The organism is Streptomyces toxytricini, assembly GCF_014649915.1.
GTDB lineage: Bacteria > Actinomycetota > Actinomycetes > Streptomycetales > Streptomycetaceae > Streptomyces > Streptomyces toxytricini.
Genome location: NZ_BMTY01000010.1, coordinates 53,300 through 109,874 on the forward strand (window position 1 = coordinate 53,300; position 56,575 = coordinate 109,874).

52 protein-coding genes and 1 pseudogene (2 of these 53 cut by a window edge) are annotated in these 56,575 nt (G+C 76.1%); 24 read left to right on the plus strand and 29 right to left on the minus strand.

Going from position 1 to position 56,575, the window contains the following annotated elements; all coding sequences use genetic code 11:
• On the minus strand, positions 1-86 hold the start of the coding sequence (locus IE170_RS14390; protein ID WP_223856421.1) for a hypothetical protein. The gene continues 1,315 nt to the left of window position 1, outside the view; the window shows 86 of its 1,401 coding nt (coding positions 1-86); it begins with the start codon at positions 84-86; the stop codon falls past the left edge of the window.
• A 274-nt stretch (positions 87-360) separates the two neighbouring features.
• Between IE170_RS14390 and IE170_RS14395 the strand changes: the two genes are divergently transcribed.
• On the plus strand, positions 361-1,035 hold the full coding sequence (locus IE170_RS14395; protein WP_189809757.1) for a hypothetical protein: 675 nt from the start codon (positions 361-363) through the stop codon (positions 1,033-1,035).
• Between the two features lie 225 nt (positions 1,036-1,260).
• Positions 1,261-2,145, plus strand: coding sequence for a thermonuclease family protein (locus IE170_RS14400; RefSeq protein WP_189809758.1), 885 nt, complete (start codon positions 1,261-1,263; stop codon positions 2,143-2,145).
• 63 nt (positions 2,146-2,208) lie between these two features.
• Here IE170_RS14400 and IE170_RS14405 read toward each other — a convergent pair whose 3' ends face one another.
• From IE170_RS14405 to IE170_RS14450, 10 genes are all read right to left on the minus strand, one after another.
• A complete protein-coding gene (locus IE170_RS14405) occupies positions 2,209-2,661 on the minus strand; it encodes a hypothetical protein (RefSeq protein ID WP_189809759.1) in 453 nt (150 codons plus the stop codon).
• 74 nt (positions 2,662-2,735) lie between these two features.
• On the minus strand, positions 2,736-4,019 hold the full coding sequence (locus tag IE170_RS14410) for a hypothetical protein (RefSeq protein WP_189809760.1): 1,284 nt from the start codon (positions 4,017-4,019) through the stop codon (positions 2,736-2,738).
• A gap of 104 nt (positions 4,020-4,123) precedes the next feature.
• The gene (locus IE170_RS14415) at positions 4,124-5,227 is read right to left on the minus strand and encodes a class I SAM-dependent methyltransferase (protein ID WP_189809761.1); all 1,104 of its coding nucleotides are present in this window, start codon (positions 5,225-5,227) and stop codon (positions 4,124-4,126) included.
• Complete coding sequence (locus IE170_RS14420; RefSeq protein WP_189809762.1) at positions 5,224-6,465, minus strand: glycosyltransferase; 1,242 nt, start codon at positions 6,463-6,465, stop codon at positions 5,224-5,226. The genes IE170_RS14415 and IE170_RS14420 overlap by 4 nt, the downstream gene beginning before the upstream one ends.
• Positions 6,462-7,310, minus strand: coding sequence for an alpha/beta fold hydrolase (locus tag IE170_RS14425; RefSeq protein ID WP_189809763.1), 849 nt, complete (start codon positions 7,308-7,310; stop codon positions 6,462-6,464). Before IE170_RS14425 ends, IE170_RS14420 begins: the two co-directional genes overlap by 4 nt.
• On the minus strand, positions 7,307-7,639 hold the full coding sequence (locus IE170_RS14430; RefSeq protein WP_373298987.1) for a phosphopantetheine-binding protein: 333 nt from the start codon (positions 7,637-7,639) through the stop codon (positions 7,307-7,309). Before IE170_RS14430 ends, IE170_RS14425 begins: the two co-directional genes overlap by 4 nt.
• Positions 7,636-12,318 carry a type I polyketide synthase gene (locus IE170_RS14435; RefSeq protein WP_268255652.1) on the minus strand — a complete coding sequence of 1,561 codons (4,683 nt, stop codon included), beginning with the start codon at positions 12,316-12,318 and terminating at the stop codon, positions 7,636-7,638. The genes IE170_RS14430 and IE170_RS14435 overlap by 4 nt, the downstream gene beginning before the upstream one ends.
• Entirely contained in the window at positions 12,315-19,478 is a 7,164-nt protein-coding gene (locus tag IE170_RS14440) for a type I polyketide synthase (RefSeq protein WP_189809764.1), read from the minus strand. The genes IE170_RS14435 and IE170_RS14440 overlap by 4 nt, the downstream gene beginning before the upstream one ends.
• Before the next feature lie 391 nt (positions 19,479-19,869).
• On the minus strand, positions 19,870-20,058 hold the full coding sequence (locus tag IE170_RS14445) for a DUF6381 family protein (RefSeq protein WP_189809765.1): 189 nt from the start codon (positions 20,056-20,058) through the stop codon (positions 19,870-19,872).
• Positions 20,059-20,290: 232 nt separating this feature from the next.
• Positions 20,291-20,935: a dihydrofolate reductase family protein gene (locus tag IE170_RS14450; RefSeq protein ID WP_189809766.1), complete on the minus strand. Its 645-nt coding sequence runs from the start codon at positions 20,933-20,935 to the stop codon at positions 20,291-20,293.
• A 284-nt stretch (positions 20,936-21,219) separates the two neighbouring features.
• Here IE170_RS14450 and IE170_RS14455 point away from each other — a divergent pair, with 284 nt between their 5' ends.
• Positions 21,220-22,095 (plus strand): hypothetical protein, encoded by an 876-nt coding sequence (locus IE170_RS14455; protein ID WP_189809767.1) that lies wholly within the window; start codon positions 21,220-21,222, stop codon positions 22,093-22,095.
• A gap of 129 nt (positions 22,096-22,224) precedes the next feature.
• Positions 22,225-22,869, plus strand: a complete 645-nt coding sequence (locus tag IE170_RS14460) for a hypothetical protein (RefSeq protein ID WP_223856420.1) — start codon at positions 22,225-22,227, stop codon at positions 22,867-22,869.
• Here IE170_RS14460 and IE170_RS14465 read toward each other — a convergent pair.
• The 3 genes from IE170_RS14465 to IE170_RS14475 form a co-directional block, all read right to left on the minus strand.
• The gene (locus tag IE170_RS14465; RefSeq protein ID WP_189809768.1) at positions 22,856-24,232 is read right to left on the minus strand and encodes an NAD(P)/FAD-dependent oxidoreductase; all 1,377 of its coding nucleotides are present in this window, start codon (positions 24,230-24,232) and stop codon (positions 22,856-22,858) included. The genes IE170_RS14460 and IE170_RS14465 overlap by 14 nt on opposite strands.
• A gap of 70 nt (positions 24,233-24,302) precedes the next feature.
• Positions 24,303-24,560, minus strand: coding sequence for a DUF4404 family protein (locus IE170_RS14470; protein WP_189809769.1), 258 nt, complete (start codon positions 24,558-24,560; stop codon positions 24,303-24,305).
• A gap of 125 nt (positions 24,561-24,685) precedes the next feature.
• Positions 24,686-25,312 (minus strand): VanZ family protein, encoded by a 627-nt coding sequence (locus tag IE170_RS14475; RefSeq protein ID WP_223856419.1) that lies wholly within the window; start codon positions 25,310-25,312, stop codon positions 24,686-24,688.
• A gap of 434 nt (positions 25,313-25,746) precedes the next feature.
• Here IE170_RS14475 and IE170_RS14480 point away from each other — a divergent pair, with 434 nt between their 5' ends.
• Positions 25,747-26,739, plus strand: a complete 993-nt coding sequence (locus IE170_RS14480) for a magnesium and cobalt transport protein CorA (RefSeq protein ID WP_189809770.1) — start codon at positions 25,747-25,749, stop codon at positions 26,737-26,739.
• Positions 26,740-26,758: 19 nt separating this feature from the next.
• Here IE170_RS14480 and IE170_RS14485 read toward each other — a convergent pair whose 3' ends face one another.
• Positions 26,759-27,664: an NUDIX hydrolase gene (locus IE170_RS14485; protein WP_229884729.1), complete on the minus strand. Its 906-nt coding sequence runs from the start codon at positions 27,662-27,664 to the stop codon at positions 26,759-26,761.
• Positions 27,665-27,782: 118 nt separating this feature from the next.
• Complete coding sequence (locus IE170_RS14490) at positions 27,783-27,926, minus strand: hypothetical protein (RefSeq protein ID WP_189809772.1); 144 nt, start codon at positions 27,924-27,926, stop codon at positions 27,783-27,785.
• A gap of 268 nt (positions 27,927-28,194) precedes the next feature.
• Between IE170_RS14490 and IE170_RS14495 the strand changes: the two genes are divergently transcribed.
• The gene (locus IE170_RS14495; protein WP_189809773.1) at positions 28,195-28,893 is read left to right on the plus strand and encodes an alpha/beta fold hydrolase; all 699 of its coding nucleotides are present in this window, start codon (positions 28,195-28,197) and stop codon (positions 28,891-28,893) included.
• Positions 28,894-29,005: 112 nt separating this feature from the next.
• Here the strand turns inward: IE170_RS14495 and IE170_RS14500 are convergent, their stop codons facing one another.
• Positions 29,006-29,440, minus strand: coding sequence for a YunG family protein (locus tag IE170_RS14500; RefSeq protein WP_189809774.1), 435 nt, complete (start codon positions 29,438-29,440; stop codon positions 29,006-29,008).
• 53 nt (positions 29,441-29,493) lie between these two features.
• Positions 29,494-29,817 carry a ribosomal protein L7/L12 gene (locus tag IE170_RS14505; protein ID WP_308428393.1) on the minus strand — a complete coding sequence of 108 codons (324 nt, stop codon included), beginning with the start codon at positions 29,815-29,817 and terminating at the stop codon, positions 29,494-29,496.
• Between the two features lie 366 nt (positions 29,818-30,183).
• Between IE170_RS14505 and IE170_RS14510 the strand changes: the two genes are divergently transcribed.
• The 8 genes from IE170_RS14510 (at position 30,184) to IE170_RS14540 (ending at position 40,272) form a co-directional block, all read left to right on the plus strand.
• Entirely contained in the window at positions 30,184-30,792 is a 609-nt protein-coding gene (locus tag IE170_RS14510; RefSeq protein WP_189809775.1) for a TIGR03086 family metal-binding protein, read from the plus strand.
• A 291-nt stretch (positions 30,793-31,083) separates the two neighbouring features.
• Positions 31,084-31,830: a class I SAM-dependent methyltransferase gene (locus tag IE170_RS14515; protein ID WP_189809776.1), complete on the plus strand. Its 747-nt coding sequence runs from the start codon at positions 31,084-31,086 to the stop codon at positions 31,828-31,830.
• 227 nt (positions 31,831-32,057) lie between these two features.
• Positions 32,058-32,186 (plus strand): hypothetical protein, encoded by a 129-nt coding sequence (locus tag IE170_RS33180; RefSeq protein ID WP_263407000.1) that lies wholly within the window; start codon positions 32,058-32,060, stop codon positions 32,184-32,186.
• 87 nt (positions 32,187-32,273) lie between these two features.
• Positions 32,274-35,555 (plus strand): lantibiotic dehydratase, encoded by a 3,282-nt coding sequence (locus IE170_RS14520; protein ID WP_189809777.1) that lies wholly within the window; start codon positions 32,274-32,276, stop codon positions 35,553-35,555.
• The gene (locus IE170_RS14525; protein WP_189809778.1) at positions 35,552-36,853 is read left to right on the plus strand and encodes a lanthionine synthetase C family protein; all 1,302 of its coding nucleotides are present in this window, start codon (positions 35,552-35,554) and stop codon (positions 36,851-36,853) included. The genes IE170_RS14520 and IE170_RS14525 overlap by 4 nt, the downstream gene beginning before the upstream one ends.
• 164 nt (positions 36,854-37,017) lie before the next feature.
• Positions 37,018-37,977 (plus strand): JmjC domain-containing protein, encoded by a 960-nt coding sequence (locus IE170_RS14530; RefSeq protein ID WP_189809779.1) that lies wholly within the window; start codon positions 37,018-37,020, stop codon positions 37,975-37,977.
• Positions 37,974-39,863, plus strand: coding sequence for an ABC transporter ATP-binding protein (locus IE170_RS14535; protein ID WP_189809780.1), 1,890 nt, complete (start codon positions 37,974-37,976; stop codon positions 39,861-39,863). The genes IE170_RS14530 and IE170_RS14535 overlap by 4 nt, the downstream gene beginning before the upstream one ends.
• Positions 39,864-40,107: 244 nt before the next feature.
• Positions 40,108-40,272, plus strand: coding sequence for a hypothetical protein (locus tag IE170_RS14540; protein WP_189809781.1), 165 nt, complete (start codon positions 40,108-40,110; stop codon positions 40,270-40,272).
• A gap of 25 nt (positions 40,273-40,297) precedes the next feature.
• Here IE170_RS14540 and IE170_RS14545 read toward each other — a convergent pair whose 3' ends face one another.
• On the minus strand, positions 40,298-41,197 hold the full coding sequence (locus tag IE170_RS14545) for an NAD-dependent protein deacetylase (RefSeq protein WP_189809782.1): 900 nt from the start codon (positions 41,195-41,197) through the stop codon (positions 40,298-40,300).
• A 125-nt stretch (positions 41,198-41,322) separates the two neighbouring features.
• On the opposite strand from IE170_RS14545, the gene IE170_RS14550 reads away from it, so the two are divergent.
• Together IE170_RS14550 and IE170_RS14555 are read left to right on the plus strand one after the other, a co-directional pair.
• Positions 41,323-41,958, plus strand: coding sequence for an SMI1/KNR4 family protein (locus IE170_RS14550; RefSeq protein ID WP_223856418.1), 636 nt, complete (start codon positions 41,323-41,325; stop codon positions 41,956-41,958).
• A complete protein-coding gene (locus tag IE170_RS14555; RefSeq protein WP_189809783.1) occupies positions 41,955-42,290 on the plus strand; it encodes a hypothetical protein in 336 nt (111 codons plus the stop codon). The genes IE170_RS14550 and IE170_RS14555 overlap by 4 nt, the downstream gene beginning before the upstream one ends.
• A gap of 41 nt (positions 42,291-42,331) precedes the next feature.
• Here the strand turns inward: IE170_RS14555 and IE170_RS14560 are convergent.
• Positions 42,332-43,188, minus strand: a pseudogene (locus IE170_RS14560) (MerR family transcriptional regulator).
• Between the two features lie 443 nt (positions 43,189-43,631).
• A complete protein-coding gene (locus IE170_RS14565; RefSeq protein ID WP_189809784.1) occupies positions 43,632-44,189 on the minus strand; it encodes a TetR/AcrR family transcriptional regulator in 558 nt (185 codons plus the stop codon).
• A gap of 109 nt (positions 44,190-44,298) precedes the next feature.
• On the opposite strand from IE170_RS14565, the gene IE170_RS14570 reads away from it, so the two are divergent.
• Positions 44,299-45,468, plus strand: a complete 1,170-nt coding sequence (locus IE170_RS14570; protein ID WP_189809785.1) for an FAD-dependent oxidoreductase — start codon at positions 44,299-44,301, stop codon at positions 45,466-45,468.
• A gap of 71 nt (positions 45,469-45,539) precedes the next feature.
• Here IE170_RS14570 and IE170_RS14575 read toward each other — a convergent pair whose 3' ends face one another.
• Positions 45,540-46,394, minus strand: coding sequence for a DUF4190 domain-containing protein (locus tag IE170_RS14575; protein ID WP_189809786.1), 855 nt, complete (start codon positions 46,392-46,394; stop codon positions 45,540-45,542).
• Between the two features lie 205 nt (positions 46,395-46,599).
• On the minus strand, positions 46,600-47,067 hold the full coding sequence (locus IE170_RS14580) for a VOC family protein (RefSeq protein WP_189809787.1): 468 nt from the start codon (positions 47,065-47,067) through the stop codon (positions 46,600-46,602).
• 157 nt (positions 47,068-47,224) lie between these two features.
• On the opposite strand from IE170_RS14580, the gene IE170_RS14585 reads away from it, so the two are divergent.
• From IE170_RS14585 to IE170_RS14595, 3 genes are all read left to right on the plus strand, one after another.
• On the plus strand, positions 47,225-47,506 hold the full coding sequence (locus tag IE170_RS14585; RefSeq protein WP_189809788.1) for a DUF3253 domain-containing protein: 282 nt from the start codon (positions 47,225-47,227) through the stop codon (positions 47,504-47,506).
• A gap of 366 nt (positions 47,507-47,872) precedes the next feature.
• Complete coding sequence (locus IE170_RS14590) at positions 47,873-48,997, plus strand: nucleotide disphospho-sugar-binding domain-containing protein (protein ID WP_189809789.1); 1,125 nt, start codon at positions 47,873-47,875, stop codon at positions 48,995-48,997.
• Positions 48,998-49,129: 132 nt separating this feature from the next.
• A complete protein-coding gene (locus tag IE170_RS14595; RefSeq protein WP_189809790.1) occupies positions 49,130-49,741 on the plus strand; it encodes a PASTA domain-containing protein in 612 nt (203 codons plus the stop codon).
• 32 nt (positions 49,742-49,773) lie between these two features.
• Here IE170_RS14595 and IE170_RS14600 read toward each other — a convergent pair whose 3' ends face one another.
• The 4 genes from IE170_RS14600 to IE170_RS14615 all read right to left on the minus strand — a co-directional run bounded on the left by IE170_RS14600 (position 49,774) and on the right by IE170_RS14615 (position 52,704).
• Positions 49,774-50,262, minus strand: coding sequence for a hypothetical protein (locus IE170_RS14600; protein ID WP_189809791.1), 489 nt, complete (start codon positions 50,260-50,262; stop codon positions 49,774-49,776).
• A 107-nt stretch (positions 50,263-50,369) separates the two neighbouring features.
• Complete coding sequence (locus tag IE170_RS14605) at positions 50,370-51,482, minus strand: hypothetical protein (protein WP_189809792.1); 1,113 nt, start codon at positions 51,480-51,482, stop codon at positions 50,370-50,372.
• Between the two features lie 80 nt (positions 51,483-51,562).
• Positions 51,563-52,303 (minus strand): restriction endonuclease, encoded by a 741-nt coding sequence (locus IE170_RS14610; protein ID WP_189809793.1) that lies wholly within the window; start codon positions 52,301-52,303, stop codon positions 51,563-51,565.
• Between the two features lie 83 nt (positions 52,304-52,386).
• Positions 52,387-52,704 carry an ArsR/SmtB family transcription factor gene (locus IE170_RS14615; RefSeq protein ID WP_189809794.1) on the minus strand — a complete coding sequence of 106 codons (318 nt, stop codon included), beginning with the start codon at positions 52,702-52,704 and terminating at the stop codon, positions 52,387-52,389.
• 160 nt (positions 52,705-52,864) lie between these two features.
• Here IE170_RS14615 and IE170_RS14620 point away from each other — a divergent pair, with 160 nt between their 5' ends.
• Together IE170_RS14620 and IE170_RS14625 are read left to right on the plus strand one after the other, a co-directional pair.
• Entirely contained in the window at positions 52,865-53,185 is a 321-nt protein-coding gene (locus tag IE170_RS14620) for a putative quinol monooxygenase (RefSeq protein ID WP_189809795.1), read from the plus strand.
• Positions 53,186-53,298: 113 nt separating this feature from the next.
• The gene (locus IE170_RS14625; RefSeq protein ID WP_189809796.1) at positions 53,299-53,592 is read left to right on the plus strand and encodes a hypothetical protein; all 294 of its coding nucleotides are present in this window, start codon (positions 53,299-53,301) and stop codon (positions 53,590-53,592) included.
• 36 nt (positions 53,593-53,628) lie between these two features.
• Here the strand turns inward: IE170_RS14625 and IE170_RS14630 are convergent, their stop codons facing one another.
• Positions 53,629-54,171, minus strand: a complete 543-nt coding sequence (locus IE170_RS14630) for a GNAT family N-acetyltransferase (protein WP_189809797.1) — start codon at positions 54,169-54,171, stop codon at positions 53,629-53,631.
• A gap of 390 nt (positions 54,172-54,561) precedes the next feature.
• On the opposite strand from IE170_RS14630, the gene IE170_RS14635 reads away from it, so the two are divergent.
• Positions 54,562-54,936: a VOC family protein gene (locus tag IE170_RS14635; RefSeq protein ID WP_189809798.1), complete on the plus strand. Its 375-nt coding sequence runs from the start codon at positions 54,562-54,564 to the stop codon at positions 54,934-54,936.
• Between the two features lie 42 nt (positions 54,937-54,978).
• Here IE170_RS14635 and IE170_RS32615 read toward each other — a convergent pair whose 3' ends face one another.
• Positions 54,979-55,524 carry a hypothetical protein gene (locus tag IE170_RS32615; RefSeq protein WP_223856417.1) on the minus strand — a complete coding sequence of 182 codons (546 nt, stop codon included), beginning with the start codon at positions 55,522-55,524 and terminating at the stop codon, positions 54,979-54,981.
• Between the two features lie 367 nt (positions 55,525-55,891).
• On the opposite strand from IE170_RS32615, the gene IE170_RS14645 reads away from it, so the two are divergent.
• Positions 55,892-56,575: the 5' portion of an amidohydrolase family protein gene (locus IE170_RS14645; protein ID WP_189809799.1), read on the plus strand. The gene runs 282 nt beyond the window's last position; 684 of the gene's 966 nt are visible here — the first part of the coding sequence; its start codon is at positions 55,892-55,894; its stop codon lies off the right edge, out of view.

Genomic DNA, 56,575 nt, shown 5'->3' on the forward strand with positions numbered 1-56,575 from the left:
TGGATCACGGAGGGCGGCACGGCGTACCGGCGCACGCGCAGCCAGAGGGACAGGCGGGAATCCTCGTCCGGGAGGTGAGTGGCCATCAGCACTCACCTTGCGCGGACGGTTCCCCCAATCGGTGCAGAGGAGAAGTCTTCATCGCGGCGAGCCTAGACGGCCCCGGCAGGATCCGCCAGGAATTTCCTGCAAGGGGCGGCGACCGGCAGGTGTGGCCGGATTGCGCCGTAGCGCCCGCGGGCCTCAGGAGAATCTCACCTCACAACGGGCGGTGATCGAGAACACTGCCGGGCCGCGCTCCAACGTGCGTCCGGCACACGGCCGTTCACCGTTCCCCCCAGCAAGGCGAGAGGTACCCAGATGAAGACACCCCGCGTCAAGCGCCACACGGCCCGCGCGCTCTCCGTGGCGCTGTCGGCGTGCGCGGTCGCCGCGGCGACGGCTCTCCCGGCGGCCGCCGCGGACCAGCCCACCCGCGAGCTGCTCATGGCGGACTGCCGGTCGGGTGAAGGCAAGTGCACGTTCAACTCCCCGAAACTGCAGGAGGCGTACCTGGGCGAGTTCCGCCAGGTCTCGAACTCGCTCTACAACTGCAGCACGTCCGATGCCACCCAGTCGATGACCTGGGACGACACGGTCGGGGCGACGGACTCGCTGGGCGTGTCCGTCACGGCGGGAGGCAACATCGCCGGGCTCGTCGACCTCAGTGTCACGGCGAGTTACAGCCACAGTTGGTCGAGCAGCCATTCGGAGAGCAGCTCGCTCAACATGACGGTCAAGCCGGGCGAGGTGGGCTGGATATCCCGCGCCCAGGTGATGCAGAAGGTCACCGGCACGTGGCAGACCCACTACGACAGCCCCAAGTGGGGCCACTACTACTGGTTCTTCCAGGACACGATCACCGGACCGGCCAAGAATGGCACGGACGGCAAGAGCAACGCCGTCGTGGTCAAGACCCGCAAGATGACCGCGGCGGAGAAGCGTTCCTGCAGCGACGGCTCCTCGAACGGCAAGGCGGTCCTCCGCACCCGCTAGCAGCGGACGCACCCCCGGGCCGCACGACCCGGTGACACGGCGGCCCCCGGCCCTACCCCACGCAGGGACCGGGGACCGTCCCCGCACCCCGGACGGCCGCGGCCCATACGGGCAGGCAGGGCGCCACTCGGAGGCACGGCGGGCGCGGCCCCGCCGCGACGACCCCACCCCTGTGTACCGTGCGTGAGCGACGACCGCGCACAGTGATGTGGATGGGAGCCCCTCATGTCCATGCTGCTGATCAGAGGCAGGTTCAAGGTCGAGGGAGGCCCGAAGCCCGACGGCGACACCCTCCCCTTCGTCCCCGACGACGTCGCCGACTGGAAGCTCGTACCCGGCGGGCTGATCGTCCCCGGCGCCGACGGGCGCGCGAGCATCCGCCTCGAAGGCATCGACGCCCTGGAGACCCATTACGGCCAGGAGCCGAACCCCGTCGACCACCAGCCCCGCCCCCTGGCCCACGCGGCCGCGGACGAACTGCTGAAGACCCTCGGCTTCGACACCGTCCTGCGCGACGACGACGAGACCCTCGCCACCGTCCCGGACAGCGTGCCCGGATGGATCCTCACCCGCGGAGCCGACGCGTACGGCCGCTGCGTGGCGTTCGTCGGCCGCGGCACCCCGCCCGTCTACAGCGGCTACTGGACCGGCGTCAACGAGAAACTGCTGAAGCGGACCGCCAACTACCGCCTCCTCGAAAGCGGACTGGCCTACCCGACGTTCTACTCCGGCCTGCCCGTGTACCTGCGCGAGCTGCTCACCGAGGCCTCGGAGAAGGCGCGGGCGTCCGGCGACGGCGTGTGGGCGGTCGACAAGACCCTCCAGGGCTTCCTCCTCAACGGCAGGAAGTCGATCACGCACGACCGCGACGGCGCGGTGATCCTGCCGAAGCTGTTCCGCCGGCTGAAGGACTACCTGGACTTCACCGGCGACCCGACCCCGTCGGCGGACTGCTTCCGCGCCTTCCTGGCCGGCGCGGCGGACGAGTACCGGCTCCTGCCCGACACCAAGCGGCTCTACCGCGGCCTGCACCACATCGTGGAGGTCACCCCGGACAACATCGTGCGGATGACCCGCCTGTGCCGGGACATCGTCTTCACGGAGAAGTGACGGCGGCGGACGGTCCCGCCCGGCCGGGCCACGGCCCGCGGGACCCTCCGCACCCGCTGCCGCTCAGTGCCAGACCGTCTGTACGGAGTCGAACTGCACCCAGGTGATCGGGTTCCCGGAGTTGCCGCCGTAGATGGTCAGGGACCCGGAGGTGTTGACCTCGAAGCGGCAGGCGTTGATGCCCTGGCTGTTGTTGCGCGGCGCGGTGGCGCGGACGAGGCCGGTGGGACGCAGCGCCGCAGGCAGCGTGGCGATCTTCTGGTCGGCGGCCAGGTTGCAGGCCACCGAGCCGCGCGCCTGCAGGAAGGCCGTGCCGGCGATCGTGATCAGCCGGACCTGCGGCACCGCACCCGCCGGAGCGGTGACGCCGGGTTCGAGGACGAGGTCCGTCCACGGCTGTGCCTCGATCCCGCCGGCGGCGGCGACGGCGGGCGTGGCGGACAGCACGTCGGCGGCGGTCAGTGCGGCGGGCAGGGCGAGGGCGGCACCGAGGATGCGGCGGCGGTTGTGGGACATGGCTGGCGGTCTCCTTGGCCGTACGGGGAGGGGGAGGGGGAGCGAAAGGTGAAAGGGGGGAGGGCGGCGCGCGGTCAGCGCCAGACAGCGCTGTAGTTGTCCAGCTGCGCCCACGTGATCGGGTTGGCCGTCCGCCCGCCGTAGAGCCACAGCTCCCGGACCGAGTTCGCCTCCGCCCGCGCCGTGCACACCCCGCCGCTGTTGTTGCGCGGCACGCTGCACTGGGCCGCCGTGCTCGGAGCCAGCGCGTCGGGCAGCCGGCCGATCAGGGTGTCCGCCTCGAAGCTGCCCTTCACCCCGCCGCTCAGCTGCAGCACCGTCGTCCCCGCGATGCCGACGAGGCGGCCCCGAGGCGGCCGCACATCCGCGGTGACGCCGCTCGCGAGGGGGATCGGCTGCCAGTCGGCCAGCACCTTCACCCCGTCGACCTCGGGAGCCCCCGACAGGGACACGATCGTGCAGCTGCGCGGGCCGGATTCCTCGCCCGCGAACCCGACGTGCACGTGCGGCACCCCGCCGCGCACCGAGACGGCCATCCCCTCGGGCTCGCGCAGCTGAAGGCCCGGGGCGGCGGTGGTGAACTGCTGGTCGAGGACGGACCCGTCCGTCCAGTCCACGGCCGTCAGCCAGGTGTTGCCGGGCGGCTTCAGGGTGTCCGAATACCCGTTGCCGGCCACCATGTACAGGACTCGCCCCAAGGAGGCGTACCCCTGGAAGGTGCCCTTCGCGTCCGGCTGGGCGATCCGGGCGATCGGCGTCCAGTCGCCGGCCCGGGCCCTGTCCAGGTCGTACGACTCGAACATCATGCCGCCGCTCTTGAAGCGGACGACGACCCGGTTCGTCGTCGGGTCGACGGTGCAGGTGACGTTCGTGGCGCCGGACACCGGCCGGTAGGCCGGGGCGAGCTGCGGGGAGCCCTGCGAGAGGGTCGTGCCGCTGCGGAACGCGAAGTGCGTGACGGCGGTTCCGTAGCCGTCCTTCTCCTCCTCGGGCATGTTCGAGCCCATGGGGACGGACGCGGTCTCGGTCCACAGCCGCGAGACGCCGTCGTGGTGCTCGACGCCCATGGCGACGCCGTGGCCGAAGCCCCGCAGGTACATGTGCCCGGTGATGGTGCCCGCCCGGTCGAGCCGGGTCACGGCGAGGTCGCCGGCGTACGCGCGCTGGCGGCCGGTCCGGGGCCCGGACTCGCCGGGGAGGGTCAGGCCGCCCTCGACGACCTGGAGGACGAAGACGTCCCCGGTGACCGGGTCGACGCCGAAGGACTGCATCACCGTGGAGTTGTGCAGCCCCCGCCGGTGCAGCAGCTTGCCCACCGGTCCCGCCAGGTCGACCTGTCCCTCGACACTGATGCTCAACTGCGCCTCCCGCCGGCCGCTCACCCGTACTGCCGGTCCGGGCGCTCGGAGCCCGGACCGGGCACGGTCTCGCACCGGGCCGGAAGCCGCCCGGAACCGGGGGATCACCTTCCGGTCGTCGCCGGTGCACCGTCAGGCCGGGCCTCGCGGCGGGCCACCAGCCGGTAGGCGTTCGTCAGCCCCCACCGTTCCGCCAACGGGCCCGCCACCGCCCGGTCCAGAACGGTCGCCGCCAGCAGCAGCGGCACCCCGGCCAGCAGGGTGGCGCCCCGCAGCGCCCGCCGGGCCGGCCCCGGCGGCTCCGGCAGCCACGGCAGGTCCTCCCGGGGCGCCACCGCGTCCAGTGCCAGCCACGCCGCCGCCACCAGGTCCACCGCGTCGTGCGCCGGCGCGTGCTCCTGCGCCAGCACCGTGAACCCGCTCCCGCCCAGCCTCCGGCGCAGGTTGCCCGCCGGCGCCAGGTGCAGGTGCTGCGGCTGGAGCCACGGCAGCCACCAGCGGCCCAGCAGCCGCGCCCAGCGGCTCTCCGGGTCCGGTACGTCCACCACGAGCAGCCCGCCGGGCCGCAGGACCGCGTACGCCGCCTCCAACTCGGCGAGCGGGTCCGGCGCGTGCTCCAGGTAGTGGAACATGCTCACCACGTCGTACGACCCGGGCGCCTTCTCCGCCAGCTCCGCGAACGTCCCGCGGTGCCCGCGCCGGACCCGCCCCGCGAGCTCGGCCAGCTCCGCCCCGTCGGAGCGGTCCAAGCCGTCGAACGCCACGTCGGGCAGGAGCTCCGCGGCCGTCGCGCAGAAGTGCCCGTGCCCGGTGCCCACGTCCAGCCACTCCGCCGGACCGGCCAGGTGCGGGCGCACCGACTCGGCGCGCGCCCGGTAGGAGGCCGTGCGGCCCGCGAAGACCCCGTCGAGGCGCTCCTCGCCCAGGCCGTCGTAGAAGTCCCGGTAGTAGAAGGCCAGTCCGCGCTCGCTCAGCCGCGGGTTCTGGAAGACGTGCCCGCAGTCGTGGCACCGGTCCAGGGCGAACTCGCCCGGCTTGTGCTGCAACAGGTCCGTGGTGCGCAGCCGGCCCCCCAGCCGGCCCGAGCCGCACCACGGGCAGCGGTGGGCACGCGGCTCGAAGAACACCGCCGTGCCGTCCGCGAGTTCCTCCCGGTAAGCCGCCCGCAGCGCGGCCACCCGGGCCGCGCGCTCCCTGCGCCCGCTCATCCGTCCTCGCCTTCCCCGGCCCGCGGCCGGGCCAGCCGTTCCAGATGGTCCGCGGCGGCGGCCGCGCCCCCCGCCGCCCGGAACGCGGCGGAGACGCCCGCGGCCGCCGCCCGGATCCGCCGCTCGCCCAGCACGGTGTCGAGGGCCGCGCCGATCGCGGCGGCGCCGGCCCGCCCGAAGCGGACCCGGACGCCCGCCCCGCACGCCGCGACCTGTGCGGCGACCACCGGCTGGTCGTCGCGGATCGGCGCCACGACCAGCGGGACGCCGTGCCACAGCGCCTCGCAGACCGTGTTGTGGCCGGCGTGGCAGACCGCGGCCGCGGCCCGCTCCAGCAGTTCGAGCTGCGGCAGGAACGGCAGCGCGACGACGTCCGGGTCGCCCTCCCGTACGCCGAGCACGCCGTCGGGATCGGCGAACACGCCCTGCACCGCCCCGGCCCGCGCCCGCACGGCGCCCGCCGCCTCGGCGAGGAAGCGCCCGCCGGCGCCGGTGTTGGCCGTCCCCAGCGTCACCAGCACCAGCGCGCGCCCCGGATCGAGCCGCTCCCACGGGAACGCCGCGGGGCGCGGCCGGGCCGCCAGCGAGGGCCCGACCCAGGCGATCCGGTCGCCGCCGCGCAGGGCCGGCCCTGCCAGCTCGGGGGTGCTGAACGCGAGCACGAGGTGCGGGGAGAAGCGGGGGTCGCAGGTGCTGCCCGGACGCCCGATCCGCCGGCGCAGGCCGCCCAGCAGCGCGTCGTTCCAGGCGGCGACCCGCGGCATCGGGGCGAGCGCGTCCGCGAACTCGGCGGACGTCGTCGCCGACGTCGCCCACGGGATCCCCAGGTCCTCCGCGACCAGCGCCCCGGCCAGCGCCTGCTGGTCGGCGACGACGACGTCCGGACGGAACGCCGCGACCGCCTCGCGGACGCCCGGCGCCATGGCCTCGGCGAGCGGCACCAGGAAGCGCTCCCACAGGAAGCGCAGCGCCTCCGGACCACGCATGCCGGGCGGGCGCACGGGGTCCGCCCCACCGCCCCGGCCGCTCCCACCGCTCCCGTCACCGCCGTCCGGTCCGCCGGGGCCGCTCCGGGCGCACGGGTGGACGGCCGCATCCGGCCCGGCCAACCGCCGGACCAGCACCGGGTCGCCCGCCCAGGCCACCCGGTGGCCGCGGGCGGCCAGTTCGGACGCCACCCCCACCAGCGGGTTGACGTGCCCGACGAGCGGCGGGACCACGAAGAGGAAGGCGCTCACCGGGCGCGCACCCCCGGCCCGACCTCGGCCGGCAGCCGCTCCGCAGCCTCGGGCGGGCCGTGGCGGCCGACCCAGTCGAGGACCGCGTCCCGCACCCGCGCCGGAGCCTCCACCAGGACCGAATGGCGCAGCCCCGGCACCAGCTCCGCGGTGCAGTGCGGCAGCAGCGCGCGCATCCGGGGCGCCTGCTCGGCGAGGTCGGAGTCGGCCCCGTACAGGGCGAGGACGGGGCGGCGCAGGGTCCGGATCGCCGCGTCGTCGAGCACCGGGCCGGCCGGGATGTCCGTTGCGATGCTGGTGTCCCGTACGAGCCGCCCGGCGGCCTTCGCCAGGCGGGCGGTGTGCCCGCCGTGGTGGGCGGCGATCCACGCGAGCGCCGCACCCTCGTCGGCGGTCATCTCGTGGCGGACCCGCTCCAGCAGCCCCGCCAGCTTGACGGCCCAGGCGGGCGTCGCGGGCTCCGACTCCACCACCACCAGGCTGGCCACCCGCTCAGGGCGCCGCAGCGCGTACGCGAACGCGACCGTCCCGCCGTACGAGTTGCCCACCAGGTGCACCGGCCCCGGCACGCCCAGCCCGTCCAGGACGGCGTCCAGGTCCCCGGCCGCGTCGTCGAGCCCGTACCCGCGGGCGGGGCGCTCGCTGCGGCCGTGGCCCCGCTGGTCGTACATGACGACGTCCAGCCCGGCCGCGGCCAGGGCCGGGGCGATGGTGAAGTAGTAGCTGGCCAGGCTGTCGGTGAGCAGCCCGTGCACCAGGACCACGGTGGCCCGGGCGGGACGGCCGTCCGGCGGCGCGAGGCGCTGCACGTGCAGCCGGACCCGCCCGGTGTCGAGGACGGTCACCGCGTCCCCACCCCGTCCGAGGCCTTCAGACACCGGCGGATGTGGCCCACGAGCCGGCCCACGTCCAGCTCGATGATCTCCTCCAGGTCCAGGTCGGCGACGAACTCGGCGAAGTTGACCGCGCCGCCGTAGCGCTCCTGCAGCAGGCCTGCGAGCGTCACCAGGTCGATGCTCTCCAGTTCGAGATCGGCGCCGAAACGGGTGCGCATCGTGACCTCGCCCTCCTCCACCTCGTAGCCCTCCAGCACCTGTCGGATCATGGCGGTCAGCTCGGCGAGGATCTCCGCCTCGTCGGCTTCCCCGGACGTGCCGGGCCGGCTGGTCGTCACCCTTGGCTCCCCTCGTCACGGTCGGCGCCCGGGCCCGGGGGTTCCGGGTCCGGGCCGGTCGTCCACGCCACGACGTACGCGCGCGGCGGCAGGCCCGGAGGGTTGGCCACCTCCGTGCAGTCGACCCGGTACACGCCGTACGGGCCCTGCGGCGCGCCCGGTGCGTCCGGCGGGCCGGAGGCGTCCGTGCGGCGGCGGACACGGACCGTCAGCCGGTCCGGCTCCGCAGCCGTCACCTCGATGTCCCGGGGCCGGCCGCGCAGTCCGGTGCCCTCCGCTTTGGCGACGGCCTCCTTGGCCGCCCAGAACCGGGTGAACCACACCTCCGCAGCCTCCGGCGAGCCGGCGCGGCAGGCCGCCAGCAGGGCCAGCTCCGCCGCCCCGAACACGGTCGCCGCGGTCGCGCCGCCCGGCTCGGCGATCTCCTCGATGTCGATGCCCGGCCCCGGCCCGCCCGGCCCGCCCGGGGCGTCCGCGGCGCGGGCGAGCGCGACTCCCGCCTCGGCCCGGTGCGCCACCGACACCCGCAGCGGCGGCAGCGTGCGCCCGTACCGGCCGGTGACGCGGGGCCGCCCCGACGGCTCGTTCTCCACGAGGAGTTCGGCGGGGAACACGGGACCCTCCCCGGCGTCCCACAGCAGGCGGCGCACCGCGTCCTTCGCCGCGATCCGCCCCAGCAGCCACTGCCGGCGGCCGCGCGGCGGCCGGGCGGCGTAGGCGGCCCTCTCCGGCCCGCCCAGGGCGTTCCGCATGATCAGCTCGCGGGACGCCAGGTCGGGCCAGCGCTCGAACACCAGCGACCAGCCGCCGGGCCCGGCCACCGACAGGGTGTTGCGCTCGGGGAAGCGCTCCACCGGCCGGGTGTGCGGATCGTTGTCGAAGCGCCGGTCCTGCCAGCCCGACAGCTCCGCCCACACCCGGCCGGCCACCGTCAGCACGGCGTCGGCCTCCAGCACGGTGTCCGTGAGGGACGTGATCCGCACCGTGCACTCCACCGGCGTGCCCGGCCGCGGGTCCGGGCCGTGGAAGCGCATCCGGCGCACGCGTACCGGGAAGACGACGGTGCGCTCGGTCCGCGTCGCCATGATCCAGTAGCCGAGGACCTGCCCCACGTTGTCCAGCAGCCCGCCCGGTGCGGTCGGCACCGTCAGGACGGCCCGCACGTGCCGGTCGCCGATGGCGGTGAGCCGGCTCATGCCCCGGTAGGCCGGGCCGTGGAACATCCAGCGCTCCCGGTAGACCTGCTCCGCCGTGTGGTCGGGCACCCGCTCGCCCGCCGGGTCGGCCGGCACCGCGGGCGGCGGTTCCGCCGGCCACCGGCCGGCCAGCTCCACCACGGCGCGCGCATGCGGACCGAACGACACCGCCACCCGGTCCGGGCCGCACGGGGTGACGGAGACCGGCACGTCCACCGGCTCGGCGGCCGTCAGCCACCGGTCGAAGCACGCGTCGTGCACCGCGACCGCCGCCCGCCCCGGAGCGGCACGCTCCGCCGCCGCCTTCATCAGCGCGACGATCGTCGTCGCCGGCACCACGGGCCACCGGTCCGCCACGTCCGGCCAGTCCCCGCGCTGCGGGAAGAAGCAGTGGTCCAGCAGGTACGGCATGCGCTCCACCGACACCCGCACCGTCTCCCGGCGCGCGGCGGGCGCCGCCGGCGGGCGCCGGCGTACGCGGGCACCCGGCCGTCCGGCCCCGGAGAGCAGCGCGGCGGCGGTCTGCGCCGTGCGTGCCGTCTCGTCCAACAGCGCCGCCAACTCGGCGGCGACGGCCCCGCCGGCCGCGGATCCCGCAGCGGCGACCGCCCCGGCGCCAAGGTGCGGTGCGAGGGGCGGACGGGACGACGGGGGCAGCGACACCAGCGCCCCGCCGAGGTCCAGCCGGACCGGACGCCCGCCGCGCGCCCCGGCGGCGCCGGGACGTGCAGTGCGCTCCGGCCGGGCGTCCGGCGCGTCCACGGCTTCCGGGCGCGTGGCGGCGCCGGCCGTCCACAGCGCGGCCGCCACCCGCCGCAGCTGCGCAAGGCCCCCGCGCCGCGGCGAGTTCGCGGCGACCACCAGGTGGTCGCGCCCGGCCAGGCAGTCCCCGACCAGGGAGCCGAGCTGTCCCGGGCCCGCCTGGACGAAGACGCGGAAGCCGGCCTCGTACAGGGAGCCGGTGAGGGTGCGGAAGCGGACCGGCTCCAGCAGGTGGCGTACGAACAGCTCGCGGACCCCAGCGGCGTCGGCCGGGAACGGCCGGCCCGTCGTCCCCGACCAGACCGGGGTGTGCGGGGTGCGCAGTGGCAGCCGCTCGGCGGCCTCCCGGAACGGCCCGATGCACGGCGCGAGCATCGGCGTGTGGAAACCCGAGCGGAACGGCAGCGTCCGTACCAGGACGCCGTCGGCGCGGAGTGCGGCGGCGAACCGCTCCACCGCGTCGGGAGGTCCGCACACCATGCACTGGCCGGGCGCGTTGTCGTGCGAGACGACCACCCCCGGGTGGCCGCCCCCGGCCAGCCGGCCCGCCACCCGGTCGGCGTGCGCGCCGACTGCCGCGTACGCCAGGTCGGCGGCCCGGACCGCCTCCGGGTCCAGGGCGGCCATGAACGCGTCCACCGCCTCCTCCTCGTACAGCCCGCCCGCGGCCATGGCCGTCCACTCGCCGACGCTGTGCCCTGCGACCGCGTCCGGTACGGCGCCGATGCGGCGCAGTGCCGCGTCGAGGAGGCGGCCGACGGCGACGACGCCGAGCCCGTGGCGGCCCAGCCCGCCCGCGGCCGGGCCGCCCGCGGCCGGGCCGTCCGGGGCGGGACCGGGCGGAACCGGCGGCCGGGGCAGGCCGAACCGGTCGGCGACCTCGTCGACGCGCGGCGCGAACTCGGCCTCCAGGCCGGGGAAGAGGAACACCGTCCTGCCGGTGCTCGGGGCGGCCGCCCCGAGCAGGGGGCCGGGTCGGAACCACACGTCGCCGCGGCCGTGCCACGGCTCGCCCTTGGCGACGGCCCGCCGGGCCAGGCCCAGCCGCTCGGGGGAGGGCCCGACGACGGCCAGCCGCACCGGCCCGGCCTGTGCGGCCGCAGGCTGCCCTCCGGCGCGTACCGCCGGGTCGGGCGCCTCGAGGAGGCGGGCGAGGCCGTCGGGCGTGTCCGCGGCCAGGAGCAGGACGCGCTCCGGCTCGCCGACCGCCGTCCGGGAGCGCGGCGCCCGCGTGTGGGGGAGCGCGGCCGCCGGGGCCGCGGCGGGGGCCTGTTCGAGGACGACGTGCGCGTTGATCCCGCCGAAGCCGAACGCGTTGACCCCGGCCCGGCGCGGCCCGCCGCCCGGCCCCGCCTCCCACGGGGCGGCCTGCGCGAGCGGGCGGAAACGCGTCCCGGCCAACGCCGGGTGCGGGTCCTCACAGTGCAGGGTCGGCAGCAGCACACCGTGGTGCACGGCCAGCGCCGCCTTGACGAGCCCGGCGATCCCCGCGGCCGGCATGGCGTGCCCGATCATCGACTTCACGGACCCGAGCACGGGCCGTCCCGCGGTTTCCGCGGCGTCCGGTGGCCCGAACACTTCGCGCAGGGTGGCCAGTTCGGCGGCGTCGCCGGCCGGGGTGGCCGTCCCGTGCGCCTCCAGCAGCCCGAGCGAGCCCGGCGCGGCCGGGTCGAGGCCGGCGGCCCGCCAGGCCGCCCGTACGGCCCGTACCTGCCCGGCCGGGTCGGGGTTCACGAGGCCGGAGGCGCGGCCGTCGCTGCTCACCCCCGTACCGCGGATCACGGCGTAGACGCGGTCCCCGTCGCGCTCCGCGTCCGCGAGGCGCTTGAGCACCACCACGCCCGTGCCCTCGCCGATGAGCAGCCCGTCCGCGCCGCGGTGGAAGGGCCGGATCCGCTCGCTCGGCGACAGGGCGCGCAGCTGCGAGAACACGCTCCACAGCGTGATGTCGTGGCAGTGGTGCACGCCCCCGGCCAGCATCACGTCGCACCGGCCGGAGGCCAGCGCGGCGACCGCCTGGTCCACGGCCAGCAGCGACGACGCGCACGCCGCGTCCACCGTGTACGCCGGCCCCCGCAGGTCCAGCCGGTTCGCGACCCGGGAGGCGGCCAGGTTCGGGACCAGCCCGATCGCGTCCTCCGGCCGGTCGGGGCCCAGCCGCTCGGTGAACGCCCGCCGCACCTGCTCCAGCCTGTCCGCGTCCAGCCCCGGCACCAGCTCGCCGAGCGTGTGCACCAGCTGGCGGGCGGTGCGGACCCGCTGGTCGAGGCGGACCAGCCCGGGCGTGAGGTAGCCCCCGCGCCCCAGGACGATCCCGACGCGCTCGCGGTCCGGCAGCCGGTCGGGCCCGCCGGCGTCGGCAAGCGCGTCCGCCGCCACGTGCAGGGCGATCAGCTGGTCCGGTTCGGTGGCGAGCACGGACGACGGCATCACCCCGAGGCGGGTGAGGTCCACCTCCGCGACGGCGTCCACGAACCCGCCGCGCCGGCAGTACACCCGGTCGGCGGCGGCCGGCTCGGGAGCGCTGCCCGGGTGGTAGTAGGCGGCGTCCCAGCGGTCGGGCGGCGCCTGGCCGACGAGGTCCGTACCGGCGCAAAGGTGGCGCCAGTACGCGGCCAGGTCGGGCGTGCCCGGCAGCAGCACGGACATGCCGGTGACGGCGACGGGCACGGCGGGCGTGCCGGCCCCGTACGGGGCGCGGGCCGGGGCGTCCACCGTCACCACTCCGACGCGGTCAGGACGACGGCCCGCTCCGCAGGGTCGCCCCACGCCAACTCCCGCAGCAGGGCAAGGGCCCCCTCCTCGGGGTCGATCAGGCGCACCCCCAGCCGGGCGTAGTGCCGGGCCAGCTCCGGCCCGACCATGCCGCCGTGGACGGGCGAGGGGGCCCACGGCCCCCAGTGCACCGTCAGCGCCCGCCGCCCGGTGCGCGCCGCCCACGCCGCGCCGTACGCCTCCAGTGCGTCGTTGGCGGCCGCGTAGTCTGCCTGGCCGCGGTTGCCGAGGACGGCGGCGATGCTGCCGAACAGCACGGCGAAACGGGGGCGTTCGCCCTCGGGCAGCTCCTCGACGGCCGCGAGGAGCGCGGCCGCGCTCTGCGTCTTCACACCGTGGACGCGGCGGAAGGACTCCGGCGACTTGTCCGCGATCAGCCGGTCCTCGACGACCCCGGCCGCGTGGACCACCCCGTCGATCCGCCCGTGCTCGGCATGGACCTCCTTGACGGCCTGGAGGACGGCCGCCGCGTCCCGGCAGTCCACGCTCCGGTAGCGGGCCCGGCCCCCGGCGGCCCGTACGGCGTCCAGCGCGGCCGAGACCTCCCGCCGGGCCAGGACCAGGCCGGCGGCCTCCTCGACGTCGGCGGGCGTGGCGTACCGGCCGGTCCGGGCCAGGATTCCCCGCAGGTCCGCCGGATCGGACGCGGCAGCGGTCAGCGGATCCTCCGGCCCGGCCGGCACAGGGGTCCGGCCCAGGAGCTCGACCCGGCAGCGGGCCGCGGCTGCGAGCACGGCCACGCACCGGGCGGTGATCCCGCGGGCACCACCCACCACGAGGAGGACGGCATCCCGGTCCAGCCCCAGCGCCTCCGCCTCCGCGGCGCCCTCCCCGGCCGGCCCCGCCCCCCTGTCGGCGAGCGGCCCGAGCGGCTCCTCGACCAGCACCGGCGCGAACCGGCCCGCGGGCGTCCGCACCACGACCGGCTCACCGCCGCCCGCGGCCGCCTCCTCCACCAGGGCCTGCGCAGCCCCCTCGGGCCCCGGCGCGGCACCCGCACCGAGCACCACGCAGCGCACCACGGCGTCGGGGTACTCGCGGGCCGCGGTCCGCACCAGCCCGTCCACCCCGGCCGCCCGCACCCCGTACCCGGCCTCCCGGACGACGAACAGGCGCTGCGCGCCGGCACGCAGGACGGCCCGTACGAGATCGAACCCGTCCGGCAGGAAGGCAGGCCCGCCGCCCTCGCCGAGCGCCCCGAGCACGACGACACCGTCGAGGGGCACGTCGGCGCCACGAGCCGAACCGTCGTCACCCCGGAGGAGTTCAACGTGCCGGGCACCCCGGGCGTGCAGCAGCCCGCGCAACCGGTCGGCGGTCCCGCGCCGGTCCCCCGTCCCGTCCCCGAGGACCGCCCACCGGCTCCCGGCAAGGTCCGCGGCCCCGAGCGGGGAGCCACCGACCTCGGAGTGGACCACCCGGTACCGCCGCGGCGCCCCCACCACGGGATCCGGCACCGCCTCGGCGGCGCGACCGTCCGCGGCCGGGACGCCGCCGTCGCTCCGTGCAGAGCCGGGCGCGGCGGGGGCCGCGTGCGAGTCGGCCGGGGTCGCACGGGCGGTCAGCCAGTCGGCAATGGCGGACGCGGTGCGGGCCCGGGACAGCTCCTCCAGAGCCGCGTCGTCCAGCGTCCCGGGCGCGGCGGCGTCCGCCGGGCCGAGTCTGCGGGCGAGTTCGCCCGCCATCTCGGCGCGCTTGATCGAGTCGATGCTCAGGTCGGCCTCCAGGTCGAGGTCCGGCTCGACCATGTCCAGGGGATAGCCCGTTCGTTCGGCGATGAGCTCCAGGACCGCCCGCAGGATCGTTTCCCCGGTGGGCCGTGCGGACTGCGGTGACGCGGCCACCGGGGCGGGCGCCGACTCCTTCCGCGGGTTCCGGTCGTGGGGCGCCGGGTCGGCCTCGGCACCCGCCGTCCGACCGGGCCCGTGCTCCGGCAGCGGCACCGGCAGGAGCGGTGCCGCCGGGGGCGTCGCCTCCGCGGTTTCGCCGAAGTAGGCCAGCAGGACGTCCCGCTGCGCGGCGATCACCTCCCGGCTGCTGCGCAGGAACTCGGCGACCAGCGCGTCCGGTGCTCCCGGCGCCGCCTCTCCGGGGTTCGTCGCCACGGGTGCCTCCACAACGGGTCGGGCCGGCGCGAGGGCGCCGGGGAGCGGGTCGCCGGACGCGGTGCGGACGAGGTGCCCGTCCACCGTCCAGCGGGGGGTGCGCGGTGCGGGGGCCCGGTCGATGTCGAGGGCGTCCCGTCCGCGGAACATCCAGTCGGCGGCCACCGGCAGCCCGGCCGCCGCGAGCCGGGCGACCGCGTCGAGGAAGCCGGCCAGACCGCTGTCGGGCCGCGGCTCGCAGGCGACGGTCCGGTGCGGCCGGCCGCCCAGGACGTCCGCGACGAGCCGGGTCAACACGCACCCGGGCCCCACCTCGACGAAGGTCCGGGCCCCGGCCGCGTACATCGCCTCGACCTGCTCCGCGAACCGCACCGGCGCCCCGATCTGCGCGGCGAGTTCGCCGCGCACCGCGGCCGGGCCGGCCGGGTAGGGGCGGGCGGTGCGGTTGGCCCACACCTCGAACTCGGGCTCGTACAGAGGCTGGTCCGCGAGGGCGCGGCCGAAGACGGGCCCGGCCGCGGCGACGAGCGGGCTGTGGAAGGCGCACGCCACCGGCAGCCGCTTCACGCCCAGCCCGGCCTCCCGCAGCCGGCGCACGGCCGTCTCGACCGCCCGCGTCGGCCCCGAAAGGACGGCCTGCCGCGGCGCGTTGTGGTTAGCGACGACCAGCCCGTCGGGCAGCGGAGGGCCGCCCAGCACCCGCCCGATGTCTTCCGGTGCGGCCGCCACGGCCGCCATCGCCCCGGGATCGGCGCCGACCGCGTCGAGGATGGCCGCGGCGCGCGCGGAACTCAGCCGCGGCAGCGCCTCGGCGTCGAGGACCCCGGCGGCGCAGAGGGCGACCAGCTCGCCGTAGCTGTGGCCGGCCGCCATGTCGGGACGGATCCCGCAGCGCGCGAGGAGCTCGTACGAGGCGAGCTCCACCATGCCGAGGGCCGGCTGCGCGGCCCGCGTGTCGGTGAGGGCGCGCCGCATCTCCTCGCGCGCGGCGTCGTCGAACGGGGCCGGCGGGTACAGCGCCGCGACGGCCCTGCCGTCGGCGTCCGTGCCGAGCAGCCGGCCGAGACCGGGGAAGGCGGTGAAGAGGTGCGCGGACATGCCGGGCCGCTGGCTGCCCTGCCCGGGAAAGAGGAAGACGGTACGCCCGGCCCCGGAACCGCCGGGCCCGTCCTCCTCCGCCCAGTACACCCGGCCCCCCGCAACGGCTCCACCCCGAGCCCCCGCCGCGGCACCCGTCCCGGCCCCGGCACCCGTCCCGGAGGCGGCCCCGGAACCCGCCCCCGCAGCGGAACTCGCGGCGGCTCCCGCCGCGGCTCCGGCCCCACGCCCCGCGGGCCCGGACTCCCGGCCGGTCCCGTCCGCCGCGGCGCGCAGCAAGCGGCACAGGTCCGCGACGTCCCGGGCCGTGAAGGCGATGCGGATGCCGCCCCGTCCTCGCGCGGCTCGGCCCGCCGCCGTGGCGGCCAGGTCGCGCAGGCGCCACGGGGCCTCCCCGCGTGCCGCCGCGCCGGCGGCCTCCAGCAGGTCGGCCGCCGCCCGGCGGGCCGCCGCGGTGTCGGCCCCGCGGAACAGGAACAGCTCGGCCGGCCACTCGTCCCGGGCGTGCTCCGGCGCGTCGCCACCGTGCCCGGCCAGGACCGCGTGGAAGTTGGTGCCGCCGAAGCCGAAGGCGCTCAGCCCCGCGTACCGCCGTCCGGGGGCGGCCGGCCAGGGCAGTGCCTCGCGGTGGAACACGAACGGGCTCGCGCCCGCCCGCCAGGCGGGGTTCGGTCTCGACAGGTGCAGGGTCGGCGGCCGTACGCCCGTGTGCAGGGCGAGCGCCGTCTTGATCAGGCCGGCCAGCCCGGCGGCGCACTTCGTGTGCCCGATCTGCGATTTCACCGACCCGAGCACACAGCTCCCCGTGCGGGCGCCGGCCGCCTCGAAGACCTCCGTCAGCACACCGAGCTCCGTGCGGTCGCCGACGACGGTGCCGGTCCCGTGCGCTTCCACCAGTCCGACATCGGCCGGGGACACCCCCGCGCCCCGGTAGGCGCGCTCCAGCGCCGCCCGCTGGCCCTCCGGCCGGGGCGCGGTCAGCCCCAGCGAACGTCCGTCGCTGGACGCGCCGACCGCCTTGACGACCGCGTACACGCGGTCCCCGTCCCGCTCGGCGTCCGCGAGGCGCTTCAGGACGACGCAGGCGACGCCCTCCCCGAGGGCGATGCCGTCCGCGGACCGGTCGAACGCGCGCGAGCGCCCGGTCGGGGACAGGGCGTGCACGGAGGTGAAGAGGGCGTAGTCGTTGATGCCGTTGTGGAGGTCGGCGCCGCCGCACAGCATCATGTCGCTCGTCCCGAGGACGAGTTCCTTGCAGGCGGCGTCGAGCGCGGCCAGCGACGAGGCGCAGGCGGCGTCCACGGTGTGGTTGGGGCCGCGCAGGTCCAGGCGGTTCGCCACCCGCCCGGCGACGACGTTGGCGAGCACCCCGGGGAAGGTGTCCTCGGTGAGCCGGGGCAGCTGCCCGTCGAGCCCGGCCGGCACCCGCCCGTAGTAGGAGGGCAGCACGGTCCGCAGCGTGGCGGCGTTCGACAGGTCGCTGCCCGCCTCGGTGCCGAAGACCACCCCGGTCCGGGCCCGGTCGAAGGGCCGGCCCTCCTCGCCGTGGCCGGCGTCCTCGAGGGCGCGCCGGGACACCTCCAGCGCGAGGAGCTGCACCGGTTCGATGCTGCCGAGCGAGGCCGGGGGGATGCCGTAGCGCAGCGGGTCGAAGGGGATGCGGGGCAGGAAGCCGCCCCACCGGGAGGCGCTGGCCGGGTCGCTGCCGTCGGGGCCGGGGGAGCAGTGCACGTCCGGGTCCCAGCGTTCCGCGGGCACCTCGGTGACGGCGTCGTGGCCGTCCAGGACGTGCGCCCAGAATGCTGCGAGGTCCGGCGCCTGCGGAAACACGCAGGCCATGCCGACGACGGCGATGTCCAGCGGAGCGGGCGTCCGCTCGCCCGACCCTGCGCCGGCCGGCTCCGGCGCCGCGGCCCGCAGGGCGGCACTGCGCCGTTCCAGGAAGGCCGCGGCGCCGGAGGTGACGGACTCGTGCAGCTCGGCGACGGTCGTGGCGGTGTCCCGCAGCACGACGGCCTGCCCGGCCATGAACATGCCCTCGGCGTACTGGCGCTCCTCGTCGACGGGCGCCAGCCCGCCGGCGGCGGTGCGCTCCACGCCCTTGCTCGCCAGCCGCAGCCGGCCGACGTTCAGCCGCTCCAGGCGCTCCCACGCCTCCCGGTCGGGCACCCCGCCGGCGCGCAGCTCGGCCGCCAGCTTCCGGAACCCTTCGCTGAACGGGCTCGGCACGCACCGGGTGGCGTGCCCCGGAGCGGTCCGCAGCAGCGCGGTCCGCTCGGCGGCCAGCACCTGCCGCTGGAACAGCGGCCGTACGGCGCCGTGGGCGACGGCCTCCCGGGTGAACAGGTAGGCGGTGCCCATCAGGACGCCGACCGCGCACCCGCGGGCGGTGAGCGGCGCGGCCAGGGCGGCGACCATGGCGGCGGAGCGTGCGTCGTGCACGCCGCCGGCGAAGAACACCTCGAGGGCGGGCGCGGCGCCGGGGTCCTCGTCCAGGTGGTCGAGCAGGACCCGGGTCTGCGCCTCCCACAGCGGGAAGCTGTTGCGCGGTCCGACGTGGCCGCCGCATTCGGCGCCCTCGAAGACGAACCGGCGCGCGCCCTCGGCGAGGTACTGGCGCAGCAGTCCGGGGGAGGGGGCGTGGAGGAACGTCCGTATGCCGTCGGCCTCCAGGGCGCGGGCCTGCGAGGGCCGCCCGCCCGCGATGACGGCGTGGCTCGGCCGGTGCGCGCGTACCGCTTCGAGCTGGGCGGCGCGGGTCTCCTCGGGGGCGAAGCCGAGGATGCCCACCCCCCAGGGCTGCCCGTCCAGCGCGGCAGCGGCCTCGGCGAGCAGGGCGTCGGCCTGCTCTCGGCCGGCGAGGGCGAGGGCGAGGAACGGCAGGGCGCCGCCGTCGGAGACGGCACGGGCGAAGGCCGCCCCGTCGCTGACCCGGGTCATCGGCCCCTGGGCGATCGGCAGGCGGGTGCCGAGGGCGCGGCTCATGGGGGAGCCGGCGGCGAGGGCCCGGCCGGCGGTCCCGTCGGCGGTCGCGGCCCTGATGGCTTCGGTGACGGCGCGTACGGCGCCGGCGGCGTCGCGGTGGCGGTCGGCGAACACGGCGGCCAGGGGGGCGTCCTGCCCGACCGGGAGGAGCCGGGTGTCGGGGTCGCGGCCGCCGAGCAGGGCGGCGATGCGGTCCGGGTCGTCGGGCAGGTCGCGGGGCGGTGCGCCGGGCGGCGCGGCCGCGGTCCGGCGCCGGTGCAGGAAGCGGTGGCCGCCCAGCTCGGTGGTCTCGGAGCCGTCCAGCGGGCGCAGTACGGCCGCCACGGCCGCGGGGAGCCCCGACTCGGCGAGGAGCGCCAACTGCGTGTCGAGGACGACGCCCGCGGCCCCGCCGGCGACGGCCGCGGCCGCCGTGCCCGGCGCGATCCCCCCGCAGGCCCACACCGGCGGCCCGTCGCGGCCGACGGCGTGCAGGAGCTGCTGCAACAGCACGAACGTGCCGAGTTCGCCGATGCGCCCGCCGCATTCGCTGCCGCGGGCGACCAGGCCGTGCGCCCCCGAGTCCAGGGCGGCCCGCGCCTCGGCCAGGCCGGTGGCCTCGGCCAGCACCCGCACGCCGGGCGGCAGGTCCGCGGGCCGCACCGCGGATCCGGCGGCGAGGAGAACCGTACGGGGCCCGCCCGGGCCGCCGAGCAGTCCGGCGGCGTCCCCCGGGCGTAATCGGCAGTGGGGGCCGACCCGCACCCCGAACCGCCCGGGCAGCCGGTCCCGCAGGTCGGCCAGGGCCGCGCGGGCGGCCCGGTCGCCGGAGCCGAGGTCCAGGACACCCAGTCCTCCGCCGCGGGTGACCGCGGCCGCGAGGCGGGCATCGGGTTCGCCGAAGGGGGTCACTCCGATGACGTGCTCTGCCGGCGTCATAATTCTCCGAATATGCGATGGCGTTGCCCGGTGGGGGAATGTCGGCCATGACGAAGGCCGCGGGAAGGCACAAGGTCGCGCGGGCCCGGAACGGTAATTCGGGCCTTTCGGTGAACGAAGCGAAGCTAGCGCCAAGTTACTGAAGGGTCAACGCTGCGTACCTGATCCGAGGCGGTCGGTGCCGGAGCGGACGGCCGGCGCGGGGCCGGATCAGGCGGAGCGGGCACACCCGGGGGAAACGCCGCACAAGGGCACCCGGGCGGCGGATCGGCGTGAATTCGCCGTAGTGCGGCGGTCAGGGGAAAACGTGAAGTGACTGGTCAGTAGCCTGAAATGCGGGAGACCGCGGCCGCCGTGCGCGGCCGCGGTCGTCCGAAACGGAACGGCCGGATCACATGGGGTCCATGGTCGCGCCTTCCGGGCCGCTCTCCCGCTCGATCCGCTCCCGGATGCGCAGGGCCTCGTCGGTGAGGCGCCTGCGCTCGTCCGGGTCGGAGGCGTGCTGCGCCGCCAGCTCCAACTCCTCGGCCTCCTCGCGCATCCGCCGGTCGGGCGTGCCGGGCTGCTTCTCGTCGCTCATGGGCGTCCATCCTCGGGTGGGCGGGTACTGACCCCTCCACCCAACCAGAGCGACCGCTCCCGGGGCTTCCATCGGCCCCTGCCGCGGCCGTGTCGCGCCCGCCGCCGCGGCCCGGTGCCGCCGGCCGCCCCCGTCCTTCGCCCCGGGCCCCGGAGCGGCCGCGCGAGCTCCTGCCCAGGCCCCCGTCCCCGGCCGCAGTGGGCGGCGCCCCGGGGAACCGCCGCGCCGGACCTCACCGGCGCCAGAACACGTGGTGCACCACCCCGCTCGGGCTCGGAGCGGTCTCCAGGTGGAAGCGGTCGAGTAGGTCTTGCGGGGAGTCCCACAGCTTCAGCCCCGTCCCGAGTTCCACCGGCGACACCGCCACGTGGAGGGTGTCGACGAGGTCGGCGTCCAGGAACTCGCGGATCGTGCGCACCCCGCCGCCGAGCCGCACGTCCTTGCCCTGCGCGGCCTCCCGCGCCAGGTCGAGGACGGCCGCCGGCTCGCCGGACACGAAGTGGAACGTGGTGTCGGAGAGGGTGAACGAGGGCCGCGGGTGGTGGGTCAGCACGAACACCGGCGTGTGGAAGGGCGGCTCGTCGCCCCACCAGCCGCGCCAACCGTGGTCCTGCCAGGGGCCGCGCTGCGGGCCGAACTTGTTCCGGCCCATGATCTCGGCGCCGATGTTGTGGGTGAAGTCCCGGGTGAAGTAGTCGTCCAGCCCCCGGCTGCCGCCGGGCTCGGTGCGGTTCGGCCAGCTCGCCGTGGCGCCGGCCCACGCGAACATCCTCCCCGGGTCGACGTGCCCGAAGGGGCGCTCCAGCGTCTGGTCCTCCCCGGCCCCGATCCCGTCGCTCGACACGTTGAAGTTCTGGACCCTCAGCAGCTGGGCCATGCGCACGTCCTCCTCGGATTGCCCGGCAGTGGTCGGCAGACCGTTCCGGACGCCGCAACTCATCGGTGCGCCCGGGCCGGGGATGGGGCAGGGGCTGTGTCCGGCCCCCGCTCGGGGCCGGCCGCCAGTCTGGCAGCGGCGGCGCACACCGCCCGCGAACGGCACCGGACCGACCCGGAGGAAAAGAGTTTTGAACGCGTTCAGGGGTGTGGCAGGATGACGGCGCGCGGCGCGATCCGGACGGGCGACGGCCCCGCCCGGCGGGCCGGGGGAGGGGACCCGTCATGGAATCCGCAGAACCGGCGCCGAGGCGCTCCTACGGCCGCGTCCTGGCGGTCTCGACGACGGTGCTGTTCCTGGAGGCGCTGCTCGCGGCCGTCCTCGCCGTGCTGTACCTCATGACCCGGGAGCCGCTGCGCCTCGGCCCGACCGCCGACGCCCTGGCGTCCCTCCTCGCCGTCTCCCAGCTCGTCCTCGTCGCGGCGTTCGTGCTGTCGCTCGTCGCCGTCCTGCCCGCCGTGGCGCTAGCGGGCGCCCTCGGGCGCGTCTTCGGCGGCCGTGACGCCTGGCCCTGGCCGGTGGGCGTCCTGGCGGTGCTGACCGGTCTGCCCGCGGCGGCGGGCGCCGACGCCGGCGAAGACCCGACCGGCCGGCTCACGGCCTGGGCGGTGGCCACGGCCGTCCTGTCCGCCGCCGCACTCATCGGCCGGCTGCGCCGGGCGGGGCTGTTCGGCCTGGTCCTGCTCCGGGGCGCCGCGGTCGTGGCGGGCATCGGACTCCTGGGCTCCTTCGCCCTCTGGACGGACATCGTGCCGAAGTACCGGCCGCCGCTGCTCACCGGAGCCTCCATGCCGGGCACCTGGTCGGACCGCACGGGCGGAACCGTCACCCTCGCCGCCGACGGCACCGCCACCGCCTCGGCCGTCAAGCACTTCCGGACCGGTGAAGGGTCCGGCTGGGGCCGAGGCTGCTCCGGCCCCGGCACCTGGACCCTCACCCCCGGCCGGCGCAACACCTGGGGCCAGCGCGTCGACATCCGCATCCCTGGCTGCCCGCTGCCCGCATGGCGGGTCGCCGGCAGCCCGGAGCGTCCGGAGCTCTACCACCCCGTCGGCGACCCGGACGACAACGACCTGTACGAGCTGCGCAAGAACCGGTGAAGCACGGCGGGGCGACCGCGACGCCCGGCCGGAAGGAGTGCGTACCGCTCGAAACCGGGGCCCGCTACTCAGGAGACCTGAGTACCCCCGCTCAGGACCCGGCCACCCCGGCCGGCCTACGGTGGCGCCATGACGGCACACCCCCCGACCCCTGCACCGCCCCCGGCCCCGGCGGACGACCCGCGACCGGGGAGCCCCGCGGCAGCGGCGCCACGCCGGTTCACGGGCTGTGGGGCGGCGCTGGCCGTCCTGGCCGTCCTGGCCTGCCTCGGGCTCGTGGGACTGCACGAGCTGGAGCGCGGCATCGACGGGTACGGGCAGCTGGAGGAGACCTCGGGTGCCGACGGCGGCGTCGCCGACCCGCTCGCCGCGGGCCGCACCGCCCGGTACGAAGACGGTCTGAAGGTCACCGTCAGCGCACCCCGCCGGGCGGCCGACGGCACCCACCACCTCACCGTCACCTACCGCAACGACACGGACGGGGAGCAGCGCATCGGCGGGGACTCCGCCGAGTCCGCCGTCTCCGAGTACGGGCAGGCGCCCCTCGTCGTACGCGCCGGACGCCCCCTGGACGCCCCCACTTCCGACGGACTGCGGTGGGCCAACCGCGACGAGTCCGCCGCGGCCTTGCTGCCGCCGCTGGCCGAGGACGGCAAGAGGACCGTGCCCGTACGGCTCAGGGCCGACCGCACGGGCGTGACCGTCACCGTCGAGGTGCGGCCCCCGGACGACGGCTACCGCGAGGCCGCGTACTGGGAGTTCACCCTCGACTGACGGCCCGACCGGGGGCGTGCCCCGTACGGGCCCGGATCTCCTCCGGCGTCAGATAGGCGTCGGTCTGCTCGAACTCCCGCAGGGTGGCGGGCCGCCGCTCCTGGAAGCCGGTCCGTACGAAATCGTCGCCGGCCACCGCGTTCAGCAGCCAGTTCGTCAGGACGCGGGTCTTCGCGACACCCGTGCGCAGCGCCCCCCAGTGGTAGCCGCGCGCCACCGCCTGCGCCGGCAGGCCGCGCAGCGGCACCCCCAGGGGCTTCGACACGGCGTCCGCGCCGCCGAGGTCCACGACGAGCCCCAGGTCGCGGTGCCGGTACGGGCGCAGCGCCTGGCCGCGCAGCGCGGCGATCACGTTGTCGGCGACCGTACGGCCCTGCCGCGAGGCGTGCTGCGCGGTGGGCGGGCAGACGGCCCCCTCGGCCTCCTGCGCCAGGTCGGGCACGGCGGCGGCGTCGCCCAGCGCGAACACCCCCGGCGCCCCCGGCACGACCATCTCCGGGGTGACGACGAGCCGCCCCCGCTCCGTGGGCGTCCCCAGGGTCGCCACCAGGGGGCTCGCCGCGACACCGGCCGTCCAGATCAGCGTACGGGTGGGCAGGACGCGCCCGTCGGTGAGCGTCACCTCCGTGGCGCCGGCCTTGGCGACGCTCACCCCGAGGGAGACCTCGATGCCGCGCCGGCGCAACACGTCCAGCGCGGCACGCCCCAGGGCGTCGCCCAGCTCCGGCATCAGCCGCGGGGCGAGGTCCACGAGGTGCCAGCTGATCTGGCGCTCCTCCAACCGCGTGTACCGCTGCACCGCGTGCGTGGTCAGGCGCTGCAGGCACGCCGCAGTCTCGGTGCCCGCATATCCGCCGCCCACCACGACGAAGCGCAGCCGGCCGTCCTGCTCGGCGGGGTCGCCGCACGCGTCCGCCAGGTCGAGCTGCGCGATGACGTGGTCGCGCAGGTAAGCGGCCTCGGCGAGGGTCTTCATGCCGCGCGCGTGCTCGGCCAGCCCGGGGATGTCGAAGCTCCGGGTGACGCTCCCGGGGGCCAGGACGAGGTGGTCGTACGGCTGGTCCGTGAGGTCCCCGGTGATCGTGCGCACGACGCACACCTTCGCCTCCGGGTCCACGCCGACCGCGGTGCCGGGCAGGATGCGCGTGCGGTGGCGCTCGCTGCGCCGCAGCGACACGGCCACCGACTGCGGGGTCAGCACCCCTGACGCGACCTGCGGCAGCAGCGGCAGGTACAGCTGGTAGGAGTTCGGGGTGACGACCGTGATGTCCGCCTCCCCGGGCGCGAGCCGGCGCTCCAGCCGGCGCACGCACTCGACGCCGGCGAAGCCGGCACCGACCACGAGGATCCTCGGTCGAGCCATGGTGTCTTCCCTTCGGGAGGTGGTGGGGCCGGGGTGTCGGAGGGCCGGGCAGTGCACCGGCCGCCGGATGTCAGATGCCGAGGTTGGCCAGGTTCACGCCGACCGTCCGCAGGGCGGCGGAGACGGACGGATGCCGCGCCTCGAAACCCGCGGCGGCCTCCTCCAGCGACTCGGCCAGACCCGGGTCGTCCCGCGCCCCGTCCCGCCCGGCCCTGTCCAGGAGCCGCTGCAGCTCCTCCCGCTCCGCCGGGGCGAGCCCCTGCTCCCCGGGCGCCGCGAGCCGTGCGCGCAGCGCGTCCAGGTGTTCGTCCGCAGGCCGGTTCGGCATGGTGCCTCCTCGTCGCTCGTCACTCCCCGCCCACGTGCCGGAGGAATACCCTCCGGGGGCGGATAGGGGCCGGTTGCCCCGTCCGCGCGCCCGTACGCACCCCCTCGGCCGACTGGCCGACGCGGTCACACCGGCGGCCGGGCCCCGCCGCCCGCCTCGGGCGCTCCGGCGCCGCCGCGCGGGCCGAACCCGGGCAGGCGGTGCCACCAGTGCCGGCGGCGCGGGTGCACCGCCCGGCTCATCCGACGGCCCGCGAGGAGGAACCCGAGCAGGGCACCCGCGGTGTTGAGGAGCACGTCGTCGACGTCGAAGGCGCGCCCCGTGACCAGGGCGCCCTGGACCAGCTCCACCAGGGTCATCACGACGGCCGTCACCGCGGCGACCCGCAGCAGGCCGCGCGTCTGCGGCAGCATCACCGGCAGCAGCAGGCCGAAAGGCACTCCGAGCAGCAGGTTCCCGCCGAGCTGCCGCAAGGCGTCCCCGGCGGAGGCCTGCTCCAGGTACTGCCGGATCGAGGCCCCCGGATGGACGTTGCTGTGCACGAGGTCCGCCGAGGCGGCCGACGGCTCCAGCGTCACCCGGGCCAGGGCCAGGCTGAACAGCACCGTGCCGACGAATGCGGCCAGCACGGCGAGCGCCCGCACCGCCGGACGCCGCACCGGCTCCGCGGCCGGCTCCGTCCGCGGCTGCCGCACCGGACGACCGGGCGGCCCCCACAGCCGTAGGCCGGCGAGCTTCCTGCGCATCTCCATGACGGACTCCTTCCGGGCAAGGGGCTTCTCGGGCCGGGCCGGTCGTCGGGGTGGGCGGCTGCCGTACGGATTCCGCGAGCCCGGGGACGGCGGTCCGAGCGCCGTGGCCGGGGGCTTGCCGGGATGCGGCCCCGCCGCCGCCCGGGGAGGAGGGCGGGGCGGGGCGCGAGCCCGTGCGCCGTGCGGATCCCGTTCGGCAGCCGGGTGTTCCCCTTGGTGCCCGTGATGCCGACGGGTCCTGGGCCGCCGGTGAGCACGTGCGCGGCCCAGGCCCGGCGGGGCCCGCCGAAGTCCGACCGCAGACCCCGCCGTCGACGCGTGTGACCCGTCCCCGCCCCGCCAAACCCCTTCCGGCGCGGCTTCCTGAACCGCCGTCACCCGGCAGCGGGAATGACGTACGCATGAACCGGCGGTGCGGAAGCAGACGACACACCATGGAATGCACGCTGTACGACGAACGGACCGGCCGCAGCGACTCCGTGCGGTGCGGCCTCGGGGACGACGCCTGCCGGGTGGTCCTGAAGGAACTCCGCGAGCTGGAACCGCACCGCTTCGGCTGGGTGCGCCTGGACGACCCCACCGAGGCCGAACTCGTCGGCCTCGCCGCCGAGCTGGGCCTGCACCCCCTGGCCGTCGAGGACGCCCTCCACCCCCGGCAGCGCCCCAAGAGCGAGTCCTTCGGCGACGTGCTCGCCATCGCCCTGAAGACGCTGTGGTACGTCCCCCGCGGCAACGCCGTCGAGACGGGCCAGGTCATGCTCTTCGCCGGCCCCCGCTACGTCCTCACCGTCCGCCACGGCCCCGCCGACCCCGCCGCCGAAGCCGCCCGCCGCCTCGGCAACGACCCGGCGCTGCTCCGCTACGGCCCGCTCGCCGTCGTCCACGCCGTCCTCGACGTCGTCGTCGACGCCTACGGGGACGCCGCCGGCAAGGCCAGGGCGGCCCTGACCCGGCTGGAGGACAGCGTGTTCTCCGTGGACCGCACCGACGTCACCGAGGACATCTACTCCCTCAAGCGGGAGGTGCGCGAGTTCCGCGACGCCGTACAGCCGCTCGTCCCCGTCGTCCACGGCCTGCTGAACCGCGGCGAGGAGCCGTATCCCGCGCAGGCGCTGCCGTACCTCCGCGACGTCGCCGACCACCTCGCGCGCACCGACACCGAGGTGCGCACCCTCGACGAGCTGCTGAACGCCGTCCTCGACGCGCAGCAGGCGCGGGTGGCGTCCTGGCAGAACGACGACATGCGGCGCATCTCGGCCTGGGCCGCCATCTTCGCCGTGCCCACCATGGTCGCGGGCGTGTACGGGATGAACTTCCGGCACATGCCCGAACTGGACTGGAGCTACGGCTACCCCTTCGCCCTCGGCCTGATGGCGGCCGCATCCGGGCTGCTGTACCGCGCCTTCCGCCGCAACCGCTGGCTGTAGCGGTCAGGCGGGCGCAAGGTCACCAGCCGAGTTCGGTGTACATCCGGCCCGCCCGGATGCCCTCGATCGCGGCGCGGGTGTAGGGGACGACCCGGTCCGGGAGTGCGTCGGCGGGCCACCAGCCCCAGGACACGCACCGGTCGGGCTCCCGAACCTCCGGCGTGCCCGTCCAGGCGCGGGCGCGGAAGACGAGCTGCATGCGGGGCCGGTCGCCGGGCCCGTCCACGACGTGCACCACGTGGACGAGTTCCACGTCGGCGGGGTCGATCCCGAGCCCGGCCTCCTCCTCCGCCTCGCGCACCAGGCAGGCGACGGCGGACTCCCGCTCGCAGTGACCGGCGAGGAAGTGGTGCGTACGGGCCGCGAACGCCGAGTCGGGGTGGCGCAGCCCGAGCAGGACGCGACCGTCCCGCTCCAGGAAGAGGTGGACGCCGACGACGTTCGGAACTCCGCGGGAGCCGTCGCCGCCGGGGCGGTCCCGCGGGGGCGCTGCGGGCGGGACGGGGGCCCCGGCGGCCTGGTGGATGCCGATGACGTCCTTCGCCCACGGGCACATCGTCAGGTACGGAACGGTGGCCGCGTCGAAGTGGTGGAACATGATGCCCTCGGGACAGGGCAGCGCGTCGGCGTCCCCGTCCCACGCTCCGAGGTAGACCCGGACCCGGCTCCCGGCGGCTCCGCCGGACGCCCCGGGATTGTCGACGACGGCGAACTCCCGCAGCGGGACCTCGAGGCCCGTCTCCTCCCGCAGCTCCCGCCGCACCGCCTCGGCGGAGGTCTCCTCCCCGTCGCGGTGCCCGCCGGGCAGGCTCCACGTCCCGGGGTCCCCGATGTCCTTGTTGGCATCGCGCAGGTGCAGCAGGTAGCGGCCTCGGGAGTCGACCAGCAGCGCGGCGACCACGCGCGGTTCGTCGGAGGGGTTCACCACGGGCTCCTCGGCGGGGGTCGGGCGCAACGACTGCAGGCCGGACGGGCGGCCCGGTGCCGGTCCTTCCGGCGGGCGGCCGACCAGTCTTGCACACGCCTGCTCCGCGTGCCGGGCGTCAGGCGAAGGCGTGGACGGTGACGACGGACAGCACGGCTATGGCCGCCGCCGCGGCGAGTGCCGCCGCCACCGCCAGGACGGCAATGCCGGCGCGTTCGACGCCGAGTCGGTGGTCCGCGGGCTTCCATTCACGCTGGTGCATGGGAACACCCTGCCGTACCGGATCCGCCTCGGCCTGAGTACGCGTACTCATCACGCAACCCCGCGGGGCGCCGACGCCCCGCCGATGGCAGGACCGCGCCTGCGGGCTGCCGCCGACGCTTGCCCACGACCACCGCGAGCGGCCGGGCAAGCCCCCCTTCCCGCGCGGCGGGCACCGGCCGGGACCTGGTCCTGCCGCTCTCCGCGGCACCGGGATCACCGGGCAGCAGCCCGGCGGCATTGTCGGACCCGCCCGCTACGGTGCCGCCATGGCGAACTTCGTACTGGTGGCAGGCGCATGGCTCGGAGCGTGGGCGTGGGACGAGGTGGCGCCCGCACTGCGCCGGGCCGGCCACGGCGTGCACCCGCTGACGCTGTCCGGCCTGGCCGAGAAGCGGCACTTGCCCGTCGGGCGGCAGACCCATGTCCGGGACGTCGTAGGCGAGGTCGAGCGCCTCGATCTGCACGACGTCGTGCTGGTCGGGCACAGCTACGCGGGCATCCCGGTCGGCCAGGCCGGCGGGCGGATCGGCGACCGGCTCACCCGGGTCGTATTCCTCGACTCCAACGTCCCGGCCGAGGGGGAGTCGTTCGTCTCCACCTGGTGGGAGGGCCCGGCGAAGCTCGAGGCCGCCATCGCCGCGCACGACGGCCTCTGGGCGCCGATCACCGCTGCCGAGTGCGCCGGCCAGGGCCTCGGGGAGCGGCAGATCACCCGGTTCACGGCCGGCGCGACCCCGCACCCGGGCGCCTCCCTGGCCGACCCCGCCGTGCTGGTCCGGCCGCTGGAGGAGCTGCCGGCGACGTACGTCAAGTGCCTCCTCGACGGCGCCGAGCCGACCGACGACGTGGCCCGGCTGCTGACCGGGCCGCGCTGGCGCCGGATCGACATGGCCACCGGCCACTGGCCGATGTTCTCGCAACCGCAGGAGCTGGCCCGCCTCCTCCTGGACACGGCCGGGCGCTGAACCTCCTTGCCGGGGCAGCCGTCCGCTCGGCCGACGCCGGGTGGGCGCCCGGCCGTCCGGAGGCCTCCGCGGCGGCGCCGCCTGCGGCCGGGCCCGGCGGCGGTCCGGCTGGTCAGCCGGCGGGCGGGGCGGCCGAGGCCGACCTGGTCCGTGCCTCTCCCGGCTGTGCCAGGCGTTCCAGGACCCGGCTGCGCAGGAGCTCGTACTCCTCCCGGAGCCGGTGCGGCTCCCCGCGCGGCGGCCGGGGTATGACGGTGCCGCCCACGACCTCCTCCTCCGGACGGAACTGCTCGCGCGTCAGGTCGATCTCGACGCCCTCGCCGAGCCGGTTCCACCAGTGGTAGTCGACCCGCTCGCCGTCGACGTGGACCTCGCCGCGTACCAGCTCGCCGCCCAGCAGGTCGTTGAGGACGAGTGCGGTCACCCCGCACTGGTCGCGCGCCGGGTTGTCGTCGGTCCACCGCGAGCGGTACTCGGGGGTGCAGGTCTCGGCACTCCAACTGTCGCGTACGGCCCGCTCGATGTCGGCAAGAAGCAAGGATGTCATCCCGGCAGCCTGCCACCCGCCACTGACAACGGGCCGTCACGCCGACCCCGGGGTCAACCCGGACCACTCGCTCGACACGCCTCCAGCGGCCATGGACCCCTGCAGGGGGTCGGGTCGAGGGGGCCCGCCTCCCGGCTGACGGTGCGCTCACACCAGTCGCACAACACGGTCGCGCGGGCGCCTGCGGCCGCAAGGACACCGGCCGCGTGCCGGGCGGCTTCGAGCCAGTCGGGTTCTGTGACCTGCACGGGCGCACTGTCCAGTAGGAGCTTGCTGTTCCACAGGCTGAGTCCGGTGATCGCGCGGATCGCCCGGATCGCCTCCGACTTCCGGCATCCTGACTCCATGAGCAGCACTCGGAATCCCGGCTCTTCCACACACCCTCCTCTGCGGCTTGGAACCGGCCGGTAGGTGAACCATCAGCGGGCGACCCCATCTGACCCGCCGCCCTCCGTGCGCAGCTCCTCCCGTGCAGGCTACGGCCGGCACGGTCCACACCGCCTGGCAGGCCGCGCAGTCGTCGAACCGGCCCTCGTCGGCAATCCACACGCCCCGCACGCCGTGGCGAGGCCGTCCGCCAGGGAATCGTCGCAGTTCGGCGCCGCCCGGCCCCCGGTTTTCCGGCGTCCGGGTGCCCGTACGGGCGGATCGGCGATGGCGGGATGCGTGTGGTCCGTGTTGCGGTGAGTTCCGGGTTCGCCGCCGGTCTACCCTTCGAGCCATCGTCCCCGAAGGAGCGGCACATGACCGACGCGGCGTTTCTCGACCTCCGCCCCCAGGCCCGGATCGTGGCGCGGCTCGCGGCGGACCTCCCGGACGACCGGCTCGCCGATCCGACGCCCTGCCCCGGATACCGGGTCGGCGGCCTGCTCGCCCACCTGGCGGGTCTCGCGACCGCCTTCCGCGATGCCGCCCGGAAGGACCTCGGCCCGACGACCGCCACCGCCCCGGACGCCGGCTCCGTACCCGACCTGCCCGCCGACTGGCGGGAGCAACTGCCCCGGCTGCTCGCCGAGATGGCCGTCGCCTGGCGGGATCCGGCCGCCTGGACCGGCATGACCCGCGCTGGAGGCGTGGAGCTCCCCGGCGGGGTCGCGGGCGCGGTCGCCACCGACGAGCTGGTGATCCACGGCTGGGACCTGGCCCGGGCCACCGGCCGGCCCTACGACCCGGACCCGGCCGCGCTGCACGCCTCGTACGCCTTCCTCCGCGCGTCCGCCGAGGAGGACGATTCCGGCCGGGGCGAGATCTTCGGGCCCGTCGTGCCCGTGCCCGACGACGCGCCGCTGCTCGACCGGGCGGTCGGGCTCAGCGGACGCGATCCGCGCTGGACGCCGCCGCCCACCCCCTGAGCCGCCGCCCACCCCTGAGCCGCCGCCCACCCCCTGAGCGGCTTCCGCAGAACCCCGCCCCGCCGGTCCGAGGGCACCGCCGACAGCGCCCACCGGGAGCAGGTGCAACAGCCGGACGTCGTTGGTCGATACGGGGGCCGCCCGCCCGCTTGTTCGTGTCATCTGCCAGTACGGCGCCCGGACTTGCCCGGAGCAGACTTCTGCCATCGCCGCACCGGGCCCCCCTCCACACTCCGCCGGGGCCCGGTGCGGCCTGCATACGGGACGCATCACAGAACAGAGGGGGCGCACGTGAGCGTGCAGCAGCAGTACGACGGTATCGGCGAGGCGTTCGAGGGTTTCAAGTCCCTGCCGCTGATCCGCTACGGGGAAGTGCCGAGTTTCCTCGGCATGGTCGGTGACGTCAGCGGCAGGTCGGTCCTCGACGTGGCGTGCGGAACCGGCTTCTACAGCCGGGAGCTCAAGCGCCGCGGCGCCTCGGACGTGTTCGGCGTGGACATCTCCGTCGAGATGGTCGCCGCCGCGCAGCGGATCGAGGAGCGGGATCCGCTGGGCGTGCGCTACGAGGTCGGCGACGCCGCCGAACTCGAGCAGCCGGAGCAGCCGTTCGACATCGCCTTGGCGGTGCAGTGCCTCAACTACGCCTCCGACATCGCGGAGATGGAGCGCATGTGCCGCAACATCCACCGCAGCCTGGTGCCGGGCGGCGAGTTCTTCGTGTTCGCGCAGAAGCCCGACTACCGCTTCGACTGCCGGAGCCTGGACACGTACGGCTTCCGCTGCGAGCCGACGGGCGAGGAGCGGGAGGCCGGCCCGCTTGTACGGGTCACCGCGCTCCTCGACCCGGAGCCGATCAGCATCCTCGGCACGGTCCCCCGCCGCGACGTCTACGAGGGGTGCCTGCACCGGGCCGGATTCCGCGACCTGGAGTGGGTGCCGCTGCAGGTGTCCGAGGCGGGCATCGCCGCGTACGGGGCGGACTTCTGGGCCGACCTCCTCGCGCACCCGCCGCTGGAAATGCTCCGCTGCCGGGCCTGACCCCGCCCGGTGGTCCCGCAGGGCCCGGGGCTGCGCCCGACACGTCGGTCCACGTCCGTCGACGCGTCGGTCCACGCGTCGATCCGCCCGTCGATCGGGCGTCGATCATCCGTAGAACGCGTGTCGAACGCACATCGCCCGCCGCCTCCTAGCTTGGTCTCACGCCGCCCGGGACAAGCCGGAGGCCGCCGCCGGGAACGGCGGGCACACCACATCGAGGAGTTGTCATGGACAACGTCACCGAGCTGTTCGAGCTGGACATCGTCGAGATCGCCGCCCCCGTCGAGGACGTGCAGGGCGCCGAGGCCCAGGCCGCGACCGGCTCGTGGCCGTTCTACTGCAAGACCACCATCTGACGGACGGTCCGGCAGGCACTTCAGGTGAGGCGGCCCGGTCCTTCGGGCCGCCTCGCCCGGTTCCCGTACTTCTCCTGGAGGATCTCCGTGGCGGCACCCGCAACCCACCCGGGCGGTGACACCCCTGTTCCGCCGCTCTTCCGCTGCGCGGACACCCTGCTGTTCCGCGCGGCGGCCCGGGCGCAGGAGCCGCCCGGGGACCCCGGCGCCGACGGCGAGGCCGACGTGGACGGCGCGCCCGAGGCGGACCTGCGGGCCCGGCTGGGGGCCATCGCGGCCGACGCCCGGCTGCGGGAGGCGGTCTCCCTGGCGAGCCCGTCCCTGAGCCGGACCCTCGACGCGGTGGCCGCCGGTGAACCCGTCCGCCCCAAGCAGCTGCGCCGCGCGGTACGCGCCGTGGCCCGCTACCGGCTGCGGATGAGCGGCCGGGCCACCCCCTTCGGCACCATGGCCGGGGTGGCCGCCATCGGGTTCGCCGACGAGCCCGGCGCCCCGCAGGTCGCGTGGGGCGGCGGCCACCGCAAGGCGGTGAGGCCCGACATGGGGTGGCTCACCGAGGTCGTCGCCCGCCTGGAGCGGGAGCCGGCCGTGCTGCGGCGCCTGCGCGTCACGGCCAACGACCTGTGCTTCGTCCGGGGCGGCAGACTCGTCGTCCCCTACGTCCCCGCCCCGGGCGGGGGAGGCGCCCGCCCGGCCGCCCAGGAGGTCTCCGTGCGCGCCGGCGAGGTGGTGCTGCGCGTAGTGGAACGCGCCGTGCGGCCCGTGCGGTTCACCGACCTGCTCGACGAACTGACCGGCGCCTACCCGGCGGTGCCGCCCGCCACCGCGGAGCGGCTCCTCGCCGGCCTCGTCGGCTCCGAGGTGCTGCTGACGGAGCTGCGCCCGCCGCTGGACGGCGCCGACCCGCTCGGCCACGTGCTGTCGCTGCTCACCCCGCGGCCCGAGGGGCAGCCGCTGCCCGCCGCCGTCGCGGCGGTGGCCGGAGAACTGGCCGCCGCCCACCGCGAGCTGGCCGCCTACGCGGCGGCCCCCCTGGGCGGCGGCCTGGCGGCCCGTGACGCGGCGACCCGCCGGATGGCCGCCCTCCACCCGTCGGACCACCTTCTCCAGGTCGACCTGGGCCTGGACGTGGACATCCGGCTGCCCCCCGCCGTGCGGGCCGAGGTCGAACGGGCCGCCGAGGCCCTGTGGCGGCTGGCGTCGGCCCGGCCGGGCCCGGCCCACCTGCGCCAGTTCCACGAGGACTTCCTGGAGAGATACGGTGCCGGGCGGGCCGTGCCGCTCAAGGAGGCCCTCGATCCGGACACCGGGCTCGGCGCGCCGGCCGGCTACCGGATGCCCGCCACCGCCCGGACCCTGCGCGCGGTCGCGGACGATCCGCGCGACCCGCACGACCAGGACCGGCTGCTGGCCGAGCTGGCCCAGGAAGCCGCCGTCAACGGCGAGCGGGAGGTCGTCCTCGACGACGCGCTGCTCGAGCGGCTGGCACCGGACGAGGGCGACGCCCCGCCACCGCCCTCCTTCGAGATCCTGGCGCAACTGCTCGCCGACACCCCCGACGCGCTGGCCGACGGCGACTTCCGGCTGGTCGTCACCGGTGGAGCGCGTACGGCGGGGGCGCACGCCGGGCGCTTCGGATTCGTCCTGGGCGCCGACGACGCCCGCGTCACCGCACTGGTACGGCAGGTGCCCGGGGCGGCGTCGGGAGCGGTGACGGCGCAGATGCGGTTCCCTCCGCCGCGCGGTGCGACCGCCAACGTCGCGCTGGTGCCGCGCCGACTGGACCACACCATCACCATCGGTGCCTTCGCGGACCGCACAGCGGGCCCCGGGCGTGCGGACCTCGGCGTGTCCGACCTGGCCGTCGTCGCCGACGTGCACCGGCTCGCCGTGGTCGCGCCGCGGCTGGGCCGGGAGGTCGTACCGGTCGTCCCCAGCATGCTCGCGACGGTCTGGCACGCGCCGAACGCGGCCCGGTTCCTGCACGAGGTGACCGAGAACGGCCTGCCTGCCTGGCCGCGCTGGCGCTGGGGCGCCGCGGACACCCTCCCGTACCTCCCCCGGGTCCGGCGCGGCCGCACCGTCCTCGCCCTGGCGCGCTGGCGCCCGACGGACCCGGCCCTGCAGGACCGGGCGACCGCCCCCGCCGACTGGGACCGGCGCTTCGGCGCCTGGAGGGCGCGCTGGCGCGTCCCCGACCTGGTGGAGAGCGTCACCGGGGACAACCGCATCGCCCTCGACCTGCGGCGCCCCTTCCACCGCGCGCTGCTGCGCGACGAGTGGCTGCGCCGCCCCGGCGGCGTGCTGCAGGAGCTTCCGGAGAGCTGCGGCCACAACTTCGGCTGGCTGGCGGCCGGTCCCGCCGATCCGGCGGCCGGCGAGCCCGCGCAGCCGGGCGGCCCGGGCCGTGCCCGCCGGGCCGGGCGGGTCAACGAGATCGCCTTCCCGCTGGTCCGCGCCTCCCGCCCCGGTGCGCCCCCGGCGCACCGCCCGCTCCGGCCCTCCTCCGCACCCGTGCCCGTCTCCGCCCCCCGCCGTGGCCGGACCGCCCACGGCCCCGGCTCCCGGTGGCTGTACGCCAAGGTGTACTGCGCGGCGGAGCGCCAGGACGAGATCCTCACCCGGTGGCTGCCCGGCCTGCTCGAGGACCTGCCCGGCGCCGTGGACCGCTGGTTCTACGTGCGCTACCGCGACCCCGGCGCCCACCTGCGGCTGCGCTTCCACGGCGGAGCCACCGCCCTCACCGGGGACCTGCTGCCCCGCCTGGGCGCCTGGACGGAGCGGCTCGCCACCGAGGGCCTCGGCGGCCGGCTGGTCCTGGACACCTACGAGCCCGAACTCGAACGCTACGGAGGGCCGGAGGCGCTGACCGCCGCCGAGCACGCCTTCCACGCCGACAGCGCCGCCTGCCTCGAACAGTCCGCGCTGCTCGACCGGGGCGGACTCGACCTCGACCGCACCGTGCTGACCGCACTCGGACACGTCGACCTGGCCTGCCGTGTCGCGGGCGGCCCCGAAGGGGTCCGGCACCTGATCGACCGCCCGGCACACCCGGGATCGGCCGAACCCTCCCGCGCCGCGAAGGACCTGGCGCGCAGGCTCACCGATCCGCTCGGCGGCTGGCAGGAGCTGCGCGCCCTGCCCGGGGGCCCCGCCCTGCTGGCCTGCTGGGAGCGCCGGGCGCCCGCGCTCACCGCGTACGGGGAGCTGCTGCGCCGGCTCGGCGCGGGCACCGGACCGCTCGACGCGCTGCTGCACATGCACCACAACAGGCTCACCGGCATCGACCGTCCCGCCGAGGAGCGCTCGTTCGCCTTGGCCGCCGCGGCGCTGCGCAGCCGCCTCGACCGGACCCGGGAGGCCCGGTGAACCCCGCGGGAGCCGACGCGCTGCGCGAGCGGGCGGCCGAGGTCGTGGCGGGCGTCGCACGGCGGCTCGCGGAGCCCGGCGCCGTCCCGGCCCGGCCGGTGTCCGCCTTCCGCGCCGCGAGCCTCAGCGACGGCGCCCCCGGAATCGCCCTGCTCCACGCAGAGCTGGCACACACCGACCCGGCGCACCGGACCGCCGCCCACCTCTGGCTGCGCCATGCCGCCACCCTCGCCAGGCAGGCGGCGGCGCCCGGACGGCAGGGGCTGTACGGACCGCCGGCCGCGCTGTCGTACGCCCTGCACCGGGCCGCCGACGGCCCCGCGCAGGCCCAGGGCAGGCAGGGCGCGGCCCGCGCCCACCTCGCCAGTGTGGTCGCCGACACGGCGCTCGCCCGGGCCGAGCGGGAGGAGCAGCGCCTCGCCGGTAACCAGGGCTGCACCACGTTCCCCGCGTACGACGTGGTCAGCGGGCAGGCGGGACTCGGCGCGCACCTGCTGGAGCTGGGCCGGCCCGCCGAACCCGCCCTCACGCGGCTGCTGCGGTCGCTGACCGCGCTGACCCGGCCGGTGCGCGTGGACGGCCGGGAGCTGCCCGGCTGGTGGGTGGCGCTCGACGGCGCCTCGTACCGGCCGGTCACCCCGGCGGAGGGCCACGCCAACATCGGCATGGCCCACGGCGCCCCCGGCCCGCTCGCGCTGCTGGCCCTGGCCTGGCGGCAGGGAGCGCGGGTGCCCGGCCAGCGGGCCGCGATCACCCGCCTCGCGCGGTGGCTGCTCGCCCGGCGCCGGACGGACGGCTCGGGCGCCTGGTGGCCCGGCCAGCTGTCCCTCGGGCCCGAGCGGCCACGGCCGGGACGGCCGTCCTGGTGCTACGGCACCCCCGGCATCGCCCGCGCCCTCCACCTGGCGGGCCTCGCCCTGGACGTACCCGAATGGCGCGAGGCCGGCGTCGAGGCACTGCGCTCGGCCCTGCGCCGCGCCGCGGCGGACGGGGCGGGGCCGGACGAGCCCGGGCTCTGCCACGGACTGGCCGGGCTGCTCCAGACGACCTGGCGCACCTCCCGCGACAGCGGCGACGCCGAGCTCGCCGGACACCTCCCCGCGCTGGCGGCCCGCCTCCTCGACCTCGCCGACGACGCGGCGCCGTTCGGCTTCGCCCCCGCCCCGGGGGAGCGCCCGTCCGAGGAGCACCCGGGCGGCTTCCTCACCGGCGCGGCCGGGGCAGCGCTCGCCCTGCACACCTTCGCCACCGGCACCGAGCCCGCCACACGCTGGGACCGCGCCCTGCTCCTCGCCTGAGCCCGGCGCACCGGTCCGCGCCGCCCGCGAACGGCACCTGCTGCCGTCGCCCCCTGCGCCCCGCCCCCCCGTAGGACGCCGCCCACCGCGCCTCCCCGGGCGACCGCGGCATCCGCACACCCCCGTACCGACACACCGACGTACCCGACAGAGAGAAGAGACCCATGGACCGGGAGGAACTCACCCGCTGGGTGGGCGACACGGACGCCTTCCTCGACGACCGCTGGCAGACCGCGCCGGCCGTCTTCCGGCACGGCCCCGGCACCGGACCGGCCGCCCCGCTCACCCTGGAGGAGGTCGACACCGCCGTCGCCGGAGGGCTGCTGCGGGTACCCCACCTGGAAGTCGCCCGGGCGGGCGACCCCGTGCACTCCTCCCGCTACACGCGCACCCGCACCGTCGCCGGGGTCACCACCCCCGGGTACGCCGACCCGGACCGGCTGCGCCGGCTGCTCGCCGAGGGCGCGACGCTCGTCCTGCGCAACGTCGAGCACTGGCACCCGGCCACCCGGGAGCTGACCGGCCGTCTGGAAGAGGAGCTCGGCCGCCGCGTAGAGGCGTTCTTCTTCGTCACCCCGCCGGGAGCACAGGGCCTGGACCTGCACCGGGACGACGCCGACGTCCTGCTGCTCCAGGTGACCGGCAGCAAGCGGTGGACGGTGCGCGACCGCCCCGACGGCCCCGACTGGAGCCCGGGCGCCACCGGCGACGCCGGCCCGGTGCTGCTGGCGGAGACCGTACGCCCCGGCGAGGTGCTCTACATCCCCCGGGGCTCCGCCCACGAGGCGGTCGGCGGCGACGGGCTCTCCTCCCACCTCTCCCTCACCATCCGGGAGGTGGGGACCCAAAACCTCTTCGCCGCTCTGCAACGCCTGCTGCTGGACTCGCTGCCGCTGCCCGCCCGGCCCCTCGACGACGCCGCCCTCCTCGCGACCGCGGAGCTCCTGCTGGAGCGGTTCCGGGCCCGGCTGCCGGAGCTGACCGCCGCACAGGTGCTGGCCCACGCCCGCTCCGCGCAGCGCGCCGACGGCGCCGTCCCCGGACTCGGCGCCGACCCGGGGCTCGCGGCACTGGCAGAGCGGCTCGGCACCCCGCACGGCCCGGCGGCGAGCGCAGCCGCATGAGCGGCGCCGAAGCCCCGGCCGCACCCGCGGCCCCCACTCACACACCCCCCGCGCCGGGCTCCGCCGCACCGGGCCCCGGACCCGGCCCCGGACCCGCCTCCGAAGCGGCACACGGCCCCGGGCCGGTGGGTGCCCCCGGAGCCGCGACCGGTGCGCCCTCCGGGCTGCGCCTGCTGCTGACCCGCCATCTGCGCCCGCACCGGGGCAGGCTCGCAGCGGGCGCCGCGCTGGCGCTCCTCGGCGGCCTGGCCGGCCTGGCCGAGCCCATGGCGGCCAAGGCGCTCATGGACCGGCTGGCCGCCGGGGACCCGCCCACCGCCTCCGCGCTCGGCCTGGCCGCCCTCGTACTGACGTCCGTCCTGGTCACTGCGGCAGGCTCGTACCTGCTGGAACGCACCGCCGAAGGCGTCGTACGCACCACCCGCGAACGCCTCGCCGCCCGCGTGCTGCGCCTGCCGGTGCCCGACATGGACCGGCAGCGCCCCGGCGACCTGGTCGCCCGGCTCACCTCCGACACCGCCCAGCTGAGATCCGCCGCCGGCCAGGCCCTCGCGATGTGCGCGACGTCCGCCCTCATGGTCCTCGGCGGCCTGGCCGCGATGCTCCTGCTCGACCCGGTCCTGACGGCCGCCACCGTCGCCGTCATCGGCACCGTCTGCGGACTCGGCGCCCTGACCCTCCCCCGGATCGGCCGGGCCGCCCGCCGCTCCCAGCAGGACACCGGCGAGCTGGGCGCCGTCCTGGAGCGGTCGCTCGGCGCCTTCCGCACGGTCAAGGCCAACGGCCTGGAACGGCAGGAGACCGAAGCCGCCCGCGACGCCGCCCGGCGGGCCTGGCGCAGCGGGGTGCGCGCCGCTGGCTGGGAGGCCGTCGTCGAGGTCACCTCCGGGCTCTCCGTACGGCTGACGTTCCTGACCGTGCTCGGTCTCGGCGGCACCCGGGTCGCCACCGGGCGGATGAGCATGTCCGAGCTGGTCGCGTTCCTCTTCTACATCCTCTTCGTCGGGCCCCTGCTCACCCAGCTCGCCGGGAGCGCCGGCCTGCTGCAGCGGGGCGCCGCGGCCGCGCTGCGCATCGAGGAGATCGAATCGCTCGGCACCGAGCCGCTCGCGGACCGGCCTCCCGAGCCCCCGGCCCGGGGGGCCGCACCCGCGGCGCTGGAGCTGCACGGCGTCCGCTTCGGCTACCCGGGCCGCGCCGCGACCGTCCTCGACGGCCTGTCGCTGGACGTGCCGGCGGGCGGCCTCACCGCGCTCGTCGGCCCGTCCGGCGCAGGCAAGAGCACGGTGTTCGCGCTGCTGGAGAGGTTTCACGAGCCGCACTCCGGCCGGATCGTGCTCGACGGCCGGGACGTGCGGGAATGGGCGCTGACCGACCTGCGGGCCACCATCGGGTACGTCGAGCAGGACGCCCCGGTGCTGTCGGGGACGCTTCGGGACAACCTCCTGCGGTCCGCACCCCGGGCCACCGCCGGGGAGCTGCGCGCCGTCCTGGCGATGACCCGGCTCGACGTCCTCCTGGAGCGCCTGCCCGACGGCCTCGACACCGAACTCGGCCACCGCGGCACCGCCCTGTCAGGCGGTCAGCGCCAGCGCGTGGCCATCGCCCGCGCCCTGCTGCGCCGCCCGAGGCTGCTGCTGCTGGACGAGGCGACCTCGCAACTGGACGCCGAGAACGAACGGGCCCTGCGCGACGCCGTCGCCGACATCGCCCGGGAGACGACGGTCGTGGTGATCGCGCACCGGCTGTCCACCGTCACCGGCGCCCGCAGGATCGTCGTCGTGGAGGCCGGCCGGGCCCGCGCCGCAGGGACCCACCGGGAGCTGCTCGCGACGGACGAGCTGTACGCCCGGCTGGTCCGCACCCAGCTGCTCGACCACTCCTGACGCTTAGGACGGCCACGGCGGCCGGCGCGCAGCCACTCCCGGGGGCGGCGACGAAGCCCCCCCGCCCCGGTCCCGCCAGTTTCCCGTCCCCCTCCGGCGAAGTGCACGAGCAGTGAGCGCCCGCCGACGGACCCGGGGGCGCAGGCGGGTGTCCGCGGCCCGTTTCCGGGGACACGCCGAGCGTGAGCGGTCGCGGCGCGCATGTGCGCGGCGGCCCGTGGCAACGGATGGACGGAGTCGACCGATGACCGACCCCCAGGGCAAGGCGCGCAAGGACGAGCTCAACCGGCAGCGCAAGCGGGAACAGGAACGCGAGCGGGCGCAGGGGCACCGGCCCGACCCCGGCCGGGATGCGCAGACGGCCCCGCAGGACGCGCAGGGCTCCCGGAAGGAACAGCAGGGCGGCTGAACCAGCCGACCCGGCCGCCACCCCGCTACCCGGCTCCCTCACCGTCGACGGTGACGCCCAGGCGGCCCGCCACCGCGGTCAGGGCCGCACCCAGGGGAAGCGCGACCCGCGTGACGGCATGCGGGTCGCCGCGGGTGGCGTCCCGGTTGACGATCAGCACCGGCTTGCCGGCCCCGGCCGCGTGGCGGACGAACCGCAGCCCCGACATCACCGTCAGCGAGGAACCGAGGACCAGCACGGCGTCCGCCCCGTCGACGAGTGCCCGGCAGTGCGCGACCCGCGACGGGGGAACGGCTTCACCGAAGAACACCACGTCCGGCTTGAGGACGCCCCCGCACCGCGCGCAGGGAACGACCCGGAAGTCCGCGACCTGCTGGTCGGTGAGGTCGGCGTCGCCGTCCGGGTTCACCGCGGCGGCCACCGGCGCGAACCCCGGATTGGCCTCCTCCAGCCGCCGGGCGAGCTCCCGGCGAGGGGTGGAGGCGTTGCAGGACAGGCAGACGACCCGGTCGAGGCCGCCGTGCAGCTCCACCACCCCCTCACTGCCGGCCGCCTGGTGCAGGCCGTCGACGTTCTGGGTGATCACGCCCGCGAGCAGCCCGCGCCGCCCGAACGCGGCCACCGCCCGGTGCCCGGCATTCGGCCGCGCCCGGCCGAACGTACGCCAGCCGAGGTGGCTGCGCGCCCAGTAGCGGCGCCGCGCCCCGGCGCCCGAGACGAAGTCCTGGTACGTCATCGGCGTGTGCCGGCTGAGGCTGCCGCCCTCGCCGCGGTAGTCGGGGATGCCCGACTCCGTGGACAGCCCCGCCCCGCTCAGGACGAGCACCCTGCCGGCGGCGAGCACATCGACGACGGGCCCCAGGTCCGTCGTGCCGGGGGGCAGGTCCCCGGCCGGGGTCCAGGTCAGGGTGGGACGCATACGCATGCCGCCAGGCTACGCACGACCGCCGCGATCCGCCCCGCGCGGGGACGGGCGCGCCTCCGTACGCCCGGACCGATTCCGTGACCGCGGTCGGCGGCCGCCGACCGCGGTCCGGTAGCGTCCGCTGCATGACCAGTCTGGATGCGCTCGTCCGCCTCTGCCCGCCACCCGCCGAACGGCGCGCCGCGGTGGAGTGGGCGGCCGTCGAGCGGGCCCTCGGCACGGCTCTGCCCGCCGATTACAGGCAGCTCGTCGACACGTACGGCGACGGCGTCTTCGACGAGGCGGTCTGGCTGCTCGTCCCCGGTTCGGCCCACGGCGACTGCGACCTGCTCGCGCAGGCCGCCGAGCGGGGCGAGATCCTCGAAGGCCTGTGGGAGTTCGAGGCCAGGCCCGCCGGCCTGGAGGAGGCGGGGGCCAGAGTGCTGCCGTGGGCGTACGAGGAGGGAACAGGGGCGTTCCTGTACTGGCTGGTCCGGCCGGGCCGGCACCCCGACGAGTGGACCGTGCTCTACAACGAGGGCCGCGGCCCCCTCTGGGAGCCGCACGCCACCGGTTGCGTTCCCTTCCTCCTGGCGCTCCTCAGCGGAACAGCCGAAACGGCGTACTTCGAGTACCTCCGCGAGGACGCGGAGCCGCCCGAACACCACTTCACCACGGCCGACGAGGCGTTCGGACCGCCCGTACCCGGCTTCCCGCAGCCCGCCCCCGGCTCCCTGACAGGCGCCGGGCCCGTCGAACGCCCCGGGATCATGCCGGGATGACGACGACCCCCGGTTCCGGCCGGCCCCCGGCGGCCGACGCCGAGCTTCAAATCGCCCACCTGCGGGCAGCGGACGAGACCCAGGCCACCGCGGTAGTGCGCTGCATACGCGGGCCGGTCCGCCTCGGCGCACGCTTCCACCGCCTCCGTGACGCCCCGGCGCCGATCGACCTGGAGCTCACCCTAATCCTCTTCTACGGACGCCCGGTCGACGCACTCGACCCCGCCCACACGGCTCTCGTCACTCTTCGCGGCGCAGGCACCACCCTGCTCGGCCCGGACCACAGCACCGTCGGCCGACACACACTCCAGGGCACCAACCCGCCGCCGTGACCAGGACCCCCGCTTTCGCGGGTGCCGGTTCGTGATGCCGGTCAGCAGGTAGGTGGGGTGTCGCCGTCCTGATCGGCCGGGTGCAGAAGTTCGATGACACGTTCCTCGTACCGGATGCGGGCCGGGGCGAAGTCGTACGGCATCCTGCCGATGGCCTGCATCGGGCTCATCCTCCCCCCGCCTTCCTGCTCGCCGGCGTGCTCGTCCCCTTGGTCCAGGAGGCCGTCGAGGGCCTCGTCCAGGCCGGATCCGTCGATGGCGACTCCCAAGGCTGTCTCATGGGCACACCGCCGGGCAGCCAGGTGATCGATGCGGGGGTCGTCGGGGGACACGGTGTCGTCCAAGGCCGCCTCGGCCTCGGCCAGGCGGTCCTCCTCGGCCCGCAGCTCGGGGTGGGTGGCCAGGACGATGAACCGGTTGGCCTGGACGGCGGCGCCCAGGGAGCCAAGATGCGCTCCGTGACCAGAAGGGCGTCGAGATCGGCCGGGCGCAGGGCCCCGGGCGCCAGATCGTGGAGGCGGCCACTGACCAGCGGTGACAGCAGGCCCAGGGGGCTGCCCACCTTGCGGAGGCGGTGCACGGCGGCCCGCTGGGCCTCGATGGCGGCCGCCTTGGAAGTGAGGGACTCCTCCAGCCGGGCCAGGGACTGCTCGATGCCGGCGGCGCCCTCGAAGCCGGCCCGGATGTCCTCCAGGGAGACACCCGCATCAGCCATCCTGCGGATCCACAGCAGGCGGATCATGTCGCCGTATGCGTAGCGGCGGCGGTCGTCGCCGCCGCGTTCCGGTTCGGCGAGGAGGCCGATGGCGTGGTAGTGGCGGATGGCGCGGGGCGTGGTCCCGGCGAACGCGGCGGCATCGCCGATCTTGACTCGGCGGGGAATCGCAGGAAGGGGCATGCGCGGGAACCTTTCGATCTCGTGCTCGCCGCCTACTGGACCACGTGCCGCTACGGCACATGCAAACCCCGCTGGCCGTAGGTGCGCCAACCCTCCCGCACCGGACCGCTGCTCCGCATCCCGCGGCCGACGGCCGCCGAGGCTCCGTGCGACCATCCCGGCATGCGCCTGGCAGCCGACGGAGCCACGCCGATCCCGCGGTCGGTACCGGGGAAGCACTTCACGACTGACGACGGGTACGCCTTCGAGCTGCCGAGCCCGCTCTTCCCGGCTGTCGGCGACCGCATCGCCTTCGAAGGCGGCGGGCTCGTCGTCGTGCGAGCCGGCGGAGAGCGCTTGCCGGCGGCCGGCCAGTGGTCCACTCGTTGCGGACCCGGGTCCTTGCGCTGCCGGTGGGGACCACCTTGCCGGTGGGGCCCGCACGAGCGTCCGCGGCGGGCGCCCTAGCCCGCCAGGGTGGCCGCCAGGGCCGGGGCCAGGCCGTTGACCAGGTCTTCCGGGGGCAGGGCGGCGACCGGGGGGAGGGCCAGGAGGTAGCGGGTCAGGGCGAGGCCGAGGAGTTGGGCGGCTACCAGGCCCGCCGTGCGGGCGGCCCGTTCCGGGCCGATGGCCGCCGCCAGTGCGGGGGCCACCTGGGTGGCGAACACCTCGCGCATGCGGGCCGCGGCCTGCTCGTTCGTCACCGCGGAGCGCAGCAGCACCAGCAGCGCGTCGTCCGCAGGATCGCCTTCCCACCGCTCCACGAAGTGCCGCACCAGGGTGGCCGGCAGTTGCCGGGCCGGGACCGCGCCCAGGTCGGGCAGGCGCAGGTCGACCGCGAGGGCGGCGTCGAAGAGCTGCTCCTTGCTGCCGAAGTAGCGCATGACCATCGACGGATCGATCTCCGCGTCCGCGGCGACGGCGCGGATCGTCGTGCGCTCGTACCCGTGGGCGGCGAAGCGTTCCCGTGCGGCCCTCAGGATCGCGGTCTTGGTCTGGTCGGAGCGTCGCGGCGTCGTCATGCCAACAAGCGTAGGCCAACAACTGTTGACAGCCCAAGCGGTCGGGGCGCACTCTCATGTCAACAGCTGTTGGCCAACAATCGTTGGCCCGCCGGAGGAGGTCTTCGCCATGACCAGCACCCCCGCACTGCCCTCCCGCACCGAGGTGGCCGTCGTCGGCGCCGGGCCCACCGGGCTGGCCCTGGCCGTGACGCTTGCCGAGGCCGGCGTCGACTTCGTCCTCCTCGACCGGCAGGCCGAGGGCGCCAACACCTCCCGCGCCGCCGTCGTGCACGCCCGCACCCTGGAGGTCTTCGACGAGCTCGACCCGAGCGGCGCGCTCTCCGCCGACCTCGTGGCCCGCGGCATCCCCGTCTCGCGCTTCCGGATCCGGGACGGCGCCCGTCCCCTCGCGGCCGTCGACTTCGACGGGCTGCCGACCGCCCACCCGTACGCGCTGATGGTCCCCCAGTACGAGACCGAGGCCGTTCTGCTGGGCCGCCTGCGGGCTCTCGGGGTTGACGTCCACCGCCCCCACGAGGTCACCTCCGCCACCCAGGACGCCGACGGCGTCACCCTCACCACCGCCGCCGGCGAGACCCTGCGCGCCGCCTACGCCGTCGGCGCCGACGGGATGCACAGCACGGTCCGCACCGCAGCCGGCATCGGCTTCACGGGCAGCGCGTACGACGAGTCCTTCGTCCTCGCCGACGTCGTCATGGACTGGGCCCCCGGCCCGAGCGAGGTATCCCTCGCCTTCGGTGCCGCCGGGCTGACCGTCATCGCCCCGCTGCCCGGTGCCGGGGCCGAGGGCGCCGGCCGGCGCTACCGGATCGTCGCCACGGTCGCCGAAGCCCCGTCCTCGCCGGACCTCCCCTTCGTTCGGGCCCTGCTGGCCGAGCGCCTGCGCGGCGAGGCCCGCGTGCACGACCTCGTCTGGTCCTCCCGGTTCCGGATCCACCACCGGGTCGCCGACCGCTACCGCGCCGGGCGCCTCCTGCTCGCCGGGGACGCCGCCCACGTGCACAGCCCGGCCGGCGGGCAGGGCATGAACACCGGCATCCAGGACGGACACGCCCTCGGCCGCGCCCTGGCCGCCGGCGACCTCGACGCGTACGAGGCCCGCCGCCGCCCCGTCGCCCTGCGCGTGGTGGCGCTCACCGACCGGATGACCCGCGTCGCGACCGCCCGCGGCCGCACGCTCCGCGCCCTGCGCAACACCCTGCTGCCCGCCCTCGCCCGGATCCCCGCTTTCCGCAACGGCCTCGCCCGCGAACTGGCCGAACTCGATTACCGCTGAGCCGCCGTGACCGCCCCGCACAACGCAACGGCCGGCCGCGGTGTGCGCGGCCGGCCGAAGCGGAGCGGACGTCAGGAGGCGTTCGCGCGAACCGAGCCCGTGCTCGTGCCGGCCGGGTTGCCGAGGAAGCAGGTGACCGTGCGGTCGCCGAGGACCCAGCTCGACGCCTGCGGGTAGTAGTAGAACACCTCGAGCGACTTCGGCAGCTTCGCGGCGCCGCTGCCCACGTAGTCCGTCAGCGCCTTGCCGCCGCACTTCTCGTCGGCGCTCGCGACGACCTTGTCCGCGCCCGGGAACGCGCCGCCCTCCAAGGTGAACACGGCGTACACCTCGCCCTCGTGCGGCTGGTCGCAGGACACGGTCCGCACCGACTGGCGGGCCTCCGTGCCCCCCTCCTCGGTCTTCGCCAGGTCGTCCTCGGTGTTGAAGCAGTCGCCCTTGCGGATGTCCTCGACGTCCCTGCGGCGCTCGCGGGCGCTCGCACTGGGACTCGCGCCGGCGTTCGCGCCGGGGCTCGCGCTGAGCTCCGGCACGGTGACCCGCCCGCCGGTGTCCCGCCGCGTCGTCGCGTCGTCGTCCAGCCCGCCGGACAGCCCGACGGCGACCATGATGGCGTAGAACGCGATCGTCGCCCCGTGGATGACGATCGCCGCGATGGCGAGCCCCTTGCCCTTCTCGCCGTTCTTCCGGATCTGCGAGAGGGCGACGAAGCCCAGGATCAGCGGAACGAACGGGATCGCGCACACGATCGACATCACGAGCGCCACGATGGCGGCCACGTTGGTCTTCTGGGGCTGCGGCGGGTACCAGCCCTGCGGACCGCCGTACGGCGCCCCCTGCCCGGGCATCCCGGGCTGGCCGTACGGGCCCTGCGGGGGGTACGGCTGCTGGTACGGGCCCGACGGCGGCTGCGGGGGTATCGACATGCTCGTGGTGCTCCTCGAAAGGGTGGAAAAGGCCAACAGCCGGGCGGAACCCCGCCGGGTGGGGGACTGGTGGGCGGTTGATGTTCAACCAGCCGCGCCCCAGTATCACCCGGCCGGGGACCGGCTCCCGCCGAATTCCCCGCCCCGGCCGCGGCCCGGCCGCACCCCGCTTCCGCCCCCGTCCCGCCCGGCTGCCGGCCGGCCGTCAGCCGCCGTCCTGCACGACCTCCCTCGCCCGCCGCTCCATCTCCTCGTCGGGCACGTCCTCCACGTGCGAGGCGAGGCTCCAGCGGTGCCCGTACGGGTCCTCGATCTGGCCGGTGCGGTCGCCGTAGAACTCGTCGCGGACCGGACGCAGTTCCCTGGCGCCGCGGGCGATGGCCGCGGCGAAGACGGCGTCGACGTCCTCGACGTACACGTGCAGGGTGACGGGCGTCCCGCCGACGGACTTCGGCGAGCGGAAACCCATGTCCGGGTGCTCGTCCGCGAGCATGATGACCGCATTGCCCAGGTCCAGCTCGGCGTGGCCGATCCTGCCGCCGGGAGCGGGCATCCGCATCCGCTCGGTCGCGCCCAGCACGGACACGTAGAAGTCGATCGCCTCCGCGGCTCCGTCGCAGCACAGGTACGGAGTGATGCGCGGATATCCCTCGGGAACGGGCTTGACGGTCACAGGCTCCCCGCCTTCCTCTCACCGGCGGCCACGGCGACCGCCGCCTGCCCCACTGATATCCCGCACCCGGCCGGCATGCCGGACCGCCGCGCGGCGGCCGCCCGGGCGTGCCCCGAAGGGCCGCGCCCGCCGCCCGCCGTGGTGCCACACTGGGGGAGTGGCCGGCAGCGGACGACCGACGGGCCGGCGCCTGGAGCGGGCCATCCTGGACCTGCTCGAGCGCCGCGGCCCCACCGCGACGCTCTGCCCCTCCGACGTCGCACGCGCGGTGTACGCGGGGGAGGGTGACGGCTGGCGCGCACTGATGGAGCCCGTCCGCGGTGCGGCCCGGCGGCTGGTGGCCGCCGGCGAGGTCGAGATCACCCAGGCTGGCCGCCCCGTCGACCCGGCCGAGGCCCGCGGCCCGATCCGCATCCGGCGCCGCCCCGCCGCCCGCTGAGCCGGCCGCGGGGGCCGGTGAGCGCGTACGGGTGCAGCCGACGCCGTCCGGACCGCCACACGAGAGGCCTGCGGAACGAGCGGGAGCAGCCCGCCGATGCGTTGCACGGGGCGACATTCGGACAGCCTCAGGGTGCCGATCCGGCGTCGGAAGCAGCCGCCCCGAAACCGCACTCGTGCACGCACAGCGCGGAATGCCCCATTCCCGTGCGGTGGCTGGTCCATCCGGAAACGTCCGAATTTCGACCCTGTTCGAGGGAACACCCGCCCCCCGTCGGCCAGTTCACCGAAGGGAGCCGGGACAGGCCCCTGCGAGCCGTTTCGTACGGCCCTTCCCGGACCGCCACACCTTGGGCAAGGAGAAAGCGTGCGCATACTCTTCACCGGACCGGCTGCCGCCGGCCACCTGTTCCCCATGATCCCCACGGCACAGGCCCTGCGGGCCGCGGGACACGAGGTCCTGTTCGCGAGCGGGCAGCCGCTGGACCGGCTGCGCGAGGCCGGCTTCCCGATCGTGGAGATCGGCGACGGCCGCACCCTGCGGGAGGTGTTCGAGCAGGTCACCGGCGAGGAGGTGCAGTACGTCGCCCACGACAGGACGCCCGAGCAGATCCTGGACCAGGCGGCCCGCGGCTTCGCGCTCGCCGCCCGCCCCACCGTGGACGGCCTGCTCGCCGCCGCCGAGGGCTGGGGCGCCGACCTGCTGGTCTACGACTCCTTCCAGGCCTCCGCCCCGCTGGTCGCGGCCAAGCTGAAGATCCCTTCGGTGATCCAGAACTTCGGCCCCTCTTCGGGCCTCGACATGGTCGCCCGGATCGCCGCCCACTTCACCGAGGCGTACGAGGCCCACGGCGTCGACGGGCCGGCCGAGGCCCTGCCGTTGAACGTCGTCCCCGCCTCCCTCGGCGGCGACCCGGACGGCCTGCGCATGCGCTACATCCCCTACAACGGCGGCGGCACCGTCCCCGCGGAGCTCCTCCGCCGCGGCACCCGGCCGCGCATCGCCGTCACTCTCGGAACGGTCCTCACCGAGCTGGACGGCGTGCGCGCCATCGTCCGCCTCATGGAGGCCGCCGCCTCTGTGGACGCGGACTTCCTGCTCGCCGTGGGCGACGCCGACCTCACCCCGCTCGGCACCCTCCCCGACAACGTCCGCCCGCTGCCCTGGGTTCCGCTCGCCGAGCTGCTGACCGCCGCCGACGCGCTCGTCCACCACGGCGGCTCCGGCACCATGCTCACCGCCCTGCAGGCCGGCCTGCCGCAGCTCCTGCTGCCGCAGGGCGCCGACCACTTCGTCAACGCCGACGCGCTCACCGCCACCGGCGCCGCCCTGCGCTCCACCTCCGAAAGCGTCGACGCCGCGCTCCTGGCCCGGCTGACCGGCGACCCGGCCCTCCGCGAGGCGGCCGCCGCGCTCCGCGCGGAGAACGCCGCCCTGCCGACCCCGGCTGCGATCGTCCCCGACCTGGAGGCGCTCGCAGCGGCCCGTTAGCAGCCGCGCGTCAGCAGCCTGCCGTCGGCGGGGGGCGCACCCGCAGCCCGCCGCCGACGGCAGTCGTACGCACCATGTCACAACTCGGTGACACCGTGTGCCCGCCGCCCGTACGCCCGCGAGCATGGCCCGATGCGGAACCACCACATCACCGCCGCCGTCCTGGCTGCCGTCGCAGCACTCGCCCTCACCGCCTGCGACCCGCCGCCCTCCTCCGGCGAATCCAAGCCCGGTACGCCGGCACCGTCCGGCACCGACCGGAAGACGGCCGCGCTGCCGGACCTCGTCGGCAAGGGGCTCCAGGCCGCACAGGACGCCGCCCAGGCGGCCGGCTTCCACTCGCTCACCTCGCACGACGCGCTCGGCCGCGGCCGCGAGCAGGTCCTGGACCGCGGCTGGAAGGTCTGCTCGCAGACCCCCGCCGCCGGGAGCAGCGTCGACACGGCGGCGACGGTGGACCTCGGCGCGGTGAAGCTGGAGGAGGAGTGCCCCGCCCGGGAGCAGGCGACCCCGTCGGCGCCCGTCGGCGCCACCATGCCGAACTTCGTCGGCCGGAGCATGAAGGTGGCCCGGCAGGCGCTCCCCGGGAACACGAGCGTCACCGTCAAGGACGCCCTGCAGGAGCGGATGGTGCTCCAGGAGTCCAACTGGCGGGTGTGCACCCAGAATCCCCCGACCGGTACGCCGCTCACGGGGCAGCCCGTGGCGTTCCACGTCGTCAAGTTCGAGGAGACCTGTCCCTGAACCCGGGCCGGCGCGCACCCGGCCCGGACGGTCTACCGGGCCAGCTTCTCCCCGCAGCGGGCGCAGAAGCGGGCCTCGGCGCCGGTGGCCATGCGGCCGCAGGCGGCGCACACCCGGTCCGCCAGGCACGCCGGTTCACCGGTGCCGCCCCCCGGTCCCGTGGTGATCCCGAGCGGCGGCCGGCGGCGGTGGGAGGTGGTGTACGTGAGCCCCTCGGCGCCGGCCCGCACCGAGCGCGTCGTACCGGCGGGCAGCCAGGCGACGGCTCCCGGCGCCAGCTCCACCGTCTGCTCCGGCGTGCGCAGTTCGCCCGAACCCGCGACCACGACGAGCAGCACGCCGAGGACCGTCTCCGTGTGCTCCCCGATGTCGGCCCCGGCCCCGAGCCGGACGAGGTTCGCGTCCAGGTCGCGGCCTGCACCGCCGAGCGCCCACAGGACGCGGATCTGACCCTCGCCGACGGCGTCGGCGGGCGGCGGCGACGGCAGGAACACCGGCGTGCCCGGCGCGGACGACTCCATGGCTTCTCCCACTGCGAAGGGGTCATGCTGCTCGACGGTCACCACTATCGCAGCCCGCCGGCCCGGCGGGAGACCCCTCCACCGGGCCGGCGGCGGGGCCGCGTGCGTCAGTTCTGCGGCTGGTAGGCCTGCTTGCTCGCGCAGGTCCACACCGTGGGCGTACCGAGGCCGTGCTCGTCGAGGATCGTCCCTCCGACGCGGTCGTCGTCCGTGACCGTCTGGGCGGCGCCGCGGCGGGGGCCGCTGCCGCCGGGCAGCGCGAGCACCGGGCCCGTGCCGGGCCAGTACGCGGGCTGCATGCCCTTCGGCCAGCCCTCGTCGTACGAGACCGCCCGGCCGACCACCGCGCCGGTCTCGGGGCTGATGCCCGCCAGGGCGAGCTCGGCCTCGCCCGCCAGCCGGCCCGGCTCCGTCGGCAGGGCGTCGTAGGGCCGCTTCCAGGTCGCCGGGCGGTGGTGGGCCAGCTCGCGCCAGTTCTCGTACTCGTGTCCCACCACCCGGCCCCGGTTGTCGATCCCGGTGGCGATCACGTCGAAGGTCGGGTCCCCCTGGTTCCAGACCGGGAGGGAGTACGGCGGGTAGCCACCGGCGGGCCAGACCACCGGGTTGGCGCGGGTGGTCGTCTCGTCGGTCACCGGGTCGTAGGACTGGCCGAAGACGTGGCCCAGGATGTCGCCGCGCTTGTTGACGGCGTTCACCGAGACCTTGCTGTTCGGCAGGGCGTCGTCCGGGAGCGGGAGTTCGCGGACGACCCGGCCGGCGGCCCATTCCCTGCCGATGCCGTTCTCGCTGGTGGCCATCCGGCCGCCCTCGTTGACGGCTGCGGACGCGTCGTCTGCCGTGCCGGTCAGCAGCCGCACGGCCGAGTCGCCCGGCCGGTAGCTGAAGGCGGCGGCGTCGTCGAAGCCGCGCCGCAGCGTGCCGACCATCAGCCCGCTGTCGCCGACCGACGTGACGCTGCCGCCCGTCCAGCCGTCGGGCAGCGGCACCGCGTGGACGGCGGCGCCCTTCCAGTACACGGGCACGCTCCGACTGGTGCCCACCGCCAGGTCGCCGCGCCCGAAGTCGTACACGGTTCCGCGGTCGCCCGCCGGGCCGGAGGGCAGTGCGTCGAGACTGCGGATCTCCGGTGTGCAGCCGGTCGCGCCGGCGGGTGCGGCGGCCGTGACGAGCCCGGCGACGGCGGCGGCCGCGGCAACTGCCGCGGTGGTCTTCCTCATTGGTGCTTCCCCCCGATCACGATGCGGACGGGCTCCATACTGCCGGGCAGCCGGCCGGAATGCGGAGCCCCCACTTGCGGTCAGCGGACCGGGTCCCGGGCCTCTCCGGGGGCGGCGTCCGCCGGGGAGGCCTGCCACGGAGGACCGGTCCGGGCCTCGGTCCACGCGGCGAGGGCGTCGCCGTCGACGCACACGATGTCGCAGGCGGCGGCGTACTCCGCGGCCGGCGCCGTGAAGTCGCTGGTGGTGACGACGACGGCCACATCGGCCTCGTGCACGGCGAAACACGTCCCGCCGAACCGCTGGAGGTCCTGTGAGCCGACCCGGTGGCCCTCGCCGTAGTGCTTGCACTGGACCACCACGCGCCGGCCCTCCGGCGTCGTGGCGATCACGTCGGCCCCCAGGTCGCCGGCACCGCCCACCACCTCCACCTGGGTGCAGCCGTCGCGGGCGCACAGCGCGGCGACCGCGTGCTCGAAGCCGTCGGCGTCCACCGCCCCGTGGTCCAGCGCGTCGGCGCCCACCTCCGGGAGCGCGGGGGCCGGCTCCGGCTCTCCCGGGGCCCCGGCAGCCGGAGGGACGGCCGGCGGACGGGGCCCGGGAGCCACGCTCCACCGGGCCAGGGCCACTCCCGCCGCCAGCGTGGCCATCGTGAGGATCGGCATCAGGGGCACGCCGCCTCCCGCCCCCGCGGCCGTCCTGACGAAGAGGGCCGCCCCGCCCACGCAGATCGCCACCAGCCCGACGGCCAACACGACGTCACGGCCCACCGATGCCGCACCGCCGCCCCCGTCCCTCCGGCGCCCTCCCGATGCCGCCATCCCGGCTCCTCCCCTCGCGGCCTGCACGTCTTCCTCGTCTGGACGCCGACCACCGCCTTCAAACGCCCCGGCGGGCGCAGGAGTCAGGGACTCCCCTCGGCGCCGAGCAGGTCGAGGAGGCCGGGGAAGCGCTGCTCGACGTCGGCGCGGCGCAGGGTGGCCATGCGGCTGTTGCCGCGGTCCACCTGGCGGATCAGCCCCGCCTCGCGCAGGACGCGGAAGTGGTGGGTGAGGGTCGCCTTCGACACGGGCAGCGCGAACGAGGCGCAGGTGCGGGCGGTCCCGTCGGGCGCGGTGGCCAGTTCGCGGACCACCGTCCGGCGGAGCGGGTCGGCGAGGGCGGCGAGGACTCTGCCGAGCTCCATCTCGGCGGCCTCCGGGTGGCCTTCGGTATCCGGCACGGGCTGCAGCCTCCTTCTCGCGGGTGTTTGGGCACGCACCGAAAGGTACGGGTTGCATCGTACCTGGAAGATCGTTAGCGTCCTCGGAGGTACGAACACAGCCGTACCTCCGTCGCGTCGGCCGTCCTCGCGCGGTCGAACGCCTTCCCGGGGAGCACCCATGAACCAGCCGCCCGTCACCCTCGTCGGCACCGCCCGTCCGCGCCCGGAGCGCGCCGCGGAGCTGAAGGACCTGCTGCTGTCCTTCGTCGGACCCACCAGGGAGGAGCCGGGCTGCCTGGAGTACCACTTCCACGAGGACCGCGACCGTCCGGGCGTGTTCGTCTTCTACGAGGCGTGGCGCTCGCAGGCGGACCTCGACGCCCACCTCGCCCTGCCGCACCTCCGCGACTTCCGGGCGCGGCGCATGGAGTACCTCGAAACCGACTTGGAGGTCAGCTTCCTCACGATGCACAGCCCCTACGGGCACCGCCCGTCCTGACCCCGTTTGGGCGCGGGGCGCGGCGGGAGCCGCCGGCGGGAGCGCATGGGCGGTGCCGGCGCGGGCACCAGCGGGTGCGGGAGCGACCGTTCCGCGGTGACGAGGGGGTTGGCATGGCGAGGACCGGACTGACGGCGCGTGAGGCGGCGGCATGGGAGCAGTTGGCGGCGCAGCTGTCCGACGCGGACGCGGCCACGCCGCCCGCCCGCACCCCGGACACGGGCCGGCACCGGGCGCGGCTGGCGGTCGCGGCGGCGCTGCTGCCCACCGCACTGCTGCTGCTCGTCGCGGGCAGCGCGACGGGTTCCGGTGCCCTGGCGTGGGGCGGTGTGACCGCCTGGATCGGCGCGGTCCTCACCGTCTCCCACGTCCTCGGCCACGGACCCCGGCTGCCCTGGCGCCCCTGATCGGCAACGGCCGCCGGGCGTCCCGCGCTCATGCGCTCAGGGGCGGTCCAGGCCCCACGTCTGGAGGGAGAAGGGCCGGCCCTTCTCCTCGCCCTCGATCAGCGGCACGTCCAGCAGCCTGAAGCCCGCCCTGGTGGCGACGCCGACGCTGGCGGCGTTCTCCGCCTCCAGCTCCAGGATCACCCGCTCGACGCCGAGTTCCTCGAACGCGTACGCGGCCATCACCCGCACCGCCCGCGCCGCCAGCCCCTGCCCGCGGTGCGCCGGGCCGACCGCGTAGCCGATCTCCGTGCCCTCGGGCGCGCGCCGCAGCATGATCTCGCCGAGCGGTGCGCCGCCGTCCACGGTGATCGCGAGCAGGATCGTCGTACCCTCCGCGCGCAGTTTCCGGTCCCGCTCCAACCGTGCGCGGGCGGCTTCCGCGTCGAAGGGGGAGACGATGGGCGTCCAGTACGCGATGTCGGGGTGGTCGAACAGCTCCGGCATCGCGGCCAGGTCGTCCTCCGTCCAGTCCCGCAGGACGAGTCCCTCCCCCCGCAGCTCCATGCGCTCGGGAAAGGACGACGTGGTGCCGCTCATGCTGGGGCCCTCCTTGGCCTGCGGTGTGGGACGAGGCAGGATAACCGCGGCCGGGCCGGAACCTGTTGCCGTTTTCCCCGCGGGCCTGCCGGCCGCCGGGAGCGGTCGCCGTGCGCAATGCAAGGGCGCCCGGGCGCACGCTGTGCGGAGGTGCGCCGCCGCCGCTGCCGCCCGCGCTGCCCGTCGAGGAGGACATGCCCGGACCCCGGCAGATCGCCGGGGACGGCTTGGGACGCACCGTACTGACGGCGCGGTGCCCGAAGGAGTGCGGCACCGTTCGGCAACGTCGAGGGGGTGCTGCGCGACAACCCGCCGCGCGGGTGGCCGCGGCGCGTGAGTCCTGCCGTACCGGGTAGGAGCCGGGACAGCCGAGTGACGAGAGGTGTCGACGTGATTCGAAAGCTGCAAGCGGTCGCACTGGACTGCGACGACCCGGTCCGGCTCGCGCGCTTCTACGCGGAGCTGCTCGGGGGCCGTGTCGTCGAGGACCCGGAGGACCCCGACTGGCTGGAGGTGCACGGCTTCGAGGGGACGCCCCTCGCCTGCCAGCGGGTGGACGGCTACCGGCCGCCCGAATGGCCCGGGCAGCAGCGGCCGCAGCAGGTCCACCTCGACTTCGACGTGGACGACCTCGACGGCGAGGAGAAGCGTGCGCTGGCCCTCGGCGCGACCCTGCTGGAGCGGACGGACCAGGTCCGCCCGGAGGCCAACTGGCGTGTCTACGCCGACCCGGCCGGCCACCCGTTCTGCCTCTGCCTCCACTGACGCAGGCGCACCCGCCACGCCGCAGGCAGGCCGCAGCACCGCTCAGGCGGCGGGGCCGGGCGCCGGCCGGCGGCGCCGCGGGGCGGTGTCCAGGACGGCCCACAGGCGCCGGCCGTCCTCCCCGGTGTCCGTGCCGACGGCGCAGGTCGCGGCCAGGGCGGCGACCTGCGCGAGCACACCGTCGTCCGGCGCGCCGGGCACATGCCCGAGAACGGCCACGAGGATCTTCCCCTCCTGGTCGCCCAGGTGCACCGACAGCCGCTTCCCGCCGTCCGCGACCGCTGCCCCGACGAGGGCCCGTACCACCTGCTCCACGTCCCCCTCGCAAGCGCCCGCGTACCCCCAGCCGCGCACCGCCTCCACGACCTGGCGGGCCGCCTTGCCCGCCGCCCACCGGTCGGCGCGGAACGCGAGCGCCGCCGTGCGCCGGTTGCGGACCACCATCCGCGGACGGACCGGCACCGCCACCTCCTTCGGCTTCGCGGCGGGCTGCGGACGCGGCGCCTCCACCGGCTTCTTCTGCGGTGGCGGCGTCTTCGGCGGGTGGGTCGGCGGCAGCTTGGGCCCCCTGGCCTCGGGACTGGTCAACTCGGCCTCCTCGCAACAGGGAACAGGCAGACGGAACAGCGCGTCCCTCATCCTGGCACGCCGCGGCCCCGACACCGCCCCGGTACGGCCCGAAGGGCCGATCGGCGTCGCGCCGCCCCTGCGGCGGACGGCCGTGCACCACCCGGCCGGCGGTCCCGGCAAACGCCGTGGTGACGGATTCCCGCGATCCGCCCCGGCTTTGTTCCCGGCGCCCCTGCCGCCGCCGGTGATCCTGCGTAGCCTTGGGGCCGTTCGCAGGCGGCCGCCCTCCGCCGAGCCGGCCCGGTCGACACGACCCGCCCGGACCCGCCCGGGGCTGCCGTACGAGCCCGGTTCCCTTTGCCGTCCTCACGCCAGGAGCTGCCGCATGTCCACACCCACCGGTCTGATCGACGTCCACCACCACGCCGTGCCGCCCCTGTACGCCGAGGCCCTCGGCGACCGGAAGGCGATTCCGGGCGTCGACTACCCGGACTGGACCCCCGAGCAGAGCCTGGAGGTGATGGACGCGCACGGGATCGCGGCGGCCGTCCTGTCCATCACCGCCCCGGGCGTCACCTTCCTCGACGGCCCGGACGCCCCCAAGATGGCCCGCGGGGTCAACGAATACCTGGCCGGACTGGTCCGCGAGCACCCGACCCGGTTCGGGGCCTTCGCGATCCTCCCGCTGCCCGACGTGGCCGCTGCCCGCGAGGAACTCCGCTACTCCATGGACGAGTTGGGCCTGGACGGCGCGGGGCTGCTGACTTCGTACGGACGCCGCTACCTCGGCGACCCGGAGTTCGAGCCGCTGCTCGCGGAGATCGCCGAGCGGGGAGCGGCCGTCCACGTCCACCCCGCCACCCCGCCGAGCCGCGACCTGGAGACCTTCGGCCTGCCCGCGTCCCTCTACGAGTTCACCTTCGAGACGACCCGCACCGCAGCGAGCCTGCTCTTCAACGGCGTCCTCGACCGGCTGCCCGACCTGAGGCTCATCCTGTCGCACGCGGGCGGCACCCTGCCGTTCCTGGCCCGCCGGCTCACCCACGGCCCCACCATCGGCGCGTACCTG

Bases quoted from the DNA above. Each gene is read 5' to 3' on its own strand.
- IE170_RS14575 (WP_189809786.1), bottom strand. From the start codon at position 46,394: ATGTCGATACCCCCGCAGCCGCCGTCGGGCCCGTACCAGCAGCCGTAC.
- IE170_RS14610 (WP_189809793.1), bottom strand. From the start codon at position 52,303: ATGGCGGCATCGGGAGGGCGCCGGAGGGACGGGGGCGGCGGTGCGGCA.
- IE170_RS14395 (WP_189809757.1), top strand. From the start codon at position 361: ATGAAGACACCCCGCGTCAAGCGCCACACGGCCCGCGCGCTCTCCGTG.
- IE170_RS14620 (WP_189809795.1), top strand. From the start codon at position 52,865: ATGAACCAGCCGCCCGTCACCCTCGTCGGCACCGCCCGTCCGCGCCCG.
- IE170_RS14480 (WP_189809770.1), top strand. From the start codon at position 25,747: ATGGAATGCACGCTGTACGACGAACGGACCGGCCGCAGCGACTCCGTG.
- IE170_RS14405 (WP_189809759.1), bottom strand. From the start codon at position 2,661: ATGTCCCACAACCGCCGCCGCATCCTCGGTGCCGCCCTCGCCCTGCCC.
- IE170_RS14535 (WP_189809780.1), top strand. From the start codon at position 37,974: ATGAGCGGCGCCGAAGCCCCGGCCGCACCCGCGGCCCCCACTCACACA.
- IE170_RS14570 (WP_189809785.1), top strand. From the start codon at position 44,299: ATGACCAGCACCCCCGCACTGCCCTCCCGCACCGAGGTGGCCGTCGTC.
- IE170_RS14600 (WP_189809791.1), bottom strand. From the start codon at position 50,262: ATGGAGTCGTCCGCGCCGGGCACGCCGGTGTTCCTGCCGTCGCCGCCG.
- IE170_RS14440 (WP_189809764.1), bottom strand. From the start codon at position 19,478: ATGACGCCGGCAGAGCACGTCATCGGAGTGACCCCCTTCGGCGAACCC.
- IE170_RS14455 (WP_189809767.1), top strand. From the start codon at position 21,220: ATGGAATCCGCAGAACCGGCGCCGAGGCGCTCCTACGGCCGCGTCCTG.
- IE170_RS14555 (WP_189809783.1), top strand. From the start codon at position 41,955: ATGACGACGACCCCCGGTTCCGGCCGGCCCCCGGCGGCCGACGCCGAG.
- IE170_RS14400 (WP_189809758.1), top strand. From the start codon at position 1,261: ATGTCCATGCTGCTGATCAGAGGCAGGTTCAAGGTCGAGGGAGGCCCG.
- IE170_RS14450 (WP_189809766.1), bottom strand. From the start codon at position 20,935: ATGGCCCAGCTGCTGAGGGTCCAGAACTTCAACGTGTCGAGCGACGGG.
- IE170_RS14490 (WP_189809772.1), bottom strand. From the start codon at position 27,926: ATGCACCAGCGTGAATGGAAGCCCGCGGACCACCGACTCGGCGTCGAA.
- IE170_RS33180 (WP_263407000.1), top strand. From the start codon at position 32,058: ATGGACAACGTCACCGAGCTGTTCGAGCTGGACATCGTCGAGATCGCC.
- IE170_RS14630 (WP_189809797.1), bottom strand. From the start codon at position 54,171: ATGAGCGGCACCACGTCGTCCTTTCCCGAGCGCATGGAGCTGCGGGGG.
- IE170_RS14605 (WP_189809792.1), bottom strand. From the start codon at position 51,482: ATGAGGAAGACCACCGCGGCAGTTGCCGCGGCCGCCGCCGTCGCCGGG.
- IE170_RS14500 (WP_189809774.1), bottom strand. From the start codon at position 29,440: ATGACATCCTTGCTTCTTGCCGACATCGAGCGGGCCGTACGCGACAGT.
- IE170_RS14465 (WP_189809768.1), bottom strand. From the start codon at position 24,232: ATGGCTCGACCGAGGATCCTCGTGGTCGGTGCCGGCTTCGCCGGCGTC.
- IE170_RS14460 (WP_223856420.1), top strand. From the start codon at position 22,225: ATGACGGCACACCCCCCGACCCCTGCACCGCCCCCGGCCCCGGCGGAC.
- IE170_RS14545 (WP_189809782.1), bottom strand. From the start codon at position 41,197: ATGCGTATGCGTCCCACCCTGACCTGGACCCCGGCCGGGGACCTGCCC.
- IE170_RS14530 (WP_189809779.1), top strand. From the start codon at position 37,018: ATGGACCGGGAGGAACTCACCCGCTGGGTGGGCGACACGGACGCCTTC.
- IE170_RS14495 (WP_189809773.1), top strand. From the start codon at position 28,195: ATGGCGAACTTCGTACTGGTGGCAGGCGCATGGCTCGGAGCGTGGGCG.
- IE170_RS14540 (WP_189809781.1), top strand. From the start codon at position 40,108: ATGACCGACCCCCAGGGCAAGGCGCGCAAGGACGAGCTCAACCGGCAG.
- IE170_RS14445 (WP_189809765.1), bottom strand. From the start codon at position 20,058: ATGAGCGACGAGAAGCAGCCCGGCACGCCCGACCGGCGGATGCGCGAG.
- IE170_RS14475 (WP_223856419.1), bottom strand. From the start codon at position 25,312: ATGGAGATGCGCAGGAAGCTCGCCGGCCTACGGCTGTGGGGGCCGCCC.
- IE170_RS14550 (WP_223856418.1), top strand. From the start codon at position 41,323: ATGACCAGTCTGGATGCGCTCGTCCGCCTCTGCCCGCCACCCGCCGAA.
- IE170_RS14565 (WP_189809784.1), bottom strand. From the start codon at position 44,189: ATGACGACGCCGCGACGCTCCGACCAGACCAAGACCGCGATCCTGAGG.
- IE170_RS14625 (WP_189809796.1), top strand. From the start codon at position 53,299: ATGGCGAGGACCGGACTGACGGCGCGTGAGGCGGCGGCATGGGAGCAG.
- IE170_RS14510 (WP_189809775.1), top strand. From the start codon at position 30,184: ATGACCGACGCGGCGTTTCTCGACCTCCGCCCCCAGGCCCGGATCGTG.
- IE170_RS14595 (WP_189809790.1), top strand. From the start codon at position 49,130: ATGCGGAACCACCACATCACCGCCGCCGTCCTGGCTGCCGTCGCAGCA.
- IE170_RS14415 (WP_189809761.1), bottom strand. From the start codon at position 5,227: ATGAGCGGGCGCAGGGAGCGCGCGGCCCGGGTGGCCGCGCTGCGGGCG.
- IE170_RS14470 (WP_189809769.1), bottom strand. From the start codon at position 24,560: ATGCCGAACCGGCCTGCGGACGAACACCTGGACGCGCTGCGCGCACGG.